General features: G+C 41.8%; 30 protein-coding genes and 2 pseudogenes. 15 read left to right on the top strand and 17 right to left on the bottom strand.

Features of this window, described 5'->3' with window-relative positions; translation table 11 throughout:
- Positions 1-407, top strand: a pseudogene (locus JUI58_RS24895) (hypothetical protein); the annotation flags it as partial.
- Positions 408-458: 51 nt separating this feature from the next.
- Here JUI58_RS24895 and JUI58_RS24890 read toward each other — a convergent pair.
- On the bottom strand, positions 459-1,259 hold the full coding sequence (locus JUI58_RS24890; RefSeq protein ID WP_204106554.1) for a hypothetical protein: 801 nt from the start codon (positions 1,257-1,259) through the stop codon (positions 459-461).
- Positions 1,260-1,406: 147 nt separating this feature from the next.
- Positions 1,407-3,314, bottom strand: a complete 1,908-nt coding sequence (gene dxs, locus JUI58_RS24885) for a 1-deoxy-D-xylulose-5-phosphate synthase (RefSeq protein WP_204106553.1) — start codon at positions 3,312-3,314, stop codon at positions 1,407-1,409.
- 215 nt (positions 3,315-3,529) lie between these two features.
- Here dxs and JUI58_RS24880 point away from each other — a divergent pair, with 215 nt between their 5' ends.
- The 3 genes from JUI58_RS24880 (at position 3,530) to JUI58_RS24870 (ending at position 14,466) form a co-directional block, all read left to right on the top strand.
- Positions 3,530-4,159: a DedA family protein gene (locus JUI58_RS24880; RefSeq protein WP_204106552.1), complete on the top strand. Its 630-nt coding sequence runs from the start codon at positions 3,530-3,532 to the stop codon at positions 4,157-4,159.
- A 195-nt stretch (positions 4,160-4,354) separates the two neighbouring features.
- Positions 4,355-9,784 carry a GAF domain-containing protein gene (locus tag JUI58_RS24875; RefSeq protein WP_204106551.1) on the top strand — a complete coding sequence of 1,810 codons (5,430 nt, stop codon included), beginning with the start codon at positions 4,355-4,357 and terminating at the stop codon, positions 9,782-9,784.
- 44 nt (positions 9,785-9,828) lie between these two features.
- The gene (locus JUI58_RS24870; RefSeq protein ID WP_204106550.1) at positions 9,829-14,466 is read left to right on the top strand and encodes a response regulator; all 4,638 of its coding nucleotides are present in this window, start codon (positions 9,829-9,831) and stop codon (positions 14,464-14,466) included.
- Between the two features lie 194 nt (positions 14,467-14,660).
- Here JUI58_RS24870 and JUI58_RS24865 read toward each other — a convergent pair whose 3' ends face one another.
- Positions 14,661-14,990 (bottom strand): thioredoxin family protein, encoded by a 330-nt coding sequence (locus JUI58_RS24865; RefSeq protein ID WP_204106549.1) that lies wholly within the window; start codon positions 14,988-14,990, stop codon positions 14,661-14,663.
- A 155-nt stretch (positions 14,991-15,145) separates the two neighbouring features.
- On the opposite strand from JUI58_RS24865, the gene JUI58_RS24860 reads away from it, so the two are divergent.
- Positions 15,146-15,625 (top strand): DUF4079 domain-containing protein, encoded by a 480-nt coding sequence (locus JUI58_RS24860; protein ID WP_204106548.1) that lies wholly within the window; start codon positions 15,146-15,148, stop codon positions 15,623-15,625.
- Positions 15,626-15,715: 90 nt separating this feature from the next.
- On the opposite strand, the gene JUI58_RS24855 is transcribed toward JUI58_RS24860, so the two are convergent.
- Complete coding sequence (locus JUI58_RS24855) at positions 15,716-17,254, bottom strand: LCP family protein (protein ID WP_204106547.1); 1,539 nt, start codon at positions 17,252-17,254, stop codon at positions 15,716-15,718.
- Positions 17,255-17,546: 292 nt separating this feature from the next.
- Here JUI58_RS24855 and JUI58_RS24850 point away from each other — a divergent pair, with 292 nt between their 5' ends.
- The 3 genes from JUI58_RS24850 to JUI58_RS24840 all read left to right on the top strand — a co-directional run bounded on the left by JUI58_RS24850 (position 17,547) and on the right by JUI58_RS24840 (position 21,397).
- Positions 17,547-18,608, top strand: a complete 1,062-nt coding sequence (locus tag JUI58_RS24850; protein WP_204106546.1) for a mannose-1-phosphate guanylyltransferase — start codon at positions 17,547-17,549, stop codon at positions 18,606-18,608.
- 66 nt (positions 18,609-18,674) lie between these two features.
- Positions 18,675-20,330 carry an AarF/ABC1/UbiB kinase family protein gene (locus JUI58_RS24845; RefSeq protein WP_204106545.1) on the top strand — a complete coding sequence of 552 codons (1,656 nt, stop codon included), beginning with the start codon at positions 18,675-18,677 and terminating at the stop codon, positions 20,328-20,330.
- Between the two features lie 80 nt (positions 20,331-20,410).
- Positions 20,411-21,397, top strand: coding sequence for an ABC transporter ATP-binding protein (locus JUI58_RS24840; protein ID WP_204106544.1), 987 nt, complete (start codon positions 20,411-20,413; stop codon positions 21,395-21,397).
- A 75-nt stretch (positions 21,398-21,472) separates the two neighbouring features.
- On the opposite strand, the gene JUI58_RS24835 is transcribed toward JUI58_RS24840, so the two are convergent.
- The 6 genes from JUI58_RS24835 to JUI58_RS24810 all read right to left on the bottom strand — a co-directional run bounded on the left by JUI58_RS24835 (position 21,473) and on the right by JUI58_RS24810 (position 26,443).
- Complete coding sequence (locus JUI58_RS24835; protein ID WP_204106543.1) at positions 21,473-21,682, bottom strand: DUF2949 domain-containing protein; 210 nt, start codon at positions 21,680-21,682, stop codon at positions 21,473-21,475.
- 273 nt (positions 21,683-21,955) lie between these two features.
- Positions 21,956-22,453 (bottom strand): DUF192 domain-containing protein, encoded by a 498-nt coding sequence (locus JUI58_RS24830; protein ID WP_204106542.1) that lies wholly within the window; start codon positions 22,451-22,453, stop codon positions 21,956-21,958.
- Positions 22,454-22,461: 8 nt separating this feature from the next.
- On the bottom strand, positions 22,462-23,157 hold the full coding sequence (gene nblR / locus JUI58_RS24825) for a response regulator transcription factor NblR (RefSeq protein WP_204106541.1): 696 nt from the start codon (positions 23,155-23,157) through the stop codon (positions 22,462-22,464).
- An 87-nt stretch (positions 23,158-23,244) separates the two neighbouring features.
- The gene (locus JUI58_RS24820) at positions 23,245-24,162 is read right to left on the bottom strand and encodes an NAD(+) kinase (RefSeq protein ID WP_204106540.1); all 918 of its coding nucleotides are present in this window, start codon (positions 24,160-24,162) and stop codon (positions 23,245-23,247) included.
- 61 nt (positions 24,163-24,223) lie between these two features.
- Positions 24,224-25,210, bottom strand: coding sequence for an SDR family oxidoreductase (locus JUI58_RS24815; protein WP_204106539.1), 987 nt, complete (start codon positions 25,208-25,210; stop codon positions 24,224-24,226).
- A 63-nt stretch (positions 25,211-25,273) separates the two neighbouring features.
- Entirely contained in the window at positions 25,274-26,443 is a 1,170-nt protein-coding gene (locus tag JUI58_RS24810; protein WP_204106538.1) for a glycosyltransferase, read from the bottom strand.
- A gap of 183 nt (positions 26,444-26,626) precedes the next feature.
- Here JUI58_RS24810 and JUI58_RS24805 point away from each other — a divergent pair, with 183 nt between their 5' ends.
- Positions 26,627-27,790: a GuaB3 family IMP dehydrogenase-related protein gene (locus JUI58_RS24805; protein ID WP_204106537.1), complete on the top strand. Its 1,164-nt coding sequence runs from the start codon at positions 26,627-26,629 to the stop codon at positions 27,788-27,790.
- Positions 27,791-27,813: 23 nt separating this feature from the next.
- On the opposite strand, the gene recJ is transcribed toward JUI58_RS24805, so the two are convergent.
- On the bottom strand, positions 27,814-30,192 hold the full coding sequence (gene recJ / locus JUI58_RS24800; protein WP_204106536.1) for a single-stranded-DNA-specific exonuclease RecJ: 2,379 nt from the start codon (positions 30,190-30,192) through the stop codon (positions 27,814-27,816).
- A 46-nt stretch (positions 30,193-30,238) separates the two neighbouring features.
- Between recJ and JUI58_RS24795 the strand changes: the two genes are divergently transcribed.
- Positions 30,239-31,069, top strand: a complete 831-nt coding sequence (locus tag JUI58_RS24795; protein ID WP_204106535.1) for a class I SAM-dependent methyltransferase — start codon at positions 30,239-30,241, stop codon at positions 31,067-31,069.
- A 20-nt stretch (positions 31,070-31,089) separates the two neighbouring features.
- Here the strand turns inward: JUI58_RS24795 and JUI58_RS24790 are convergent, their stop codons facing one another.
- Together JUI58_RS24790 and JUI58_RS24785 are read right to left on the bottom strand one after the other, a co-directional pair.
- On the bottom strand, positions 31,090-32,580 hold the full coding sequence (locus JUI58_RS24790) for a HAMP domain-containing sensor histidine kinase (RefSeq protein ID WP_204106534.1): 1,491 nt from the start codon (positions 32,578-32,580) through the stop codon (positions 31,090-31,092).
- Positions 32,581-32,733: 153 nt separating this feature from the next.
- Positions 32,734-33,564: a YheC/YheD family protein gene (locus tag JUI58_RS24785; RefSeq protein ID WP_204106533.1), complete on the bottom strand. Its 831-nt coding sequence runs from the start codon at positions 33,562-33,564 to the stop codon at positions 32,734-32,736.
- Between the two features lie 93 nt (positions 33,565-33,657).
- Between JUI58_RS24785 and JUI58_RS24780 the strand changes: the two genes are divergently transcribed.
- Positions 33,658-34,365, top strand: coding sequence for a hypothetical protein (locus JUI58_RS24780; protein ID WP_204106532.1), 708 nt, complete (start codon positions 33,658-33,660; stop codon positions 34,363-34,365).
- An 18-nt stretch (positions 34,366-34,383) separates the two neighbouring features.
- On the opposite strand, the gene JUI58_RS24775 is transcribed toward JUI58_RS24780, so the two are convergent.
- The gene (locus JUI58_RS24775) at positions 34,384-35,586 is read right to left on the bottom strand and encodes a GNAT family N-acetyltransferase (RefSeq protein WP_204106531.1); all 1,203 of its coding nucleotides are present in this window, start codon (positions 35,584-35,586) and stop codon (positions 34,384-34,386) included.
- A gap of 185 nt (positions 35,587-35,771) precedes the next feature.
- Between JUI58_RS24775 and JUI58_RS24770 the strand changes: the two genes are divergently transcribed.
- Complete coding sequence (locus tag JUI58_RS24770; protein ID WP_204106530.1) at positions 35,772-36,224, top strand: hypothetical protein; 453 nt, start codon at positions 35,772-35,774, stop codon at positions 36,222-36,224.
- Between the two features lie 171 nt (positions 36,225-36,395).
- Positions 36,396-40,214: a hypothetical protein gene (locus JUI58_RS24765; RefSeq protein ID WP_204106529.1), complete on the top strand. Its 3,819-nt coding sequence runs from the start codon at positions 36,396-36,398 to the stop codon at positions 40,212-40,214.
- A 68-nt stretch (positions 40,215-40,282) separates the two neighbouring features.
- Here the strand turns inward: JUI58_RS24765 and JUI58_RS24760 are convergent, their stop codons facing one another.
- Both JUI58_RS24760 and JUI58_RS28295 read right to left on the bottom strand, forming a co-directional pair.
- Positions 40,283-42,214 carry a pentapeptide repeat-containing protein gene (locus tag JUI58_RS24760; protein ID WP_204106528.1) on the bottom strand — a complete coding sequence of 644 codons (1,932 nt, stop codon included), beginning with the start codon at positions 42,212-42,214 and terminating at the stop codon, positions 40,283-40,285.
- 160 nt (positions 42,215-42,374) lie between these two features.
- Positions 42,375-43,592: an adenylate/guanylate cyclase domain-containing protein gene (locus JUI58_RS28295; protein WP_204106527.1), complete on the bottom strand. Its 1,218-nt coding sequence runs from the start codon at positions 43,590-43,592 to the stop codon at positions 42,375-42,377.
- A 176-nt stretch (positions 43,593-43,768) separates the two neighbouring features.
- Between JUI58_RS28295 and JUI58_RS24750 the strand changes: the two genes are divergently transcribed.
- A complete protein-coding gene (locus tag JUI58_RS24750) occupies positions 43,769-44,311 on the top strand; it encodes a redoxin domain-containing protein (protein ID WP_204106526.1) in 543 nt (180 codons plus the stop codon).
- A gap of 118 nt (positions 44,312-44,429) precedes the next feature.
- Here the strand turns inward: JUI58_RS24750 and tnpA are convergent, their stop codons facing one another.
- A complete protein-coding gene (gene tnpA, locus JUI58_RS24745) occupies positions 44,430-44,858 on the bottom strand; it encodes an IS200/IS605 family transposase (RefSeq protein WP_239121702.1) in 429 nt (142 codons plus the stop codon).
- A gap of 70 nt (positions 44,859-44,928) precedes the next feature.
- Here tnpA and JUI58_RS24740 point away from each other — a divergent pair.
- Positions 44,929-45,190, top strand: a pseudogene (locus JUI58_RS24740) (RNA-guided endonuclease TnpB family protein); the annotation flags it as partial.

The following is a 45,190-nucleotide window of genomic DNA, read 5'->3' as shown; positions in this document are numbered from 1 at the left end:
TGGCGAGTAAAGCGGAAACAGAGATTGAAGAATTGAGACAATTAATCCTCGCAATGGATCTAAAAGCTGAAAAAAGAATGGATCGCTTAGAGAAAATAATTGAGGTAGGTTTTACTCAAGTCAACGGAGAAATTAAACGAATTGATGAGAGAATTGGTCATGTCGAAAAGCGAATTGAGGATACTAATCAACGAATTGACGATACTCGCTCTTCTTTAGAGAAGCAAATGCAGCAGATGCAGTCTTCTTTAGAGAAACGGATTGATGATACAAATCAACGGATTGATGATACAAATACTCGACTGAATAGCATTACAATTGGATTCTTTAGTATTGTGGGAATTTTGGTGACGGGAATGTTAACCGTATTAGGAAAGTTGGTTTTCTTTCCTAATCCTATTTCTTGATGGCGATCGCATTTCGGGGAGAGTGCGATCGCCCTTCCAATTTTAGGAAATTTAGGAAACTTCAACCTGCAAACAACTTTCTACTTTTTCCTCCCTCATCTTTGCAGACATAGTATAAATAGATACAATCCAAGTGCTTAACCACTCTTGAATCGTAAAAACTTCGCGATCGCGATCGACAATATCCGCGATCGCCTCCATCGTGGCTTCATTGCTAGGGAGTATTTCTCCTCGACGAATCGCCTCAAACTCTTCTAAAGTCATTTTGACCTCTGAAGAACCGTAATAGCGGATAGCGCGAATTCTATCCTCAATCTGAGAAGGAGTTTGACGCGACTTCTCAATACAATAGGCGATCGCTTGAGGAAGATTTTTCAATGCAGGAGGTTTGGCTAACAATAGCTTAGATTGCGTTACAGAAGGCTCTGGCCATGGAAATTCTGGCTCTGGAAACATCTTCACCAATTGAATCGTTTTGGTTGCTAGATCGGACATTTCTTGTAAGGCTGATAATACCCTCGGCGTTGTGCCATCTTCAATATTTTCGTCAATATTTTCCAAATTTTCCAAAGTGAGATTTTCTCCTCCTAAAAGAAGCGAGTCGGGGCGATCTCCCGTGTCGAGATAGCGCATTAATTGCCAATATTCCCAACCGAGATGATGTGCCAATTTTCTCAATTTTTGCGGATCGGGTTCGGCTCGAAAATCTAACGTTAACCATGCTTTAACGATCTTTCCCGAGCCTAAATCGAGACGAGCAGCAAATTTAGTATAACTTTCTCCGCCGCGCCATTCTGCTTGGAGCAAGCCGCACAATCTGTCTCGATATCCGTCTGGTAATTTAGCATTCATATTTTATCGGGTCGCGATCGCGTCGTAATATACAAAATTAGGACTTACACAGCTAAGGAGCAAGACCCTACCACTCCCGTATTCTCTTGTTGTGGTAATGCAAGGATCTTACCCGCTATGGGGTCAATGCGTAAGTCCTAATCTTAACTAACTCACCACAGAAGGCTGCTTACTAAAGAACATTTGTAAAACCTTCTCAGCAATTTGCGAACCCGTCAAACCCAAATCAGCCTTAGACTCATTAGGAGAAGCGTGATCCACCAAAATATCCGGTACCCCAAACCGCTTCACCGGAACGAGAATATCATTATCTAACAGAGACTCCGCCACAGCAGAACCAAAACCCCCCATCAAACAGCCCTCCTCCAAAGTGACAACCTTGCCAATGCGCTGCGCTAAAGGCAAAATCAACTCCGTATCCAAAGGCTTGACAAAACGGGCATTAATGACCGTTGCAGCAACCCCATGTTCGCTCAACATTTCCGCCACCTGCATCGCCGTCTGTACCATTGTGCCGTAACCTAACAGCAAGATATCGTCACCACTGCGGAGAATCTCCCCTGTACCGATGGGAATTGCTTCCCAACCATCCTCCATCAAAGGTACGCCAACGCCATTACCCCGAGGATAGCGCATGGCGATAGGTCCGCTTGTATGTTCGATCCCCGTCACCACCATCTGTTGTAACTCCGCCTCATCCTTGGGTGCCATAATCGTCATATTAGGCAGACAGCGCAGATAGGCGATATCGTACATCCCTTGGTGGGTGGGACCGTCAGCCCCAACAATACCCGCCCGATCCAAACAGAAGAAAACCGGCAGATTTTGAATGCAGACATCGTGGACAATCTGATCGTAGGCGCGTTGTAGGAATGTAGAGTAAATCGCCGCTACCGGACGCATTCCCTCACAAGCCAAACCCGCCGCTAATGTTACCGCGTGTTGTTCGGCAATTCCCACATCAATGTACTGTTTAGGTAGTTTTTTCTGGAACTTATCTAACCCCGTCCCCGTAGCCATCGCTGCCGTAATGCCGACAATTTTGGGATTGCGTTCTGCTAGGGTGGTGAGGGTATGAGTAAACACTTTCGAGTAACCTGGAGGTGTGGGCTTATTCGAGGGATGGGCTTTACCTGTTTTCAGATCGAAGGGTTTTTGGGCGTGATAACCCACTTGGTCTTGTTCGGCGATCGCATAGCCTTTCCCCTTCACTGTAGCGACGTGAACCAAGACAGGACCTTGCATTTGATGCGCTTGTTTGAAGGTGGAGATCAGTTCTTCTAAGTTATGGCCATCGATGGGACCAAAATATTTAAAGCCTAATTCTTCAATCACTGCACCCACTTTCGAGACAGATAAGCGTTTCATGCTATCTTTGAGGCGTTCCATTTCTGGGGAAAGCTGATCGCCGACAAAGGGAAGGTGTTTGAATTGTTCCTCGAGGGTATCGCTGAGGAACTGCACGGGGTTAGAAAGGCGAACTTTGTTGAGATAGCGAGAAATTGCCCCCACGTTGGGAGAAATGGACATTTCATTGTCATTGAGGACGACCATCATATTAGTATGGGGCAGATGTCCTGCGTGGTTGATGGCTTCTAGTGCCATACCTCCCGTTAAGGCACCATCACCAATCACCGCAACAACTTTAAATTTTTCCCCTTTGAGATCTCGCGCCATAGCCATGCCTAAACCCGCCGAAATACTGGTGGAAGCGTGTCCTGCACCGAAAAAGTCAAATTTATTCTCGCAGCGCTTGAGATAGCCCGCAATACCGTTCTTTTGCCGTAGGGTGTGAAAGTGGTTGTAGCGTCCGGTGAGCATTTTGTGGGGATAGGCTTGATGACCGACATCCCAGAGGACTTTATCGTGATCGAGGTCGAGGGTTTGGTAGAGGGCGATCGTTAATTCGACTACTCCTAAACCGGGGCCGAGATGTCCTCCACTGGCGGCGATGGTTTGTAGATGCTTCTCTCGAATTTGTTTGGCAATATTCTCCAGTTGTCGGAGAGATAGCCCGTGCAGTTGATTGGGATGAGTTAATTCGCTTAGGTGCATACAAAGTTACAGGTAAATTTTCGTGGATTTTGAACTAACCCACAGAATAATCGATTTGTTCTGAAGGCTGCTGCTTTTCGCTACAATCCTTAAAGACCAGATTGCGATCGCCACCCAGTCATGATCTCAGGATAAGAGCAAAGTAAATTGACATTTCTGACCGCAATCCGTCACAATAGGAGAAAAGTATTAAATTTTTCTAAAATTTTCTCCCTATGTCTTTAGAATTATTTTCCTTAGAGACGATTCAAAATCTTGCTCATGACTATGGTTATTGGGTTATCTTTCTGGGAATTGCTTTGGAAAATACAGGCATACCTTTACCAGGAGAAACAATTACGTTAGTCGGTGGTTTTTTAGCGGGAAGCGGGGAACTAGATTATCAGTGGGTTTTGGTCGCGGCAATAGGTGGAGCAATTTTGGGTGATAATTTTGGCTATTGGCTGGGAAGGTGGGGAGGATTATCCTTATTAGAACGCATCGAGCGCTTTTTTCGCGTTCCCAAACAATACTTAACAGAGGCTAAAGATCGATTTCATAAAAACGCAGCGAAAGCCGTGTTTTTTGGACGATTTATAGCCCTACTGCGGATTTTTGCCGGACCTTTAGCGGGTATTACCAGAATGCCTTATCTTCAATTTTTATTGTGGAATTGTAGTGGTGCTGTTGTTTGGGCATTGGTAACAGTAACATTTGCTTATGTTGTAGGACAAATTATTCCTTTACATCAGTTAGTCAATTGGGCGGGACAATTGGGGATTTTAATCTTATTGGGTTTAACGACTTGGATCGCAATTCCAATTTGGCGGGAGTCGCGTCAGAATAAAAAACAAACAGAAAATTGATTATTAATTAATTATTAACGATTTGTATATTTTTGCAAAGAACCCTGATTAAGTTGCCTATTTTTAGAATTACAGCTATCTTGTGCGAAAAACAATTGTGCCTCTAGAGCGAGTCGTGCCACAATAAGGAAAAGATTAATCTTCTTAGCCGAAAAAATTAAAGCGAAAATTTACTAAATTTAACCTCTATTTGCCATGACAGCCATTTCCTCTCATCTTTCTGCCTCAGATCCCAATACCGCCAATGGCGCTGGTAGCCAGCCAGATAGCGAAACCCAGACTAAACTTGCTCTACCCAATCTCGAGGTAGAATACGAGCAACTGCGCCAACAACTCACCCGAGTGCAAGAACAGATGCGCCAATCTCGCGATCGCAATGCCCTTCTTTCCTTGACTTGCGATCGCCTCAGAGAACTACTACAAGCCTCCCGCGTCTTAGTTTACCGTTTTAGCAGCGATCGCCAAGGAGAGGCGATCGCCGAAGCAGTGGAACGAGGTTGGACTCCTACCCTCGGGGAAACCCTCCCCGCTACCTTTTTTGGGGGCGATCGCCAAGAAGACTACGATCTGGCTGATTGTACGGCGATCGACTATATCGCCAGTACAAAAGTTACTCCCTACCAACTACAACTACTGGAAAAATATCAAGTCCGCGCCGGCCTCAGTTGCCCGATCCGCATGGGAAACAAGGTCTGGGGACTACTCTCTATCCAACAGTGCAACGAAGCGCGGCGCTGGAATCAAAAGGAGATTGGTTTACTAGAACAAATGAGTGTTGCTTTAGCTCTCAATTTAGTTAGCTACCAATTTCAGGAAGAAGTGGAGCAACAACAAATCCGCGAAAATGCTGCAACTAAAGTGATTACCCGCATTCGCCGTTCCCTCGATATTAAAACTATCTTTCAAACCACAACCCAAGAAGTTCGCCAGTTACTTAAAGCTGATCGGGTGGGCATTTATCGCTTTAATACCGATTGGAGTGGTAAATTTGTTGCGGAATCTGTGGGGGCGGGTTGGTCTTCCCTGATGCAAAACCCTGTAGATGCAGAACTTTTACGAGGGAATAGCGAAGATTGTAACTTGAAATTGATGCTGGAAGGCCGCGATCGCAATGGTCGCAGTGAGATAGTTGATACTTATCTCGAAAAGACACAAGGGGGAGCTTATACAAAGGGACAAAAGTATCGGGTTGCCAATGATATTTACGATAAGAACTTTCCAGCCTGTTATGTCGAACTTCTCGAACGCATTCAGGCTCGTGCTTATTTAACAGTGGGGATTTATCAAGGAACAAAACTCTGGGGCTTACTGGCAACTTATCAATGTTCTGCCCCCCGAACTTGGGAACAAGGGGAAATTCGCCTGTTAGTGCAAATTGCAGAACAGTTGGGAGTCGCCCTACAGCAAGCCTCAACCCTACGCCAACAGCGCTTGCAAGGTGAAAAGCTGAAAAAAGCGATTGAGCGAGAAAAAGCCGTCGCCCAAACCATCGATCGCATCAAACAATCTACGGAAACACAAACGATCTTTCGGGTAGCGACGGAATCTATTCGCAAACTCCTCAAAAGCGATCGCGTGGTTGTCTATCGCTTTACGCCAGACTGGGGGGGGGAATTTGTGGCAGAATCCGTGGGAGAAGGCTGGATTTCTCTCACAAAAGCACAAACAGAAGATCCGGAAATTATTGCTGGGACTACAGATAATATCGACACTGACGGCTGTACGATCAAACAAATGCAGGTCAGGGAATTGGCTGCTCGCGATACTTATCTGAAAAGGACTAAAGGCGGCTCTTATCAAGATGGAGATAAGTATCGCGCCTGTAATGATATTTACAAAGCTAATTTTCCCGGTTGCTATATCAAACTCCTGGAAAGTTTCCAGGCTCGCGCTTACGTGACTGTGCCGATTTTTCTGGGGAATAAGCTCTGGGGATTATTGGCGAATTATCAATGTTCTGGGGCGAGAATTTGGGGGGAAGAAGAGATCGATCTGGTGGTCAATTTGGGTTCTCAATTGGGGTTGGCTTTGCAACGTGCCGACGATATGGCACAGTTACAAGGACAGGCGAAGCAATTAGAAGAAGCGGTGAAACGAGAACGCACTTTGGCTTTAATTGGCGATCGCATCAAGCAAACACAAAAAACTCAAAGCATTTTTAAAGTTGCAACTCAAGAAGTGCGGCAATTACTCGGAGCCGATCGCGTGGGGATTTATCGTTTTAATAACGATTGGAGTGGGGAATTTGTCGCCGAGTCTGTTGATGGGCAATGGAAGTCTTTATTGCGGGAACAAATTGAAAACGAAAGTTTATTAGAAGCGACGAATGTGAATATCAATACAGAGGGATGTACGGTTAAGAAAATGACGAGTTTGGATTTAATTAGCAAAGATACTTATTTAGAAAGAACTCGGGGAGGAACTTATCAGAAAGGGGATAAGTATCGCGCTTGTAATGATATTCATAATGCAAATTTTCCCCCTTGTTATATCGAATTATTAGAACTATTTCAAGCTCGTGCTTACATTACGGTTCCCATTTTTCTCGGCAAGAAACTCTGGGGATTGATGCCAACTTATCAATGTTCGGGTCCGAGGGAATGGACTCCAGAAGAAATTAATTTAGTGGTGAATTTAGGTTCTCAATTGGGTATTGCTTTGCAACGGGCGCAAGATTTTGAACGGGTACAGATTCAAGCCAAACAATTAGAAGAAGCGGTGAAACGAGAACGAACTTTGGCTTTAATTGGCGATCGCATTAAGCAATCCCAAGAGACTAAGGAAGTTTTCAAAATTGCGACTCAAGAAGTGCGGCAATTACTGGAAGCCGATCGCGTCGGAATTTACCGCTTTAATGAGGATTGGAGTGGAGAATTTGTCGCCGAGTCTGTTGATGGTAAGTGGAAGTCTTTATTGCGGGAACAAATTGAAGATGAAGGTATATTAGCAGGAACGAAACTGAATATCGATACAGAGGGTTGTACGGTGAAAGAAATGACCGCTTTGGATTTGGTCAGCAAAGATACATACTTGGAACGAACTCAGGGAGGGACTTATAAAACTGGGGATAAATATCGAGTCTGTAATAATGTTGATAAGGCGGATTTTCCACTCTGTTATCTGGACTTATTGGAGCGATTTCAATCAAAAGCCTACATCACTGTACCCATTTTTCTCGGCAAAAAACTCTGGGGATTGATGCCAACTTATCAATGTTCGGGTCCGAGGGAATGGACTCCAGAAGAAATCAATTTGGTGGTGAATTTAGGTTCTCAATTAAGTATTGCTCTGCAACGGGCGCAAGATTTAGAACGAGTGAAAGCTCAAGCGAAAAAGTTAGAAGAAGCGATCAAACGAGAACGCACTTTGGCTTTAATTGGCGATCGCATTAAACTATCTCAGGATACTAATGAGATTTTTAAAATTGCGACTCAAGAAGTGCGGCAATTACTGGAAGCCGATCGCGTCGGAATTTATCGTTTTAATAAAGATTGGAGTGGGGAATTTGTGGCGGAATCTGTAGCGGGAAACTGGAAGTCTTTGTTACGGGAACAAATTGAAAATGAAAGTCTATTAGAGTCTACAAAACTCAATATTGATAGCGAGGGTTGTACGATCAAGAAAATGACCAGTTTAGATTTAGTCAGTAAAGATACTTACTTGGAGCGAACCCAAGGGGGGACTTATCGGACAGGCGATCGCTATCGTGTTTGCAATGATGTTGATAACGCTGGTTTTTCGCGTTGTTATCTCGAACTTTTAGAGCGATTCCAAGCTCGATCTTATCTTACCGTACCCATTTTTCTCGGCAAAAAACTTTGGGGTTTAATGGCAACTTATCAATGTTCCCAACCGAGGGAGTGGAGTGAAGAAGAAATTAACCTGGTGACAAACCTGGGTTCTCAAATGGGGATCGCCCTACAACGAGGGCAAGATTTGGAACGAGTGAAGGCGCAAACTCGCAAACTGGAAAAGGCGATCGAACGAGAACGGGCGATCTTTACTATTAGCGATCGCATTAAAGAATCGCAAAATATTGAAACTATTTTTAACATTGCCACGCGAGAAGCCCGCAAGGTCTTTAATTCAGATCGGGTGGGTATTTACCGCTTTAATGAAGATTGGAGTGGAGAATTTGTCGCTGAATCTGTCGGAAACGATTGGTTGCCCCTCTTAAGGGTTCAAGCTGAAGATGTTAGCCTCCTGGAAAAAACGAAAGCGAATATCGATACAGATGGTTGCACCATTCAACAAATGCGGGTGCGAGAACTCGTATCTCGGGATACTTATTTAAAAGATACAGAAGGGGGTAACTATCGTAAAGGGGAGCAATTTCGTGCCTCCAATGATGTTTATAATTCTGGCTTCTCCACTTGTTACCTCGAATTATTGGATAGTTTTCAGGCTCGTGCTTATATTACCGTGCCGATTTTCCTCGGTCAAAAACTTTGGGGTTTGATGGCAAACTATCAATGTTCGGGAACGCGAGAATGGGAAAGTGAGGAAATTCAACTGATGGTACAATTGGGTTCACAATTAGGTTTGGCTTTACAACGGGCGCAAGATTTGGAACAATTGCGCCAACAGGCACGTAAGTTAGAAGAGTCGGCACAACGAGAAAAAGAAGCACGGGAAATGCTACAACGTCGGGCGATCGAGTTATTAGTGGCAGTGCGTCCGGCATTAGAAGGGGATTTGACGGTTCGCGCCCCTCTCTCGGAAGATGAAATGGGGACGATCGCCGATGTTTACAACAATACCTTGCAAAGTCTGCGAAAAATTGTCATGCAGGTGCAAACCGTTACCGCACAAGTTGCTGAGACTTCAATTGGCAGCGATATGCAAATACGCAAACTGGCAGCCCAAGCACAGCAGCAAACTCAAGAATTAAATGTTGCCCTCGACGAGGTACAAAAGATGGTGCATTCTTCCCAAGATGTGGGGGCAAATGCGCGGGCGATCGAGCAAGCGGTACAGAATGCCAACGAGACAGTTAAATCGGGCAACACGGCGATGAATCGCACCGTAGAGGGAATTTTAGCGATTCGCAATACCGTAGCGGAAACGTCCCAGAAGATTCGCGAGTTGAGTGAATCTTCCCAGAAAATCGATCGCGTGGTCAATCTGATCGGCGATTTTGCCACGCAAACCCAATTGCTTTCTCTTAATGCAGCGATCGAGGCAACTCGGGCGGGAGAATACGGTAAAGGCTTTGCTGTTGTCGCCGATGAAGTGCGATCGCTGGCGCGACAGTCTGCTAATGCGACTTCGGAAATCTCTAATTTGGTGGCGGAAATTCGTCAGCAAACCGTGGAAGCGATCGCCGTAACTGAATCGGCGATTTCTCGCGTTAGTGCTGGGACAACTTTGGTAGAAGAAACCAAGGGCAATTTGAATGCGATCGCGGCTGCAACTGCCCAGATTGGTAAATTAGTGGAGGATATTACCGCAGCTACCCAAACACAATTAGATCGATCTCAATCTGTCACCCAAACTATGCGGGCAGTTGCTGCTATTTCTAACAGCACTTCGGAAGAGTCTGTAGAACTTTCAGAAACGTTCCAAAATTCTTTGGCAACGGCACAACAATTACAAGCAGTGGTGAAGCAGTTTAAGGTAGATTGATAATTGATAGTTGATAGTTGATAATTGATAGTGGAGGATTGAAAATGACTGAATTAAAGGAATTGGATTTACAAAAACTTGCCGGAAAAATGGCAAGCTCTCTTTGGTCTTCTGTTAAAAATTGGGACTATTTTACCCAAGATACAGTGGGGAAAGAAGTGGCTAAAGCGGCGGATAGTCTTTGGGGAGAATATCCAGATTCTCAAAATAGCCAGACAATTTCAATTCCCATTGACGATGAAGAAGATAATCATAATCAGTCACCTGTTACTCGTCACCCATCATCATCGATCGCAATTTCTATTGATGATGAGGATGAGATTGAGAAAGAAGGAAAGGATTCAACAAATCAAACTATCGAGAATGAAGTTTCTTCTTCAATTTCAATTGATTTTGAGGAGGAAGAAATTGAAACTATTCCTAATGACTTTTCTGGGGAGATTATTTCAGAAAATAACCAAACTATCGAGAATGAAGTTTCTTCTTCAATTTCAATTGATTTTGAGGAGGAAGAAATTGAAACTATTTCTAGTGACTTTTCTGGGGAGATTATTTCAGAAAATAGCCAAACTATCGAGAATGAAGTTTCTACTTCAATTTTAATTGATTTTGAGGAGGAAGAAATTGAAACTATTCCTAATGACTTTTCTGCGGAGATTATTTCAGAAAATAACCAAACTATCGAGAATGAAGTTTCTTCCCCAATTCTAATTGATTTTGAGGAGGAAGAAATTGAAACTATTTCTAGTGACTTTTCTGCGAAGATTATTTCAGAAAATAACCAAACTATCGAGAATGAAGTTTCTTCCCCAATTCTAATTGATTTTGATGAGGAAGAAATTGAAACAGATTCTAACATTCAAAATTTACAAACCCTAGAAGAAGAAATTTTTGCTTTTCCAGATTCCTTCGCGATCAATTTTAGCGATCGCAACGAAGAAATCGAAACTGAAAATCCCTCGAAAACCTCCCCCAATCCCATCCTCACACTTCCAACAATGGAGAATCAGCCCTTAGACAATACTCCTCCAGACTCTCAATTTCAAGAACCTAATATTAGACCATCAAAACCTTTACGAAATCCCGAAGGTTACGAATATTTTCTCAGTGAATCCCGAGAATTGCTGGCGGAAATTGAACAGCAACTTTTTGCCCTGACTCCAGAAGCAAGTACCAATGATATTTACAGCCTGATGCGGGCAACTCACACACTTAAAGGTGCTGCTGCCAATGTTGGACGAGAGACTATCAAAATTATTGCTCACAATTTAGAAGATGTTTTTCGGGCGATGCTTGCCCCCGAAGCTGTTATCGACCAAGAATTAGAATCACTACTATTTGAAGGCTATGAGTGCCTGAGAATGGCAATATCAGCAGAATTAGTACAAGATGCAGATCGAGATGATGACCTCTTAAATCGTGCCGCAGACCTCTTTGTTAAGTTGCAAGAGAAACTAGGAGACTGTTTCGATCATCAGCCTCCCTTACCGAGTTCTGAAGAATTAGGCTTTGATCTCACTAAATCTATCTTTGAAGTTGGGGTGAGTCAAAGAATAGAGGAGTTAAAAGAACTTTTATCAAAGGGTGCCAACGAGGATGCGATCGCCTCCGTACTACAAGACCAAGCTAATGTGTTTGTGGGTTTGGGGGAATCTTTAGGTTTACCGGGCTTTGGGGCGATCGCGACGGCAATTTTGTCCGCGATCGCAGCACACCCCGATCGCGCTAGAGAAATTGCCCGTTTAGCGTTAGAAGACCTCAAATGCGCCCACAAATTAGTTTTAGACGGCGATCGCAATCACGGCGGCCAACCCAGTGTTATGTTACTGGAATTAGCAGGAGAATCAGCAACAGTATCAGAAACAACGGCGATCGAGGCAATTTCCTCTCATAACAGCGAAGATTTTGATGAGTTAGAAACGGGTCAAGACTTAGAAGATTTACTTGCCCCTTCAATCCTTGAAAATACAACTTTTGATGATAATGAAGACCCTTTTTCCTTCATTTATTCAGAGTCAACAAATGAACTAACTTCAGGATTTATTCCCGATATTGACCTAGATATTAGTGAAGAATTTCCTCTTATTTCTCCCACAGAACGAGAAGAATTAGAGGCCTCTTTTGAAGAATTAGAAATTCAAGATGGTGATGACTTATTAATAGAGTTTGATAGAGAAGAACCCATCGATTTTATCTCAGAAGATGAAGACTTTTCCGATTCTAGTTTTGATAGTGAATTTGGCGAGTTAGAATTTAGCGAAACATCTGAAGAATTAGAAGGGACAGCAGAACAAGAATTTATTCCCAGTAATATTTGGGATATTGACGATAAAGGATCGGGTGAACTACTAGAATCAGAACTCGATCTAACAGAAGATGCTACACCAAACAATCTAAAAGTTGGAAAAGAAGAAATTTTTCCCAAGGATTCTGAAATACCAGCAACTCAAACAAATTCAGATGCTATTCCTTCTTTAGAAGATACTTTTGGTGCTTTTGATTTAGCAGAAAATTCTCTTGATTTTTCAGAAGAAGCTGAACCTATCTTTCTAGATGATCCTCCTCCCTTACGACCCAAAACCAAACAGAAAAGAGAAAATATTCAACAAGAGATCGTCACAAAAAATCCGGTCAAACCTGCCATAGAATCAATATCTCCAGGGAAAACTATTGCGAAAACATTACGAATTGACCTCGAACAATTAGAACTTTTTAATCATCTTGTTGCTGAACTTTTAATTAATCAAAATCAACTTTCCTTGAGAGATGAACAATTTCAAAGTGCTGTTCGGAAATTAGCAGACTGGATTCGACAGCATCGATTAACTCTCAACCAATTGCGCGATCTTATCAATCATTCAGTGGATCAAAATGAGAGAAAAAGCAATAATGATTATAAACAAATTCACCCATTTAAAAAACTTCTTTATTCTGCTTTAGAAGAGACTTCACAAATTACCCAGGCAACGGAAGATATTAACTTATTAGCAAGAACAACAACTGCAACGATTGAACGGGAACAACGCTTATCTAACCAGTTACGAGATAATATGCAAATTGCGAGAATGGTTCCTTTAGAGAATCTTCTCAAACGATTTCCGCCGATGGTAAAGCAACTTTCTTTTACTCATAAAAAAGCGGTTGATTTACAGATACAGGGCGGACAGGTAACAATCGATAAAACCGTTGTTGATAATCTTTATGATGCTTTACTTCACCTCATTCGCAATGCTTTCGATCATGGGATCGAATCCCCAGAAGTTCGCCTTCAGAGAGGGAAATCAGAGGTGGGAAATATTTTAATTCGTGCCTATAATCAAGGTAATCGGACTATTGTTGAAGTACGGGATGATGGAGAAGGGTTAAATATTGAAAAGATTTGCCAACAAGGAATTAAAAAAGGATTGATCGGCGATCGCGAAGCCGAAGAAATTCAACAACTCCCCCAACTAGAAGCAAGATTATTGGATTTATTGTGTTCTCCAGGTTTTTCTACTGTTTCTCGAGTCAGCGATTTATCGGGACGGGGTGTAGGTTTAGATGTCGTCAAAACTCAACTCAAACAAATTAAAGGAACTCTTCGGGTTCAATTTATCCCGCAACAGGGAACTGTTTTTTCGATCCAAATTCGCGAATCGTTGATGAATGCAAGATTGCTCATTTGTCAAGCAGGGCGATCGGTTTATGGGTTTGTTTCTAATGAAATTGAACAAGTTTTAATTCCAGGGGAAAAAGTGCGGCGTTTAGCGGGTCAAAAGATGTTAGATTGGCATCAAGATGGGCAGGATTTTACTATTCCTATTTATGAATTAACTTCGTTATTTAATTATTCGCGATCGCTGCCCCAATGTCGAGGTTTAGCAGCAGGAGAGTTTCAATATCAAGAACTTTCGCCAATTTTAACAGCAGGGGAAAATGTAGCACCTATTCTTCTCTTAAAAGGACGGGAAGGGTTTATTGCTTTGGAAGTCGATCGCATTTTGGAAGAACAAGAATTAGTAATCAAACCCCTATCCAATGCGATCGCACCTCCAGCTTATATTTACGGTTGTAGCATTCTCGCTGATGGTCGTCTCGCCTTAATTATTGATGGATTTGCCTTGGTAGGTCAATCGCAAAATAAAGAGGCGATCGCGCCTAAATTAAACCCCAAAGAGAGTCTAATTCGGGAAATTGTCCAACCTCCAACTGAGTTATCGACGCAAACTCTCGGGCTATATATTCCCGAGTCCAAGACGACGGAAAAACCACCGGAAACAAATTTACCCTCTTCTCCTCTTGTCACGAATAAACCCCAAATTCAACAAATTAAAACTATTTTAGTGATTGATGATTCTCTCACGGAACGCCAAACCTTAACTTTGATTTTGCAGCGATCGGGGTATCGCGTTTTGCAGGCCAAAGATGGTTTGGAAGCATTAGAACAATTGAAAAGCGGGGAAACTATTCATGTCGCCCTCTGCGATATTGAAATGCCTCGCATGAATGGTTTAGAATTTTTGAGTGTTGTCAAACAAGATAAAACTCTGCCACAAATTCCCGCGATTATCCTCACTTCTCGCAGTCGAGATAAGTTTCAACATATTGCCCTAGAATTGGGTGCCTATGCTTATTTAACAAAACCCTATCTAGAACGGGAAATTCTGGAAGTCATTGCCGAGGCATTAAGCACCCCGAGATAAGATTTCAGAGACTAAGAGGACTTACGCATTAGCGCGCAGGACTTACGCATTAGCGCGCAGGACTTACGCATTAGCGCGCAGGACTTACGCATTAGCGCGCAGGACTTACGCATTAGCGCGCAGGATGCCCGCACTACCATAACAATAGAATACAGTAGTGGGAGCGTCTCGCTCCCTAGCTGCGTAAGTCCTAACTAAGATTCCTTGGACAGACTCTCTTCTCCTAAAATAGTCTTTAAACGAGTACGAAATTCTCCTTTAGGATGCCCTCCTTTTACTTCTCCCAAAACAGAAGTTTCACTTTCAGGAGAATCACAAACCAAATAAGTTGGCCAGCCCATGCCCTCTTTATTGGGATATTGGCTGAGGAGAATCTTGCGATACTTGCGATAAGTGGCAGTATCCTGCATTTTGACATCAATAAAGTCCAAATCCAACTCTTGTGCCACCTTTTGGTCGTAAAAAGACATTTTGTGACAAATGCCGCAGTCTTCAGAAGAAAATTTAATTACTGTTCGACTCATTTTGTGGTTTTACTCCCAGTGCGATCGTGTTTTCTCATTCTCGCAAATAATTCCCCCTTCTCTTCTCTCTCTCCTGTCATAATTTTTAGATTACTAATTGTGAAAATATGTTAATTTTATCAAATCAGTAATATTTATACAACGAGGGGATACCTATGAGTTTTGAGATTCCAGAAGCGGTCAAAACCTACTCGCAATTTTTCCATCCTGTTTTAATGTGGGTGTTATTGGGTTTAACTATTTATGCCCTCTATCTGGGTATCGGCATCAAGCGCACTCGAGAAGCAGATAAAGACACCCGAAAAGAACTGGTTAAGAAGAAGTTTAACGCTCGTCATTACCAAATTGGTTCTGTACTTCTCGCTTTGATGGTCACGGGAACTGTTGGGGGGATGGGAGTGACCTACATTAATAATGGCAAACTCTTCCTCCAACCTCATTTGCTGGTGGGGTTAAGCATGGCGGTGGCGATCGCAGTTTCGGCTTCTTTAGTACCATTGATGCAGAAAGGCAATGCGATCGCACGTTACACCCATATTTCTATCAATTTAGTCTTGTTGGGGTTATTTGGCTGGCAAGCCGTGACAGGAATGCAAATCGTTCAAAAACTGCTTGGGTTGATGGGAGTGATTTAACTCATCTTTATCAGAATCAGACATTAAAAATCTCCCTTAAATCAAATCTCTTTTTAGAAAGACTAATTTAAGGGAGTAACTTGCTTATCTCTACTTTTTCTTTTCTTCTTCCTTCTCGTCCTCTGCAATCACATCAAACCAATCCGATCCAATCCGGATGGTAATTTCCGATCCTAAATCTCCTGTAGAATCAGCCTGAATTTCTCCAAAACCAAGAGCTTCTTTTAAAGCGTTTGCTGCTTCAATATCTCCCTGTTGAACCACGATTTGAGTTTTTCTCAATAATCGGGCCGATTGAGATTGAGCGTGATAAAGATTGCCAAATCCCACTTCATCAATGTGTTTTGCTGCTAATTCCGGCAGTTGGGGGTCATTGGTGGCGTTTTGTAAGGCAATCCGGACGCGGTTGTGAGAGCGATCGCTTTCAACAACATAATCTCCATCTCGTTCAAAATACTCGCTGACAATGCGATCGCGTCCCTGTCGAGACATGAGCCAATAACTGACCCCTTCAAATTCATCGGTATTGCTAAAGCGTCCCGGTAGCAAGACCATCTTGATTTTCTCTTTTTCCAAACTCATGCCGAAATTCACTAAAGCCATCATTTCTTCGAGACTTAAATTAGTGTCAACATATTGCAGTGCCATTTGTACGGCTTGAGGTAAGCGAGGTACAACCGCAGGACTTTTCAACCGTTCTCGTAGCGCCTTTAATAATACCTGTTGGCGCTGAACTCGTCCAATATCGCCGTATTCATCCATACGGAAACGAGAAAACTGTTCAGCGCGATCGCCGTCTAAGTTTTGCCAACCAGGTTTGAGGTCAATTTTTAACTGTTGGGTGACATCGGTATAAGACATGGGATAAGGCACAAAAACCTCAACCCCCCCGACTAAATCCACCAAATCCTTAAAGGCATCATTAGTCACCCGCACATAGCGATCGATGGGGACATTATTTAAAGTGTTACTGACAACACGGCTTGCTAACTCAGCCCCCCCTCGAGAATTTGCACCATTGATTTTAGCGACCCCTACTCCATCAATGGAAACTTGAGTATCTCGAGGAATAGACAGCATCCGCACGGTATTATCCGTCGGATCGAATCGTAATAGCAACATCGTATCGCTGTTGCCATTAAAAATTTCATCACTCCCTTTTTCAGCATCGAGAACACGATCGATCCCTAATACAAGAATATTAACCGGGCGCTCAATTTGATATTGAAAAAGTGGGGTAATCTCTTGGGTTTTGATTGTATCCCCCATACCTGTAGGAATCGGAGTCCCTGCTGTAGCCACCTTTTCCGTCGTACTCAACACATTGGGAATCGAGGGAAGCGGACCCACCATTGCCACGGTTGCCCCTACCGTGGCCGATAAAGACGCAGCAGCGAAGAAACTGGCACTCCATAAAAACCGCCGACTCCAACCGATCGGGACTTCAGCCGGAGACAACTCTGTTTTCAAAGATTCGGTTTTTTGAGTGCGATCGCCTTTCTCCACAACAGAATTTACCGTTGTATCTGGCGATCGCGTTTCCGATCCGGAAGAATTAGGAGTGGTCGGTAGCGATTTAGCGCTATTGTTCACATTCACCTCAACACCATCAAAATCTAAAGTTAGCATTAACATCTCCCCGCTTTAAATAAAAAAGACAGGAATTTAGACAGGAATGAATTTAGACAAATCTACCTGTGGACTTACTCTTACCTTGTTTGGCCTATGTCATTTAAGAACATTCCCCCTCTGTCTAGGTTCTTCATGCAGGATTATAGCGCTTTTGATATCTCCCCGCTTTAAAAAGACGGGAATTCTGCTGTTATTTTTTGCCTGTTACCTGTTGCCCCCTAACTATCCCCTCTCTACATCCCATCTCTGACTCGGACAGGATAGGATAGAAAAAATTTCCTTCTTAAAAATGAAGAAACCCTTAATTCCTGTCATTCTAGCAGGTGGCAAAGGCGAACGCTTTTGGCCCCTTAGTCGTCGCGAACGTCCCAAACAATTTTTAAGCCTTGACGGAAGCGGTAGAAGTCTCTTACAGGAGACTGCCGATCGCCTGCTCGATCTAGCCCGAGGATGGGACAATCTTTGGGTAATTACTTCTGCTCTACTCGCTTCTGGGGTTGTAGAGCAGTTACCATTGTTACCAAAAAGCAATTTATTGGTAGAACCAGAAGGAAAAGACACGGCTCCGGCAGTAACTTGGGCTACATTAGAGGTGGCCAAGCAGCATGGGGAAGATGCCATTTTGGGCTTTTTCCCCGCCGATCATTGGATTGGCGATCGCGCTGCTTATGACAATACCTTGAAAGGGGCGGTGGAATTAGCGGAAACCCAAGGGGCGATCGTCACATTAGGCATTACCCCGACTTATGCTTCTACAGGATACGGCTATATCGAACAAGGGGAAAAAATTGGCTCTTTTTCTCAACTTTCCGGCTATAAAGTCAGCCGTTTCACGGAAAAACCCGATCGCGAAACCGCGCAAAAATTTATCGAAACTGGGGGATTTAGTTGGAATAGTGGTATGTTTATTTTCCGGGCTGCGACGGTACTTTCCGAACTGAAAATTCACGCCCCACAAATCCTGCAACCTTTGCAAGAAAAAGGACAAGCTGCTTATCAAGAATTGGAGAAAAACAGCATTGATTATGCCCTCATGGAAAAAACCGATTTAGCCTGCGTTATTCCCGCCGATTTTGGTTGGGACGATCTGGGAGATTGGAATGCGATCGAACGATTGCTGAAAGGAAATGCAGAAAATACCGAATTAGCCACTCATATTGGCCGCGATACCCAAGGTTCTATTTTCTATGCCAGTAATAAAGAAGATGTCATTGTTACCATTGGCTTAGAAGATGTCGTTGTCGTCCGCGATCGCAATGTCACCCTAGTTGTCCACAAAAGCCGCACTCAAGAAATAAAACAAGTCCTCAAACAGCTACAAACCGATCCTAAATTTGCAACCCTGTTATAATTCTCGATGCCCCATTTCCTCTTCTTTTTTCCTTAACTGGGCGATCGTTCCCTATTCTCTAAAATTATGGTTTTAGCATTAACACAAAATACATCGCGACAACGAGAAATTCTCGAAATAGTCTTCGGTAATGGTTGGGACTATATGCGCGGAGTTTTAACGGGAGGAAAACTGGGAGAACCGCAAATTCCTACCCCTGAAGTTCTCCGCAATATTCTCGTAGAGTTGGGGCCTGTCTATGTCAAATTAGGACAACTTCTCAGTACTCGTCCGGACTTACTCCCTTCTAGATACATTAAATCTCTTACGGCATTACAAGCAAAAGTTCCTACTGTTTCCTGGTCTCAAATTGAAGGAACAATTCGTCAAGAACTCCACCGTCCAATTGAGGAGATTTTTGCAAAAATAGAGACTCAACCCGTTGCTGCGGGGTCGATTGCCCAAATTCATCGTGCTACTTTAAAAGATGGTCGAGAAGTGGCCATGAAAGTACAGCGTCCAGGGATCGATCTCATTGTCGCCCAAGATATCGATCTGATTAAAGCCGTTGCTGAATTGATTTCAGTAACGGATTTTGGTAAAGATTATGATGTTGTAACATTAGCTGATGAATTTACTAAAGCCTTACAAGCTGAATTAGATTTTAATAAAGAGGCAAGTTATACAGAACAATTGCGGGAGAATTTAGCTAAAAGTAACTGGGTTAATTCTCAGGAATTAATCATTCCGGAAATCTATCGCGATCTGACAACCAAGAAATTATTGGTTTTAGAATGGTTAGATGGAAAACCCATTTTAGATGCAGAGATAGTTTCTGTTAGTAAAGGATCTGATGGTGAGAAAAAACGCCGTCAAGAAATTGCTACATTGCTCTTTCGTGCCTTTTTTCAACAGATGTTTATTGATGGGTTTTTCCATGCCGATCCCCATCCCGGTAATATCTTTTATTTAGCCAGCGATCGCATCGCTTTAATTGATTGCGGTATGATCGGTCGTTTAGATCCTCGCACCCAAAAAATTCTCGTAGAAATGTTACTGGCAATTGTTGATATCGATGCTAAAAGATGCAGCCAATTAACCTTAGAATTATCAGAAACAACGCAACCCACGGATCTGATTTCCTTAGAACGAGACTATGAGAAAATGTTACGCAGATACTATAATCTCAGTCTCGCAAAAATAAACTTTAGCGAAGTATTCTACGAAATTTTGTCGATCACCCGCAAGAACAAAATAAAAATGCCCGGAAATATGGGACTCTATGCTAAGAGTTTAGCCAATTTAGAAGGGGTTGCTCGCGGTTTTTATCCGGAAATCAATTTACTTGATGAATTTAAACCCTTAATGACGGATTTATTTCGCCGTCAACTTTTGGGAGATGAACCCCTACAAACAGTTTTGAGAACGGCATTAGATTTAAAAGCCCTTTCTGTACAAAGTCCGCGACAAATTGAGGTGTTATTAGATCGTTTAAGTTCGGAAACCTTGCAGTGGAATCTACAAATTCGCGAGTTACCTTCCCTGCGTCGCAGTATGGATGATTCTGCCAATCGTTTATCTTTTAGTATTGTCGTAGGTTCGTTAATTATGGGAGCATCACTATTAGCAACAGGTGCGCCCAATCCTCAGATTTCTATTTTAAGTGAGATTCTTTTGGCGATCGCCACATTTTTAGGATTATGGTTGATTGTTAGCATTTTGCGATCGGGACGGTTGCGCTAGAAATATCGGTAAAAGAGGGAGGTTGCTTTTTAGAGCAAAATTAACTAGAGTAAATTCGTAATTCATAAACCCGTTACTGAATGATAGAAGTTGAGCATCTCAGTAAAATTTATAATTCGATCCCAGCTATTCAAGATGTAGATTTTTCTGTCGAAGATGGGGAGATTCTCGGTTTTCTCGGTCCGAATGGGGCGGGAAAAACCACCACGATGCGGATATTATCAGGATATTTACCTGCGACATCGGGGACGGCAAGAATAGCAGGATATGATGTTCACGAACAGTCGATGGAAGTTCGCAAGCGCATTGGCTATTTACCGGAAACGCCGCCGTTATATTTGGAAATGACGGTGCAGGGGTTTTTACATTTTGTGGCGCGAATTAAAGGTATTTCGGCTGGCGATCGCGTTGATCGTGTCGATTTGGCCATTCAACGCTGCAATATTGAGGAAAAGCGCAAGATTTTAATCCGCAAACTCTCTAAGGGATTTCGCCAACGGGTGGGAATTGCTCAGGCGATCGTGCATAATCCTCCCGTGATTATTCTCGATGAACCTACAGTGGGGTTAGACCCGCGCCAAATTATCGAAGTTCGCAATCTGATTAAAAGTTTGGCAGGAGAACATACGATCATTCTCTCAACTCACATTTTACCCGAAGCCAGTATGACCTGCGATCGCGTTACAATTATTAATCGCGGTCGAGTAGTTGTCACCAATACCCCCGATAATTTGATGGGGGAATTAACGGGAGAATCCGGCTACGAAATGGAAGTCGAAGGTGATGTATTGCGGGTAAAACCGATTCTTAAAGTCATCTCTGGGGTGCGATCGGTAGAAATTAAACCTTTTCCCGAACGCCCCAATCGTTCTCTTCTACAGATTACGATGGACAGTCATAACGGACTCGGACGGGATTTAGCCAGCGCGATCGTTAAAAATGGTTTGGGATTATACGAAATGCGCCGCACTCAACCCACTCTAGAAGATGTATTTTTAGAATTGACAACAGAGGAAGAAGTTTTGGATTCTCCCCCGATAGAAGAAATGATCAATGATGAGGAATGAACTATCAATTACCCTCCTCATCTCCCAACTATCAACTATCAACTATCAACTATCAACTACTTACCTATCAACTACTTACCTATCAACTATCAAAGGTGATTCTTCTAACCAGTCAAAAATACGTTCCAATTGTTCGAGAGTAATCAAACCATATTGCCAGAGAATCATGGGAAAAGACCCAGAATCACGTTCAAAATAGCGTTGGGCGATCGCGATCGCATCTTGTGGTAAAGCTAATTCTTCGTGAAGAAAACGAATAAAGCGAGTATAATTAGCGGGCTGCATTTCCCCACCTCCTGATTGAAAAAGATTGTTTTAGTAAAGGTTTATTAAATTTTTGATTCTTTAGTTTTTCTGAAAAACTCTTTATTGTACTCGATCAAAAAATCACAAAAAATCTGAATTTATTTTCGTATTGTATTTTAGACGATTTCCAGTCAAGGAATAATCTCTAATCTGATCGCAACCGAATTAGAATGATTGTAGCCGACAAGAGAGGAAAATTATAACAAAAATCGAGCAAATAACTAAGAAAATCTGAGTTTAAGAAAATATTGCTTAATTTAAGAATTCAATTGTAATGCGATCGCCTATTTTGAGTCCTAATTCTTCTGCTCTTCCCCCCCGTAATTCAATGACGCGATCGATCTCCTCGGGGGGACCATAAGCGGGACATTGAGAAGCAGGTTTATTGCAGGGGGGGACATTCGCGGCGATATAAAGTATCTCGCCATCCTGCAAAAATACCATATCGAGATAGATACTAACATTCTTCATCCAAAAACCGACTTGACGAGGAGGAGTGAAAGAAAATAGCATCCCGCGATCGCCAGGCAAGCGATCGCGAAACATCAAACCAAGTGCCTGTTGTTCGGGAGTTTCGGCAACTTCTAATTGAATTGTTTCGCCCCCCATTGTGGCAGTTGCGCGAATTGGCAGCATTTGACCTTGATTTTCGGCGGTAACGGGTTGAGAGCCTTCAGAAGTCACAACAGGAACACATCCCCATAAAAACAAACCCAGTATAACAACCCAGCCCAGTTTAAAAGGTTTCATATTTTTCCTCAAGTTTCTCTTAAAACATATCCCACGCCACGCACGGTTTGAATAAGACGTTTTTCGCCCTCATCCTCGATTTTAAGGCGTAGATAGCGAATATAAACCTCAATTACATTCGATTCTCCCAGAAAATCATAACCCCAAACATTTTCGAGAATTTGCTCCCGCGTGACGACTTCCCGAGGATGAGACATTAAGTATTTAAGCAGTTCATATTCCTTCATGGTCAGATCGAATTCCCGACCATTACGAATAGCCCGACGGGTAGTTAAATCCAAAATCAAGTTGCCAAAACGCAATTGTTCGGAGGACTGTTGTGGTGTTTGTAGATAAAGATGAACTAACTGTAACAGGGTTTCCACGCGATAGGGCTTGAGAATATAATCATCCGCCCCAGCTTCCAAACAGGCAATGCGATCGCTAACCGTCTCAGTCGCCATCAACATTAATACCGGAGTCCGACTGCCAATGGCGCGAAGTTCGCGGCAAAATTGAAATCCCGCTTCTCCGGCTTGAGTGCGATCGATCAGTACCATTGCGGGCTGGATCTCGTTAGCCTTTTGTAGGCTTTTATCCACATCCGAGGCAATCTCAATCTCATATCCCGCTTCAGTCAAATCCCGATAGATTTGCCGCGTACATTTTTCTTCCGGTCTAACCACGAGAATACAGGGAGAACGCTCTAAAACTGCTATTGCCATAAAACTTACTGAGTATAAATGCTTATCAACCTCCCTACTTATAACATGACTATCGAATCTAGCAACTGTTCCTTCCTTGATGGGGGATCAGGGTAGTTCTACGGAAGTGGGCTTGGCAATATGGGGAAGTCCCCAACCGAGCTTTTCTCGGAGAATGCGGAAGAATTCCGGTGGTTGCAAGCGCATAAACTTAGCGGAATACTGAGCCTTTTCAATTTGTACCCGATCTTGGGGCAGAACGGCACAACCGCCATTTCCATCTACAACCATAACCATTGGATTAGGATTAGCGGGAAAAATTGTCACGATTTCTTGATTAGAAAAAACCAAGGCGCGAGAAGCCAGAGAATGAGGACAGATAGGAATCAGTTGCAGTGCAGGAATGCCTGGGGTAACAACGGGTCCTCCTGCCCCGAGGGAATAAGCCGTCGATCCCGTGGGGGTTGAAACAATGACTCCATCCGCAGCGATATCAATGGGTGCATGACGACCGATTTGTACCTCGAAATGGCACATACTGGTTAGGGGTTCCCGGTGTAGCACCATTTCGTTTAAGCAGAGGGCTTCCCATAAAAGGCGATCGCTTCTGAAGATTCGCACGGCCAGCATGGTTCTTTCTTCAACTTCATAGTCTCCCGCGATCGCCTGTTCGATGGCTTCAGAGAGTTGGTTAACATAGGTTTCTGTGAGAAATCCCATGTGTCCCGTATTGACTCCTAACAAAGGAATCCCTAAAGGCGCAACTTGGCGGAATGCCGCCAATACGGTGCCATCTCCCCCAAAGACAATACCAAAATCCATACTGTCATCGAATTCTGGGGGAACTAGGTTTTCGATGGGGGTGTGACAACTCGGACTGCCTGGTTTAGAAAAGCCCAAGATGCCGCCATAACTTGATGTCAGGAGGACTTCACAGCCGCGATCGCGCAGTTTAGCTTGGATTTCACTGGCAATGCGACAAGCCGTGGGTTTGAGGTCGTTATAAAGAATGCCTACTTTTGGCACGGTAAACAATCCAGTTTGTTAACAAAGGGACAAATCAAAGTGAGAATAATTCTGAGAATCATTAAGGTCTGTTTTTAAAAGGAGAACGTTTCTTCTTTTTGCGTTGTTTTTCTTTTTCCTTTTCGTAACCAATTTCTTTCAATTTTTTCATAATGCGCGAAAAATATTCTTGGAGATATTCTTCGAGGGTAGTGGTTTCTTCTGGTTTGAGGCCAAGGGTGGTATAAACTTCATCCATTGGTGCATCAAGGGGAAGATCGCTGGCCATTACTTCAGCAAAGGTTAAGCGATCGGCAATATTCCCTCCCCATTGGAAGAATCGCAAAATTCGGCGCATAAAACGCAAAACCGACAACTTCAGTTTAGCGGTTTTTGCCGTTTTCCCAGATAAACCTTCGCACAGTTCGATAATTTCGAGAGTTCCCCAGGGGCGGGTTCCCACGAGGGGGAAGCTACGATTCTCTGTTTCTGGGACTTCGAGGGCGCGAATGGTAAATTTAGCAATATCAAGGGTATCTAAATAGGCGATCGCGGTACCTTGTCCCGTCACCCAAACCACTTGATTATCTAAAATCGGCACGGCAAATTGTCCAATTAACCCCTGCATAAAACCACAGGGTTTTAAAATAGTATAGTTTAGTCCCGATTCTGCTAAGAATAGTTCTGTGCAGTGCTTAATTTTCATTAAGGGAACGTGGGGGAATTTCTCAGAGTTCAAGATTGAAAAGAAGATATAACGGTTAATTCCTGCTTTTTTTGCGGCTTGAATTAAAGCAATTTTCCCTTCCCAGTCTACTTGTTTGATACTTAAAGAGTCTGTGGCTTTTGCGGTTGCTGCATCAATAACAACTTCAATTCCATTCAGGGCTTCTGCTAATGTTTCTGGTTGGCAAATATCGCCATAAATGAGTTCGGCTCCCCATTCTTTTAAAAATGCTGCTTTTCTCGGTTTTCTGACCAAACAGCGAACCTGATGACCTGCATCAAGAGCGCGACGTGCGACTTGTCTTCCTAGGGTGCCTGTGGCACCGACAACCAGTACTTCCATTTATTATCTTAAAGGTATTTGTAAAGTTTCTATAAGATTTTATCAGGATTCGGTGATTTGTTCTCAAGAAGGGATTACAAAATGAGATGATTTGAGGAGTCGCGCCAATATCCGACAAAATTGAGGAAAATCAAAGCGTTCGAGGGTTTTTTGTCTGAGAATTTCTGGGTCGAAAAGGGTTCGGTTGGGATGGGTTCCCTGCAAAATTGCGATGAGATTATCCGCGATCGCCTCGGTATCTTCGGGATTTACCAAACAGCCATATTTGCCATAATCCAACGGTTCTACGGTGCCATCGCGATCGCCGCCAAGAATGGGTTTCCCACAAGCCAAAGCCTCCAAATAAACAATCCCAAAGCCTTCTCCGGTACTGGGTAGAGCGAAAACATTACAGAGATTGTAATGATCGCACAGTTCCTCATCGGCAATGAAGCCCGTTAGAGTAACGCAGTTTTGTAAGCCGAGTTTCTGTGCCAGAGCCTGAATACGAAGGGTATCACCTCCTTTTCCCCCCAGAATATAGTGTACGTCAGGAAAATAACGGCGAATTTTGACGAGAGCATGGAGAAGGCGATCGTAGCCTTTATATTGTGCCAAGCGAGTCAAGGTGAAAATAACAGGCTGATTGGGTGTTAAACCGTAGCGTTGCAATAAATAAGACGGTTTGGGAGCAGGTTGGAAGCGATCGCCGAGGATGGTATTGGGTAAAATTACCACGCGATCGGGATCTAGATTTTGTTCGGCGAGGAGGCGATCGCGAGTATAGCGACTGACGGCGAGAATGCGATCGGCAGAGCGTAAGGCTTGTTGGCGTTGGGGATGGGCGAGATCCCAACCCTCCAAACCGTGAACGACAATCCAATAGGGTGTTCCTGTGAATCGTTTTAGCCAGTAGCAAGCAATGCCGTAGTTGAGGTGAGTGGCAATAATGAGACGCGGGCGTTCTAGAATTCCCATTATTATCGTACTGACGAACATCAGCAGACTTTGCAACCATCGGGGAAATTTGCCGAAACAGATAAAGCAGGTTTGAGCTTGAACGGGAACATAGGAAGAGAAAGGTCGTTTACGGGGTTTATCGTATTTGAGAAAGACTCGATAACGGTGATGGGGATGTAGATTTTGCAAGGCTTGTAAAAGAAAAGCAGAATAGACTTGTATTCCTCCTTTAAACCCAAAAATATTGGGAAAAAGGAGGAATAAATCAGAACGTCTGTACAAGGGATTGAACATGGGGGAACTCGAGGAAGACTCTATAATTTGTTCTCTGGTTCTGTGGGTTATTTTTATGCAGCCCAGGATTTTCTAGTCATAAAACTAGAACTTGCGATCGGGTAAATTCTTGCGGTTTCATCCCCAACGCTCCTCAAAATTTGATAGCCTAAGCTAAATTAGTTTTGGGAACGAAAAAAGAGCGTGGATATTTCAATCGGTCGAGGTAAAACCGCTCGACGAGCCTACGGATTTGATGAAATTGCCCTTGTCCCCGGACAGAGGACGCTAGACCCAAGTTTGGCGGACACTCGCTTTACAATTGGCAATATCGAGCGAGAAATTCCCATTATTGCTAGTGCAATGGATGGTGTTGTCGATGTGAATATGGCGGCATTGCTCTCGGAATTGGGCGCAATGGGGGTTCTTAATCTCGAGGGGATTCAAACGCGCTATGAAGACCCCAAACCCATTTTAGATCGCATTGTTTCGGTGGGAAAGGAGGAGTTTGTTGGCTTAATGCAGGAACTTTACGCTGAACCCATTAAACCTGAATTAATTGCCCAACGGATTAAGGAAATTAAAGATCGTGGGGCGATCGCGGCGGTTAGTTTAACTCCGGCTGGGGCGCAAAAGTATGGCAAAATCGTTGCTGAAGCGAAGGCGGATCTCTTGTGCATTCAAGCCACTGTTGTCTCTACGGATCATTTATCTCCGGGGGCGATCGCGCCTTTAGATTTGGCGCAATTTTGCCAAGAAATGCCGATGCCGGTGATGTTGGGCAATTGCGTGACCTACGAGGTGGCTTTAAAGCTCATGCAGGCGGGTGCGGCGGGGATTTTGGTGGGGATCGGGCCTGGGGCGGCTTGTACCTCTCGCGGCGTGCTAGGGGTGGGTGTACCCCAAGCGACGGCGGTGGCTGATTGTGCGGCGGCACGGGATGATTATTATCGAGAAACGGGTAAATATATTCCTACGATCGCCGATGGGGGAATTGTGACGGGGGGAGATATCTGCAAGTGTATTGCTTGCGGTGCCGATGCGGTTATGATCGGTTCTCCTATTGCCCGGGCGAAGGAAGCTCCCGGTGTTGATTATCATTGGGGTATGGCGACTCCAAGCCCTGTTTTGCCAAGAGGGACGCGCATTAATGTCGGGACAACGGGAACAATTAAGGAAATTCTCGTCGGTCCAGCTAAATTAGATGATGGTACTCACAATTTACTCGGGGCATTAAAAACCTCGATGGGAACTTTGGGTGCTAAGGATATCAAGGAAATGCAGCAAGTTGAAGTGGTTATTGCTCCTTCTTTATTAACAGAAGGAAAGGTTTACCAAAAGGCTCAACAATTGGGGATGGGTAAATAGTCGTCGGGTGGGCATTGCCCACCTTATTCTGTATTTGTGGTATTGCGATCGCGGGCAACAAAGGATAAGGTATTTTGCAATGTATCTACCGGAACTTTATAAAAATATTGGCGTTGAAATTGTTCTTCTTCTAGGGCATTAATAAAGTGTTTAATTTTCGCTTCTGGATGAGGTTTAGGTTCTTCTATTGCGGTGATTTTTAGGGAGATAGGGTTATTTTTAATTGCAAATCCGATCGCCTCTAAAGCTGCAATTCCTAACAGTAGGGTTGGAGAACTAATCTCAAGTTTTTCTTGCAGCTTTTTATAGGTTGTTGTTTCTGCTGTACGATGGAGATATTTAGCAATTCCTGCTAGTTTGTGCCAGATTTCTGCTGAGGTTAAAGGGTCTGGAGATGGATAAGCAAGGGCAAGTTTCTGGGTTTCTAAAACTGCTTTGTGAAATTCTCCAGAAATTTTCTCCCAATTCGTCGGACAATCTTCGAGTAGAATTGTCGCGCTAAATTTTTCGGCTTCTAATATCTTACCTCGCCAATCTAAAAGAATATTAGGTGCATAAAAGTCATTGCGATCGCTTTGATTTTTGTTGCAAATGCGAACAGCAATTAAGCGCACTTCGTATCGATTTTTATAGGTATTATAATCTAATTCTACAATAGCATCACAGGTTTGATTTGCGGGTAATTCATGTTTATAATGTCCCCACCAAACACCGGGAAATTTCGAGGATGAACTGCGATCGCCTATCTCAAAGGTTGTTTTAATATATTGAATCTTTTTACGGCGATGATCTTCCGTATTCTTGTGCCGTATATTTGTAAACCAACAATTTTCAATCAGGAGTTTGGGAATGGGATTTCCCATACCACAAGGTTCTAAAAGATTCAATTCTTTAAACAATTCTTTACCTAAATCGGCAACGGTTACGGTAATATCTGCACTAATGATGGGAGTGAGTTCTGTTGTGTTAATTTGCAAGCGAACTTCTTGATTAATTGCTTCAGTAAAAAGCGGCAAATTTTCAACCAGAAGACTCAAACCTGCTGCATAAGGATGTCCTCCAAAACGATGCAATAAATGTTTTTGAGAATGTACTAATTGATAAAGATCAATTTTATTGGTAGAACGCGCAGATCCCCTAGCAAGAGATAATTGTGGTTCTTGGTCTGTTTTCTGTTGCTCGTTTCCTGTTGCCTGATCGTTATTTTGCGTGCTTAATAAGATGGTAGGACGACCATATTCTTGAGCAATTTGTCCGGCAACTAATCCTAAAACTCCTGGGGACCATTGCGAATCTTCTAAGACAATAACATAGGTGGTTGATAAGTCAAGTTGTTCGAGTTTTTTCTTAACAGAATTTGTAACATTTTTTTGTAATTCTTTGCGACGACTGTTAGCGAGTTCTGTTTCTTCGGCGAGATGTTGACAGCGATCGCGATCGGGACTGGTTAATAATTCTACGCAAAAGTTAGCATCTCCATGAATGCGACTCACTGCGTTAATTCGAGGACCCAAACCAAAGGAAATATCCGTGGGGCGATCGCCACTTCTCCGACATAATTTTAACAGTAAAGCAACCCCTGGACGAGTGGGATTTTTCAGTTGTTTTTGTAATTGTTTGATTCCCTTTTGTGCTAAATAGCGACAGTCTCCCTTTAATTCAACGAGATCGGCAATTAAACCAATAGCGACTAAATCTAATAATTCCGCGAGGGGTTTTTGAGGAATTCTGGGAAAGGTTTCGTAAAGTGCTTCGACTAATTTATAAGCAACAGCAACCCCAGAAAGATGATAGAGAGGATGAGTTGGTTCTAAATAACGAGGATTAATAATTGCGACAACATTGGGACGATTTTCTGGTAAAGTATGGTGATCCGTGACAATAATATCAATGCCTAATTCTGCGGCGCGATCGATCTCTTCTATATTGGTACTTCCCGTATCGCAGGTAACAATTAATTTTGTTCCCGTCGCTGCTAATCTTTCAATTCCGGGGATGTTTAAACCGTGAGATTCACTCAAGCGATTGGGAATATAATAATCTAACTGCAAATATTGAGCAAAAAACTGTCCCAAACCGTCCCAGAGGACGCTAGTGGAGGTAATACCATCTGCATCAAAGTCCCCCCAGATTGTCACCTTTTCCCCTGCTTCTCGTGCCTTCTGAAGGCGTTTAATGGCATATTTCATCTCCTCGCCAAACTCAAAAGGACTCGCAGGTTGATAGCGATCGCAATTAATAAATCCTGGTAGTTTTTCTAAATCACTGATATTTCTTTGCCAGAGTAATTGTGCAGCAATTTTCCCTTCTGAGGATGGACAGTAGGGTTTAATCGCGGCAATAAATTCCGCAGGAACATCGGGAGTAGAGGGAAGTTGCCATCGAGGAGAAAGAGAATTCATTTGCTTATTTTACGCTAATATTTGAGTATAACTAAAAATCAAGATAATGAACAATTGGCAAAAACAAAAACAATGGTATGCGAGTCAAGATTTGGAAATCCGCAAAACTTGGTATTCAAGTGTTGCTGAGGCTTATAATCGAGTCAGACCTCGTTATCCTCAAGAATTATGCGATCGCGCGATCGAAGTTGTTCAATTGCGTCCCGATGCAACTATTTTAGAAATCGGTAGCGGCCCTGGTAATGCTACCATTGGATTTGCTAAATTGGGTTTCTCAATGGTTTGTCTCGAACCCAGTCGAGAATCTTGCCAATTTTTAGAGAGTAATTGTAGCGCATATCCTCAGATTGAGATTATGAATACTTCTTTTGAGGAATGGAAATTAGAACCAGAAAAATTTGATGTTGTTTTAGCGGCTAATTCTTTTCATTGGATACCTCCAGAAGTGAGTTATGGCAAAACTGCTAATGCTTTAAAACAAGAAGGTCATTTAATCTTATTGTGGAATTTACAACCAGAACCCCGATATGAAGAATATACAATCTTACAGGAAGTATATCAAAAATATGCTCCCTCGCTTTCCCGTTATGAAGGTAGAAATAAACAAGAAGAAGTCCTAAAAAATTTTGGTGATGAAATCTTAAAATCGGGACAATTTCAAGATTTAATTTCCGAACAAATTCCCTGCCAAGTTACCTATTCTGTGGATGATTATTTACTGCTTCTCGATACTTTTTCTCCTTATCAACGAATAGAAAAACGCGATCGCGAATTATTATTTATAGGGTTAAGAGAAAGAATTGAGAAGAATTTTTATAGCAAGATCGAATTCTCTTATCTTTCCGCTTTTCATATTGCCAGAAAAATAAGTTTTTAGTGAGTAACATTTAAACTAGACTAAAGTTTAGTTTTCTGCTTTTGTAGATCGGGCTTTTTGAAAGGAGAATGATGTACTCCGAGAGGTAGAAAAATAGTTAAAACTTCTCCCTTTTGGGGACGTTGACGAATTGTTAGTTTTCCTCCCAATATCTGAAAAAGATTTTTGGTGACATCGAGATTTAAACTTAAATTTCCTGTTTCGGGTTGGAACATTAATAATTGTCCCATTGACTTTAAAGAGTGGGTTAAAGCAACATTTTCTGAAACCAGTTGTACCTTTAATTGATGTCCTGCTGTAGCAACTTGAACTTGCAATTGTCCTCCAGTTGGTAAACTGCGGGTAAAACTTTCCATGAGTCCCGAAAGGACGCGACTCAACATTTCTGGGTTGCTGAAAACAGTAGGTAATTGTTCGGGAAGCAAGATATCAAGGGTTATATTTCTTCCTTGTGCTTGTTTTTTCCAGCGAGGAATATTGTGTTGAATAATTTGTTTGAGAGAAATGGGAATTAATTGCACATTTTCTGATTTTATCGGTTTGCTTTCTAACTCCGCAGCCCGAAAAATAAGTTCCATGCGATCGATTTGATCTGTACATTCGCGATCGATAATTTCCAAACGTTCGATCGCTTTAGGGGCAAGATTTTCTTGCTTTTTCAATAACAACCGTGTCAACATCCGAATGGTTGTCAAAGGTGTGCGTATTTCGTGAGTTAGTGCTTGCAGTAATTCAACTTCAGAAATGAGATCGGATTCTATTATTTTTTCTTTATCTTCCTTTTTATCACAGGAGATATTAGCGGTAGTTTGTACGGAAATCAGGGGAGAATTATCGGGTAAATTTGTCAACAAACGGCGACTAAAAGCAGTTACGAGGCGATAATCTGGAGTCGGAGAAGGGACAAAGCGATCAGCAATTTTATCTAGGGAAGCAAGGCGATCGCTACAGAGAATCATAAGGCGCGATCGCAGGGTTTGCCAAGCTAATTTTACAACATCAGGATCGAAGGAAAAGCGAAACTGTATTTTTCCATTTACTCCTTTTCCCAAAACCAAAACTAACCCAAATTGAGGGGTCAAAGCAAGGCAAAATCTCTCGTTAGCAAGAGGATCTGTTACAAGGAGAGGATATTCTGGAAATGTTGGCATTTTTGTCTGTTGAGATTGACAAAAAGCAGCAGGTAGGGAAAATTGCGGTTGGCGTTTTGGGGCAAAAACTCCCACTTTCAAGTGAGAAAATATTTCGGGTTTACATAAAACTGGGGTCGATCCTGACAGCAATAATCCTTGATAAGTCTCCGTCAAAGTTTCCCTCTCAGAGGGGATTAATTTCAGCAATAATTGTTCTAGTGAGGCGATCGCACTGTACCATTGACCCTCTGCTTTTAATAGGGTGTTAATGGAATATAGGGTGTCGGGTTGGGAATTTTGCTCGTCTTTTTCCCAACTTTCCTCACTTTTTTCTACCACTTGACTTAAAGTGGGTAATGACCAGTCTAGTCCAACCATTCCTCTTTACCCTCTTACAAAAACTCGCGTTTGAAGGTGACGACATCCCTCCTGTTAGTTTAATATTAACGCTTTTACTGTTTCTACCATAGCAGGAGAACCGAACCTTTTCAGTCATCAGTTATCAATTATCAGTTACCAGTTATCGATCTTTTATTGATCTTGTAGTTTTTTAAGAATTTTTTTGAACAGTTGGATGATAATTTCTTCGCTGTTGTCTCGGACAAAAATATTATAATTGGGATGAGAATTGATTTCAATTAACCACAATTGATTGTGGCGATCGCGGGCAATATCAAATCCACCATAACTGATGTCGAGATTTTGAAAGACGGGATTAACAAAATTTTGGATTTCGGTGACGATCTGGCGATCGGTAATATGTCTCGCTTTTGCACCTTCCCAATGTAAGGGGCTTAAATTTCCTGTAAATTTTGCATTTTTATTGTCTTTATTATAAAGTAAAATGAGTTCTCGGTCTAAAAATACGGCTCGATATTCTTGTTCGATGTTAATATATTCTTGCGCTAAGGCAACATAATCACTATTTTTACTATTAGTATCAAAAATTGTTTTTAGGGAATTATTCGCCTCCTGTTCATTTTGACATAAAAAAACATTATTTCCCGATGTTCCGCGATTTCGTTTAATAATGACAGGGAAGGAAAAATGAGTTTGGATTTCTCCTATAATTTTTCCAACTGTATCGAAATGCAAATATTGCTGATATTTTTCGTCGCAAAAAGGAGTTAAAAATGCCAGGGTTTTAGGATTGTTGACACAATCTTTAAGGAGTCTATAGGTATATTCTTTGTCGATGAGAATTTTGGCGATCGCCTGACTGATGAGGGGAACTGTATAGTTGACAAAGTAATAGTTTTGTTGTAATTTAACTCGAACTAAGTTTTCTGTAGGGTGAAGGATATCGTAATCGATTTTTAGTTGTTTACACGCCTCGATTAAAAGGCGAATATTTGTTAGCATATTGATTTAATGATAAATTCAAAAAATTGCTTGCGTTCGGCATTCCAGTTTTAGTATTATAGACAAAATAAAATCAGAAAGCAAGATCAGCAAATGAAGCAAAGATATACATTAAAACTATTGAATTTAGCTGCATGGTGGGGGATCAGTTTTACACTGGTACTCCTTCCTTCTTCTCCCGTCAACAGTCAAAATTTTGATAGTTTTCTGCGCCAACCTCCTCGATATTGTCCGGAGAATGGAGGCAGTGGAGAAACCTTGATTCGCTATGTTACAGAGAGTTTTTATATCTATGTTTGTCAAGGGGGAAGAGGAGGCGATCGCAATGGCTTAGATTACTATAGCATCAATCGTCAAGACCCCAATAAATTCATCAGAGTAGCGGCGCTTCCCGGTGAAAATGAGCATGAATATTATGGCAGAAGCGCGATCGCACTTTATCAGATTGATGACTCTCAATTGACGATCCTTGAAAATGGTGAGATAGTATTAACAGAACCCGTTCAATCTTGCATTAAAAAAGATGGAAATTTGTGTAATGGAACGTTTTTATATGATTCCGAGGAAGGGTCTGCTTTTGAACCTTTTGCACAATGGCCGCCGAGTTCATCAGAACTAAAGCGTTTCCTTGGTCGCAATGCCCAAGTTGTTTCCCAATTTCTAGAAGAGTTGGACTATTCCCCCAGACTTTACCGCGATTCTACCGTGGGAAAAATGTATGTTGATACTGGTAGAGGAATGCTCAATTTTTGGTTTTCCCTCGATACTAATGAATCTATTTATCGGGTAGAATTTTACTAAAATTGTGCGATTCAAGACTTAATCATTACAGAAATTAAAGTTAATTTCTTGTTTATTGAAGGGTAAATCTTGATTAATTGCCTCAATTTCCTGCTGTTCCATGTCGTTGATTTCATCAACATAAGAACAGAGAATTTTTCTCATGCGAGGGTCATAAAAACGATGTAAACTATGGTTAGGTGTTGCCGGAAATCCTCGGCGGCGCTTATGTTTTCCTCCTGCCCCTGGATCGAACATTTGAATACCTTGAGAAATTGCCCATTCAATGGGTTTATAATAACAGGCTTCAAAATGAAGACAATCAAACTCTTCTAAACTGCCCCAATAACGTCCGTAAAGGTTCTTATCTTTTCGCAGACAAAAAGACATCCCGACGGGTTTCTTGGTATCTTGTTCGTCAGAATAAGCTGCAAAGAGAACAACGCGATCGCTATAATTGGGATACAATTGCTCAAAAAATTTGCGCGTTAAATATTGACTGCCCCAATAAAATTTACTACAGGTACTGCTGTAAAATTGATGAATCATAGGATAAAGAAAATGGGGAATTTCTTCTCCAGTATAAACTTCCATTCGTAACTCAGCTTTAGTCACAGATTTTCGTTCTCGTTTGATGTTGCGTCGTTGGTTAGCATTAAAAACCTTTAAATAGTCATCAAAGGTTTGAAAGTCCAGATTTCCCCAAATATAACTATGATGTAACCAACTACTAAACCCATGAGATTCCATCACTTTACGCCATTCGGGATCGACAAAGAGAAAATTGCATCCCGAGAGTTGATTGCGATCGCAAAAATGGTCGATCGCCCCTACCATTATTTCTGTTAAAGTGTCCTCGTCTTCTCCTGGGGCAATTAAAAAACGATAACCAACCACAGGAGTAAAAGGAGTCATTCCCAACAGTTTTGGATAGTAAGAAACCCCCAAACGATGCGCGAGGTCCCCCCATTGATGGTCGAAAACAAACTCGCCGTAACTGTGACCTTTAAGATATAAAGGGGCTGCTGCAACCAGTTGGCGATCGCGCCATACGGTTAAATGACAAGGTTGCCATCCTGTTTTTGCTGCTACACTACCAGAGGTTTCGAGATTATTCAGCCATTCCCATTCTAAAAAGGGCGTTTCGAGAGGTTGGGCTAACTCATCCCACGCCATTTGGGGAATTTCCGACATTTTGTGCAGCCAAGTGAGGGAATATTGAGAAGATGCGTTGTGAACCATAACAACTTAGAGAAGAGTCGATCGCGTTCTTTCTTAGGTTAATTCATATTTCTTCATCTTTGACAATTTTTAAAAATATTTTAGCCAAAAAGGGCGATCGCATTTCAGATCGGTCAAATTTGGGAATAAAATAAAGTGTCAGTAAGTTGATGTAGGTTTAACAAACAATAAGGAGATTGGAGTCCATGACTGTCACTTCCGAAACTGGCCTCAAAGAACTAGGAGATTTAATCCTTAATCTCGATCGCAAATTTGATACCAAGTTTAATGAACTTGATAAAAGAATCGATACCAAGTTTAATGAACTTGATAAAAAAGTTGATACCAAGTTTAGTGAACTTGATAAAAAAGTTGATATCAAGATTAGCGAACTCGATAAAAGAATTGATACCAAGTTTCACGAACTTGATAAAAAAATTGATACTCAGTTTCACGAACTCGATAAAAGAATTATTGAGGTTGGTAAGCAAATTGATATTCAAAGTACCAAGATTGAAGGGACAAATCAACGAATTGATGATTTCAAAGAACAACTGAATAAGCAAGATAACCGTCTTTGGGGATTTATCGGGGTATTATTTACGGCATCTTTAGGCGGAATTAGTGCTTTTTTAGTTCGCTATTTATTTTTGCATTAATTGCTCATTTATCAAGCAATAAAAATAAACTACTCTACAGATTTACATTTTGAGATACACCCCAGTAAAAGCGTGCCGATCGCGGAATTGTCCCAATAGAGAGGAAATAATATTATCTTTTTCGAGTAAATTATAGACAGTGTAAAATATTGTTAATTATGAATTATTCCCATGTCCTCTAATATAAATCGCTTTTTACACTTGGAACTTACCGTTAGTGCCTCGCAACCCGAACTATTAGATGGTTTAGAATATTGGTTGCAATTAGGATTACTGGACGATGGCCAAGTAAAACAACTAAGTCAGCGCTATTTAACCTGTACTCTTCCCGAACCTATTCTCAAGGTCGAAAAACCAAAAATTAGCCAATCTTCAAATCAAGAGTTTGCCGAAGAAATACCCATCCCAGTCCCTCGCAAAAGAAAACTTGTAGCGCAAAAAATTGCAACATCTCAACCTTCTGGACTCGAGAAAATTTTCCAATCTTTTAAAGATGAATTAAGTTTACGCTGGCTATTTTTCCTCGGCATTTTTCTCGTTATTGTTTCTTCGGGAGTCATGGCTGCAACCCAATGGCAAGAAATCAATTCCATTGGACAATATGGTATTTTATATGTTTATACTTTAATCTTCGGTCTTTCTGGCTGGTGGACGGGGAAAAATGAGAAACTACAATTAACCTCTCAAACCTTAACTATTGTTGCATTATTACTCATTCCTATTAATTTTGTGGCGATGGATAGTTTTGGGCTATGGCGCAATTTGATAGGCTGGCCTGTTATTGCGATCGCGGCAATAAGTTTGAGTATTATGACCTTTCTGTTTTCCCGGAAAGCGATCGCGATCGAAGCATCTTTATTTTTAGGATTATGTTATTTACATTGGGGATGGAGTTTTTCAAATATCCCTCTATTGGCGATTTATTTAGGCACAATTCCAACAGCTATTCTCTTACGGAGAAAGTTCTCTCAAGCAAAAAAACTCGATCTTTCGCGAGTCTTTTTTGTTCTTTTTGCCCTGACAATCTTGTTTGTTCGTGGCACAATTCTGGAACAATTACCCCTAGCAGAATTAGGTTTAGCTATTGGTATTGGAGGTTGGATCTGTACAGAAATTGTTCCTTTCCTTAAGTCTTATACTATCCTTTCTAAAATCCTCGAAATTACTGGTATACTCCTAATCTTATTCGGATGGAAAGTAGGGATTTTTGTTGAAGTTCCTTGGCAGTCTTTAGCAGTTAGTGGCTTAGGTTTTTGGTGCTTCTTGAAACGATTAAAGCAATATTGGCATGGGTTAGATTTATTGGCATTATTTGCGATCGGCGCACAAGGATTAATTTTACTCGTCCGCTTAATTCCGCTAAAATCTTGGGATAATTTTTTTGGGATTTTAACCAATCTTACGGGTTATGAAAATATTGCCAGTTTGTTTATAATTAGTGCATCTTTTGGCTACAGTTTTATCTTTATCGGCTATACGAGAAAACTGTACCGACTCGATAAACCCAAACTCGCTTATTTTGGCGAAGGATTGGCACTTACATTAGGAAGTATAACCTGTTTATATGCTGCATTTATTCCTTCTTTACGATCGCTTTCTTTCCTATTCTGGGCAATTTCATTTCTCATGGTTGCCCATCGTGTTAAAGTGCGTCCCGTAGCAATCTATTTAGCACATCTTTCCAGTGCGATCGCAATTTTAGCAATTTTTCCGTGGTTATTTCCTCAATTTACAACTGAGAATTATGCAGTTATTTTCCTTATCTGGGCGATCGCGGAATGGATCGCCTTGATGGGATTAGAAAAAATCAAGATTTCAAACCTAACAAAAGTTGCAGTAAAACATCTTTCAATCTGGTCTTTAAGTTGTTGGCATTTAGGATTTATTGGGGCAATTGGCAGCTATTTTTGCTCGATTATTCCTGATACAAATTCTATTTTGCCAGAACCTTCTTTAGAATGGTTACTGATCCCCCTAACTTTAACTGTAGTCTCTCGAGTCAGTCCTCTTCGTAACCGAGAAGCCGTTTTTGCTAGTGCGATCGCGCTTTTCGCCGTCCAATTTTTACTCCTTAGAGACCCTTTTCCCAGATTAATTGGTTTGGGAGTCGCAACAGGATTAACGATCGCCCATACAGACTCTCTAAAACGCAAGGAAATTGCATTTGTAGGCATCGGTTATGGGTTAGGATTAGGAATAGCAATATTTTGGCAACAATTACAAATTGCAGAATGGTTATTGATGGGTGCGATCGCCGTCGCATTCCTCTGGGGTGGCGATCGCTTCTTGCAATCGCGATCGGGCAATCTCGCTAAAGTCTATCGAGAAGCCGCCGATATTTGGGCAATTATTCTCACAATAGCTCTATTAACCGGACTGACCACCGCGATCGCCGTCGGATACAGACAACCTCTATCTATTCATTGGGCGCTTTTCATTGCACCTATAGTTTTAACAGGGGCGATCGCCTTTCGCAGCCAGTCAAAACTCACCGAGGAGATTGTTTGGGGAGTCGTCTGGGGGCTAGAATTAATCATCAGTAGCGGACTATTGTTAGTAAATGCCTCAATCTTAACTCTAGCTGCGGTTAATATCCTGATTGGCTTCTGCATCGCAGTCGATCGCCTTGTAAACTTGCGATCGCCCTTTATCTCACTCAATACATTTCGCCTTATTCCCCTATTTTATGCCGTTTTAGGGCTAGTTATGCGTGGAGAATACTTCACCCCATACACCGGATTTTTGACCCTTGGTGCGGCATTAACAGGGCTGGCGATCGCTATTCCCTGTCCCGGTTGGCAAGGACTTTCTTATCTCTCTCTGGCGGGGATTTCTGCGGGCTTATACGAACTCACAATTTACCAAATGTCCCAAGGATCGGGAGGGAGTCCCATCGATGGGCTAACTATCCTAGCTGCGATCGCCGTCGTTATTGCTGTCAGTTATCGCAGTTTGGTCTTAATCTTACCACTTCGTAATAATCAGAAAACCTATAACTTGCGACGAAAAGATATTACAATCGTGGGAAATATACACTGGGCGATCGCCAACATCTTCATGCTATTCGCTTTAGGTTTGAGTCTTAATTCTCCCTCGCAATTGCGCCTTTTAGGAACAATAATTTGGGTAATTCTTGCATTTTACGCCATTCTACAAGGACGCGGCTTAGACAAGCCCAAACGCAACGATTTATGGGTGATTCTAGGCGTTATTGCAGCAGGCATTCTCTCGGTTTATCTCCGTTTATTTTGGCCGGAATATAGGCTTGTTGGTGTTGCTGTTGTCCCGATAAACTGCGCGATCGCCTTAGCCCTTTATTCTTTACCTTGGCATCATTGGGGATGGCGCAAACAACCTTGGCAATATTGCGCGATCGCGGTGCCTATTATTGTCCTATTTGGGCAATATCCCTCTATTTCTACCCTAAATTTATTCATCGTAGCGGCCTTTTATATCCGAGTAGCACAACAGTCAAAAAATTGGCGTTGGACGTATTTTGCATTAGGATTTTGTAATTGGGCGATCGCGCGTTTTTTTCAAGAGAATCACCTTCAAGACCCTCTTTGGTATGTTTCCCTGGGCAGTTTATCTATTATCTATATCTCTCAATTCGATCCCGCTTTACAGGACTCCTCTCAATCCAAAAATCGCCATTTATTGCGCGTTATTGGGAGTAGTTTAACTTGTCTTATTGCCCTAGTTTTGCATTCAGAAACTGGACTCGTACCCATTTTGATCGGATTATTGGCTATCTTGATTGGTTTAGGTCTAAAAGTGCGGGCATTTCTTTATGTAGGAACCATAACTTTTCTTTTTGCAACCTCCTATCAATTGATAGTCCTCATTTTTCACTATGCCTTTTTAAAATGGGTTATTGGCTTAATTTCTGGTATCATTTTAATTATTGTTGCTGCAAACTTTGAACGCAGTCGCGATCGCGTTTCTTCAACCTTACAAAATTGGCTAACTCAATTGAATACTTGGGAGTAATGATTCTAGATTTTTACTGAACCAGTCTTGTACAAGAATTTAGTTAAGTTATCAAACTGGATTTAATATTATGTTGCATCGCGATCGATAGAACTAACTGTTTTTCCATCAGGTAAGATTGCTCCAGTTAATTTAGCATTATTTAGATTTGCTCCTTTGAGATTTGCTCCAGTTAAATTAGCCTTCTCTAAATTAGCATTTTGTAAGTTCACCCCCCGTAAATCTGCTCCAGTTAAATCTGCTCCGGTTAAATTAGCAGAGTTAAAACTTGAACCGATTAATTTGGCATTATTTAAGGTAGCACCGCTCAGGTTAGCCGAATCTAATCTTGAAGCGAGTAAATTGATTTTAGACAAATTAGCTCCACTTATATTAGCACTAGAAAGATCAACACTCTGAAAAATAGCCTCGCACAGATTCAAACCCATTAAATTAGCCCTTCCTAGATTAGTTTGGATGAATTTAGCTTCCTTCCATTCTACTGCTGTTAAGTTGGCAGAGTAAAGATTTGCATGGGTTAGATCGGCTTTACTTAAATTGGCTGCTGTCAAATTGGCAGAGTTAAGATTTGTATAAAGCAATTTACAACCGGTTAAATTTGCTGTTGTTAGATCGGCTTGACTCAAATTAGCCTTATAGAGATTTGCATTAGCCAAATTTGCTTGTGCTAAATTAGAATTCACAAGCATAGTAAATTGTAAATTGGCCTCTTCTAAATTTGCTCCTGTCAGAGATGATAGGCTCAGATCGTAACCTGCTAGATTGGCTTTTTGTAGAGAGGAATTAGGTGCAATTAAATACGCTCCAGTTGTCACAGAATCGATATCTATCGGAAACGCAGTATCGTGGTCATAAACTGAGCCTTTGAGATTCACTCCTGTAAACTCAGCCTCTAGCAAATTCGCTCCTAACAAATTTACGCAGCTTAAATTGGTTTGAGTTAAATTAGTCCCTATTAGATTTGCTTTCTTTAAATTAACTCCAGTTAGATCGGCTTGACTCAAATTTACACTATTTAAGTTTGCAGATTCAGAAAACTTGGCTTTATTTAATTTTGCTTTTTTAAGATTTACATTTGTCAAATTTGCTCTTTCGAGATTTGCTTCCTTCAAATTGGCTTCAATTAGTTCTGAGTTGGTTAAATCTGCACCGGATAAATTTGCCCCGCTTAAATTAACTTGTATGGCTTTAGCTTGGCTTAAATTGGTGTTAGATAAAACAGCTTTAACGAAGCAAGATTGAGATAAATTTGCACCTGTTAGCTGTACCCCTGATAAATTAGCTTCTTGAAAATTGGCACTCACTAAATTTGACTTAGTTAAGTTTGAATTACGATTAAAATTTGCCTTATAAAAGGTTGCTTTTGATAAATTGGCTTTATGGAGATTGGTAGCATAAAGGATTGCTTTGCTTAAATTTGCCCCTTGTAAATTGGCTTCGCTTAGATTAGCTTCGCGTAAATTTTGTTTGCTTAGATTGAGTTTGTTTAAATTCAATGCGACAAATTCTCGATCGCCTTCTTTATACCGTTCTAACAATTTTTCTGCTGTAATTTCTGCTTCTTCTTCATTTTCCACTGTTTCGATTAACTCTTCTGTTTCTATGCGATCGCTAAACTCTTGCGACATTTCAGAAATTAGCTCTGATATTTCCCGAGCAGGATCTTCTGTTTTCTCGACAAAATCTCCAGAAATTCCCTGAAGTTGACGCTCCACCCGCTCATAAAACTGTTTGACAATATCTGGAGATTTTGCTGCGGAAATCGCTTTCTTATCTCCCTCACCACTTAAATTCCGTAAGCGATCGACCTGTTGCTGTAATTCGCTAAACTTAACTTGTAGCGTTTCAACATTTCCTAACTCTGGTTGCTGCAAAATTGCCTTTACTTCCTGTAATTGACTGTCAATGCGCGTAACAGATTCAGCGATCGCGCTTTGTTTGCGTTCGAGTTGTTCGACTCGGAAACTTAGAGAAGCCAGTTCGAGTTTAAAATTTTCCATAGGTGAGCTTGAGGGAAATAGAACAGTTACTTGTCTAACATTAATTTACCGTAACTCGATCGCGGATCTGATTAAAAATTGCCTTATACATCACGAAACTCAACCACCTAGAGTTATCGCGATCGCCGTTAACTTTAGCATTGTCCGACCACTTAACTGTTCATTGCAAATACCATGCCGTTAAAGGTTGACTTTTTCCCTTAGCCTGAATAGGTTCGCGAGGAATTACCGAAATTTCTGACTTGAGAGCCTGATAAATAGTATCGGAAAGGGTGATTTTTCCTGCGGGTGTAGAACTTTCCAAGCGTTTCGCAACATTGACTACATCCCCGATCGCCGTATAGGTGCGAACCTCATCACTGCCAAATAATCCCTCAATAACGCTTCCTCCATGCACTCCACAACCCGCACCTAAACCATAACAAGAGAGTAACGGTTGTACAGCTTCCTGCATGGCTCGAGCTGCTGCGATCGCCGAGTGAGGGCGATCATAAATAGCCATAACTTCGTCAGCAGTAAAAGACACCTTTAAAGGATTGTAACGGGTAGCAGCAGGTTCGGCACAGTGATAATAATCATTGAGCACTCGAGCCACGCGATCGGGAGATGTGGTTTCGCACCATTGAGTAAAGCCGCGAATATCCAGAAAAACAATTGAGCGATCGCAACGCTGAAATAAAAGCGCTTCAGGATCTGACACCGCAGCACTCACCGCATAACTGCCCATTCCCCATTCTGCCAAATGGCGCAACTTTTGAGCAATTTCGTGTAACTTTTGTTGCTGTCTCATCACTTGTAGAGTCTGTAAGCCCAATAAAAGACCAATAACCAATAGACTTTCCCCTAAAAAAATTTGTGAGGAATTTGCTCGAGCAAATATAGTCAAGTTACCCTCGTTATTTTTCCAGAATAAGGTTTGGTATAGTGCCAATAACATCCCTAAACGGATCAAACTTTCCAAAGGAACAAGGACAACTTTAGAGCAAGGTAGCCAATGACAGTGCAACCCCTGCAATAAGGCGATCGCCAGAGAAAATACCCCTAAAATCAAGTGATTGGGTTCGGCAAAAAATTCCCATCCATCAAGGGGAAAATCGACCAAAGTATAGCAGGTAACACCAATTAAATTTCCCCAAAATCGATTTGCTTGGGCATGGGATAAATACCATGCTTGAGCAAGCATAGCAAAAATAATTAGATAGTGAGCGGGTTCATGAAGATAGTTATCCCAACCCATGAGAGCAATTTCTGAGAGAGAATTGAGAATGAGAAAATGTCCGCTATTGGTCAAAATCTCTCGGAAAAAAGCACTGCGACGACTTTCATTTAATTTGCGATCGAGGATTTGCGATCGCTCGCCTCGAGTTGATATAGTCACGATTTACTTAAATTAATTGGGTTGGGCTGGTCTGGCAATGTGCTATACCCATTATGCGATGTCAATCTGAAAACGACAAACGATTTAATATTCTTCTTGAAAAGGTTCGCTACTTGACTCAGCACAATGAAGAGAATTAAACTATATTGTTTAAAGTCAAATAACCCAGAATTATTATGTTACATTCAATGGACTTTCGCGGTTTATTAACACCACGTTTCTTGAAAAACTTTTTTCCAATTCCTGCAACAAATTCTCTCATTTTAGGGCGCAAGTCTCCCGATTTTCTCCTACCGGATATTACCAACCAGAGTACCGTGCGATTGTCAGACTATCGAGGTAAAAAAACAATTATTGTTGCTTTCACGCGCATCTTTACCGATCGCCAATATTGTCCTCTTTGTTATCCTCACATTCAACAGTTGAATGAAAACTACGAAAGTTTCACCGAGAAAGGAGCCGAGATTTTTATGATAACCAGTACCGATCGCCGACAAAGTGAAAAAATCGTCAAAGATTTGAGCCTAAAAATGCCTTTATTAAGTAATCCGAGTTGTGATGTGTTCCAAACGTATCAAGTCGGCCAAGCCCTCGGCGCTCCTCTAGCGGCTCAGTTTATCATCGATCGCCAGGGCGTTTTGCGCTACAAACATTTATTTTCCTTTCTCAACCCTAATGCACCCGTCGAAAAACTATTAGAATTAACTGCAAATTGTTAGCTTCTGAGAAGGCAATGAAAATGCTAACAACCAATAGGGGGAGTCTGAGGGGGGATTGGTTTCCCCACTCGTCTATACGGTGGGGCGGAAAATCCCCCCTCAGAAATGTACGGACGTTTCATGAAACGTCCCTACCATCCTTATTTCTTCCTCCGCTTTGGTTTTGGATGTACTGCTTAATGGTTGCCAAAGGAGCGCCACCGCAAGAAACGATGCACTTGGAATCATGCCAAAGTTTAACCTTGTCCCCCCAATAGAACTGGCTAATTTCAGCCTTGTATTCTTTTCTTAAAATTCGACTACTGGCAGATTTCAAAGAAGCAACGAGATTTGAAATATTGTTGTTAGGGTGAAGTTGAATGAGAAGATGAACGTGGTCGGGTTCACCCTCAAACTCTTCAAGTTCACACTGATTGGCGTTTAGAACTCTTTTTATGACGACTTTCATGGTTTCAAGCATCGCTTCACTCAACACCTTTTTACGAAACTTGGTGACGAAAATGATATGAAGGTGAATATCATAGACAACATGAGCGCCTTTTTTCATAGACCTTGCAGATTTTTCGAGTCAGTGCTATAGTCGAGTATATTCCAAGCCATGAAGGAAAAGCAAAAAAATGGCAACGAGGCGATTAACATTTCGATTATATCCCAATCAAACTCAGCTTCAAACGTTGTTTGCGGCTCGTCGCCTTCATGCTTATTTATATAATGCTTGCTTGGCGCATCGGCGCTTTGAATGGCAAAAAAATAATAAGTCAATCGATTATTTTACGCAACAGAATGCCTTGCCAGCTTTCCGAGAATGTTGGGAAGAATATAAGCAATTAAATCTATCTTCTTTGCAAGCAACAGTAAAGCGAGTAGATTTAGCTTATA

Source organism: Spirulina sp. CCY15215, from assembly GCF_016888125.1.
GTDB lineage: Bacteria > Cyanobacteriota > Cyanobacteriia > Cyanobacteriales > Spirulinaceae > CCY15215.
Note: the sequence above shows the minus strand (reverse complement) of the source record. Positions and strands in the feature narration are given on the sequence as shown.

Excerpts from the sequence above, each read along its gene's own strand:
- JUI58_RS24890 (WP_204106554.1), bottom strand. The coding sequence starts at position 1,259 with ATGAATGCTAAATTACCAGACGGATATCGAGACAGATTGTGCGGCTTG.
- dxs (WP_204106553.1), bottom strand. The coding sequence starts at position 3,314 with ATGCACCTAAGCGAATTAACTCATCCCAATCAACTGCACGGGCTATCT.
- JUI58_RS24880 (WP_204106552.1), top strand. The coding sequence starts at position 3,530 with ATGTCTTTAGAATTATTTTCCTTAGAGACGATTCAAAATCTTGCTCAT.
- JUI58_RS24875 (WP_204106551.1), top strand. The coding sequence starts at position 4,355 with ATGACAGCCATTTCCTCTCATCTTTCTGCCTCAGATCCCAATACCGCC.
- JUI58_RS24870 (WP_204106550.1), top strand. The coding sequence starts at position 9,829 with ATGACTGAATTAAAGGAATTGGATTTACAAAAACTTGCCGGAAAAATG.
- JUI58_RS24865 (WP_204106549.1), bottom strand. The coding sequence starts at position 14,990 with ATGAGTCGAACAGTAATTAAATTTTCTTCTGAAGACTGCGGCATTTGT.
- JUI58_RS24860 (WP_204106548.1), top strand. The coding sequence starts at position 15,146 with ATGAGTTTTGAGATTCCAGAAGCGGTCAAAACCTACTCGCAATTTTTC.
- JUI58_RS24855 (WP_204106547.1), bottom strand. The coding sequence starts at position 17,254 with ATGCTAACTTTAGATTTTGATGGTGTTGAGGTGAATGTGAACAATAGC.
- JUI58_RS24850 (WP_204106546.1), top strand. The coding sequence starts at position 17,547 with ATGAAGAAACCCTTAATTCCTGTCATTCTAGCAGGTGGCAAAGGCGAA.
- JUI58_RS24845 (WP_204106545.1), top strand. The coding sequence starts at position 18,675 with ATGGTTTTAGCATTAACACAAAATACATCGCGACAACGAGAAATTCTC.
- JUI58_RS24840 (WP_204106544.1), top strand. The coding sequence starts at position 20,411 with ATGATAGAAGTTGAGCATCTCAGTAAAATTTATAATTCGATCCCAGCT.
- JUI58_RS24835 (WP_204106543.1), bottom strand. The coding sequence starts at position 21,682 with ATGCAGCCCGCTAATTATACTCGCTTTATTCGTTTTCTTCACGAAGAA.
- JUI58_RS24830 (WP_204106542.1), bottom strand. The coding sequence starts at position 22,453 with ATGAAACCTTTTAAACTGGGCTGGGTTGTTATACTGGGTTTGTTTTTA.
- nblR (WP_204106541.1), bottom strand. The coding sequence starts at position 23,157 with ATGGCAATAGCAGTTTTAGAGCGTTCTCCCTGTATTCTCGTGGTTAGA.
- JUI58_RS24815 (WP_204106539.1), bottom strand. The coding sequence starts at position 25,210 with ATGGAAGTACTGGTTGTCGGTGCCACAGGCACCCTAGGAAGACAAGTC.
- JUI58_RS24810 (WP_204106538.1), bottom strand. The coding sequence starts at position 26,443 with ATGTTCAATCCCTTGTACAGACGTTCTGATTTATTCCTCCTTTTTCCC.
- recJ (WP_204106536.1), bottom strand. The coding sequence starts at position 30,192 with ATGAATTCTCTTTCTCCTCGATGGCAACTTCCCTCTACTCCCGATGTT.
- JUI58_RS24795 (WP_204106535.1), top strand. The coding sequence starts at position 30,239 with ATGAACAATTGGCAAAAACAAAAACAATGGTATGCGAGTCAAGATTTG.
- JUI58_RS24790 (WP_204106534.1), bottom strand. The coding sequence starts at position 32,580 with ATGGTTGGACTAGACTGGTCATTACCCACTTTAAGTCAAGTGGTAGAA.
- JUI58_RS24785 (WP_204106533.1), bottom strand. The coding sequence starts at position 33,564 with ATGCTAACAAATATTCGCCTTTTAATCGAGGCGTGTAAACAACTAAAA.
- JUI58_RS24780 (WP_204106532.1), top strand. The coding sequence starts at position 33,658 with ATGAAGCAAAGATATACATTAAAACTATTGAATTTAGCTGCATGGTGG.
- JUI58_RS24775 (WP_204106531.1), bottom strand. The coding sequence starts at position 35,586 with ATGGTTCACAACGCATCTTCTCAATATTCCCTCACTTGGCTGCACAAA.
- JUI58_RS24770 (WP_204106530.1), top strand. The coding sequence starts at position 35,772 with ATGACTGTCACTTCCGAAACTGGCCTCAAAGAACTAGGAGATTTAATC.
- JUI58_RS24765 (WP_204106529.1), top strand. The coding sequence starts at position 36,396 with ATGTCCTCTAATATAAATCGCTTTTTACACTTGGAACTTACCGTTAGT.
- JUI58_RS24760 (WP_204106528.1), bottom strand. The coding sequence starts at position 42,214 with ATGGAAAATTTTAAACTCGAACTGGCTTCTCTAAGTTTCCGAGTCGAA.
- JUI58_RS24750 (WP_204106526.1), top strand. The coding sequence starts at position 43,769 with ATGTTACATTCAATGGACTTTCGCGGTTTATTAACACCACGTTTCTTG.
- tnpA (WP_239121702.1), bottom strand. The coding sequence starts at position 44,858 with ATGAAAAAAGGCGCTCATGTTGTCTATGATATTCACCTTCATATCATT.